Annotated in this window: 57 protein-coding genes (1 of these 57 cut by a window edge); 26 read left to right on the top strand and 31 right to left on the bottom strand. The window is 66.8% G+C overall.

Features of this window, described 5'->3' with window-relative positions; genetic code table 11:
* Positions 1-145 precede the first annotated feature (145 nt).
* Entirely contained in the window at positions 146-523 is a 378-nt protein-coding gene (locus ACQY46_RS11165) for a hypothetical protein (RefSeq protein ID WP_428700307.1), read from the top strand.
* Here the strand turns inward: ACQY46_RS11165 and ACQY46_RS11160 are convergent.
* The 3 genes from ACQY46_RS11160 to ACQY46_RS11150 form a co-directional block, all read right to left on the bottom strand.
* Entirely contained in the window at positions 471-2,180 is a 1,710-nt protein-coding gene (locus ACQY46_RS11160) for an ABC transporter permease (RefSeq protein WP_428700306.1), read from the bottom strand. The genes ACQY46_RS11165 and ACQY46_RS11160 overlap by 53 nt on opposite strands.
* A 10-nt stretch (positions 2,181-2,190) precedes the next feature.
* A complete protein-coding gene (locus ACQY46_RS11155) occupies positions 2,191-3,171 on the bottom strand; it encodes an ABC transporter substrate-binding protein (RefSeq protein WP_428700305.1) in 981 nt (326 codons plus the stop codon).
* 128 nt (positions 3,172-3,299) lie between these two features.
* Positions 3,300-4,421 (bottom strand): DUF2336 domain-containing protein, encoded by a 1,122-nt coding sequence (locus tag ACQY46_RS11150; RefSeq protein ID WP_428700304.1) that lies wholly within the window; start codon positions 4,419-4,421, stop codon positions 3,300-3,302.
* Positions 4,422-4,737: 316 nt separating this feature from the next.
* Here ACQY46_RS11150 and ACQY46_RS11145 point away from each other — a divergent pair, with 316 nt between their 5' ends.
* The 3 genes from ACQY46_RS11145 (at position 4,738) to ACQY46_RS11135 (ending at position 7,149) form a co-directional block, all read left to right on the top strand.
* Positions 4,738-4,962, top strand: a complete 225-nt coding sequence (locus ACQY46_RS11145) for a hypothetical protein (RefSeq protein ID WP_428700303.1) — start codon at positions 4,738-4,740, stop codon at positions 4,960-4,962.
* Between the two features lie 79 nt (positions 4,963-5,041).
* A complete protein-coding gene (locus ACQY46_RS11140) occupies positions 5,042-5,941 on the top strand; it encodes a hypothetical protein (RefSeq protein WP_428700302.1) in 900 nt (299 codons plus the stop codon).
* 149 nt (positions 5,942-6,090) lie between these two features.
* Complete coding sequence (locus tag ACQY46_RS11135) at positions 6,091-7,149, top strand: ABC transporter ATP-binding protein (protein WP_428700301.1); 1,059 nt, start codon at positions 6,091-6,093, stop codon at positions 7,147-7,149.
* 106 nt (positions 7,150-7,255) lie between these two features.
* Here the strand turns inward: ACQY46_RS11135 and ACQY46_RS11130 are convergent, their stop codons facing one another.
* The 8 genes from ACQY46_RS11130 to ACQY46_RS11095 all read right to left on the bottom strand — a co-directional run bounded on the left by ACQY46_RS11130 (position 7,256) and on the right by ACQY46_RS11095 (position 13,913).
* Positions 7,256-7,672: a MucR family transcriptional regulator gene (locus ACQY46_RS11130; RefSeq protein WP_306029927.1), complete on the bottom strand. Its 417-nt coding sequence runs from the start codon at positions 7,670-7,672 to the stop codon at positions 7,256-7,258.
* A gap of 312 nt (positions 7,673-7,984) precedes the next feature.
* Positions 7,985-8,320, bottom strand: a complete 336-nt coding sequence (mnhG, locus tag ACQY46_RS11125) for a monovalent cation/H(+) antiporter subunit G (RefSeq protein ID WP_428700300.1) — start codon at positions 8,318-8,320, stop codon at positions 7,985-7,987.
* Positions 8,317-8,673, bottom strand: a complete 357-nt coding sequence (locus ACQY46_RS11120) for a cation:proton antiporter (protein ID WP_428700299.1) — start codon at positions 8,671-8,673, stop codon at positions 8,317-8,319. Before ACQY46_RS11120 ends, mnhG begins: the two co-directional genes overlap by 4 nt.
* Complete coding sequence (locus tag ACQY46_RS11115; protein ID WP_428700298.1) at positions 8,670-9,146, bottom strand: Na+/H+ antiporter subunit E; 477 nt, start codon at positions 9,144-9,146, stop codon at positions 8,670-8,672. The genes ACQY46_RS11120 and ACQY46_RS11115 overlap by 4 nt, the downstream gene beginning before the upstream one ends.
* The gene (locus ACQY46_RS11110; protein WP_428700297.1) at positions 9,143-10,726 is read right to left on the bottom strand and encodes a Na+/H+ antiporter subunit D; all 1,584 of its coding nucleotides are present in this window, start codon (positions 10,724-10,726) and stop codon (positions 9,143-9,145) included. The genes ACQY46_RS11115 and ACQY46_RS11110 overlap by 4 nt, the downstream gene beginning before the upstream one ends.
* A gap of 3 nt (positions 10,727-10,729) precedes the next feature.
* The gene (locus ACQY46_RS11105; RefSeq protein WP_428700296.1) at positions 10,730-11,107 is read right to left on the bottom strand and encodes a Na+/H+ antiporter subunit C; all 378 of its coding nucleotides are present in this window, start codon (positions 11,105-11,107) and stop codon (positions 10,730-10,732) included.
* The gene (locus ACQY46_RS11100) at positions 11,107-11,526 is read right to left on the bottom strand and encodes a Na+/H+ antiporter subunit B (RefSeq protein ID WP_428700295.1); all 420 of its coding nucleotides are present in this window, start codon (positions 11,524-11,526) and stop codon (positions 11,107-11,109) included. Before ACQY46_RS11100 ends, ACQY46_RS11105 begins: the two co-directional genes overlap by 1 nt.
* Positions 11,523-13,913 carry a putative monovalent cation/H+ antiporter subunit A gene (locus ACQY46_RS11095; RefSeq protein WP_428700294.1) on the bottom strand — a complete coding sequence of 797 codons (2,391 nt, stop codon included), beginning with the start codon at positions 13,911-13,913 and terminating at the stop codon, positions 11,523-11,525. The genes ACQY46_RS11100 and ACQY46_RS11095 overlap by 4 nt, the downstream gene beginning before the upstream one ends.
* Before the next feature lie 294 nt (positions 13,914-14,207).
* Here ACQY46_RS11095 and msrB point away from each other — a divergent pair, with 294 nt between their 5' ends.
* Entirely contained in the window at positions 14,208-14,615 is a 408-nt protein-coding gene (msrB, locus tag ACQY46_RS11090) for a peptide-methionine (R)-S-oxide reductase MsrB (protein WP_428700293.1), read from the top strand.
* A 155-nt stretch (positions 14,616-14,770) separates the two neighbouring features.
* Here the strand turns inward: msrB and ACQY46_RS11085 are convergent, their stop codons facing one another.
* Positions 14,771-20,053, bottom strand: coding sequence for an antitoxin (locus ACQY46_RS11085; RefSeq protein WP_428700292.1), 5,283 nt, complete (start codon positions 20,051-20,053; stop codon positions 14,771-14,773).
* Positions 20,054-20,309: 256 nt separating this feature from the next.
* Here ACQY46_RS11085 and ACQY46_RS11080 point away from each other — a divergent pair, with 256 nt between their 5' ends.
* From ACQY46_RS11080 to ACQY46_RS11070, 3 genes are all read left to right on the top strand, one after another.
* Positions 20,310-20,630: a hypothetical protein gene (locus tag ACQY46_RS11080; RefSeq protein ID WP_428700291.1), complete on the top strand. Its 321-nt coding sequence runs from the start codon at positions 20,310-20,312 to the stop codon at positions 20,628-20,630.
* 274 nt (positions 20,631-20,904) lie between these two features.
* Positions 20,905-21,288, top strand: a complete 384-nt coding sequence (locus tag ACQY46_RS11075) for an Hpt domain-containing protein (protein WP_428700290.1) — start codon at positions 20,905-20,907, stop codon at positions 21,286-21,288.
* Positions 21,289-21,465: 177 nt separating this feature from the next.
* Complete coding sequence (locus ACQY46_RS11070) at positions 21,466-21,786, top strand: 2Fe-2S iron-sulfur cluster-binding protein (RefSeq protein WP_428700289.1); 321 nt, start codon at positions 21,466-21,468, stop codon at positions 21,784-21,786.
* A gap of 104 nt (positions 21,787-21,890) precedes the next feature.
* Here ACQY46_RS11070 and ACQY46_RS11065 read toward each other — a convergent pair whose 3' ends face one another.
* Positions 21,891-22,793 carry an AraC family transcriptional regulator gene (locus ACQY46_RS11065; protein ID WP_428700288.1) on the bottom strand — a complete coding sequence of 301 codons (903 nt, stop codon included), beginning with the start codon at positions 22,791-22,793 and terminating at the stop codon, positions 21,891-21,893.
* A gap of 209 nt (positions 22,794-23,002) precedes the next feature.
* Here ACQY46_RS11065 and ACQY46_RS11060 point away from each other — a divergent pair, with 209 nt between their 5' ends.
* From ACQY46_RS11060 to ACQY46_RS11050, 3 genes are read left to right on the top strand one after another with little or no spacing between them, the layout of a single operon-like run.
* Positions 23,003-24,460: a hypothetical protein gene (locus tag ACQY46_RS11060; protein ID WP_428700287.1), complete on the top strand. Its 1,458-nt coding sequence runs from the start codon at positions 23,003-23,005 to the stop codon at positions 24,458-24,460.
* A gap of 50 nt (positions 24,461-24,510) precedes the next feature.
* Entirely contained in the window at positions 24,511-25,569 is a 1,059-nt protein-coding gene (locus ACQY46_RS11055) for a hypothetical protein (protein WP_428700286.1), read from the top strand.
* A gap of 36 nt (positions 25,570-25,605) precedes the next feature.
* Positions 25,606-25,731, top strand: coding sequence for a hypothetical protein (locus ACQY46_RS11050; RefSeq protein ID WP_428700285.1), 126 nt, complete (start codon positions 25,606-25,608; stop codon positions 25,729-25,731).
* 90 nt (positions 25,732-25,821) lie between these two features.
* Here ACQY46_RS11050 and ACQY46_RS11045 read toward each other — a convergent pair whose 3' ends face one another.
* The 6 genes from ACQY46_RS11045 to ACQY46_RS11020 form a co-directional block, all read right to left on the bottom strand.
* Entirely contained in the window at positions 25,822-26,496 is a 675-nt protein-coding gene (locus ACQY46_RS11045) for a CerR family C-terminal domain-containing protein (RefSeq protein WP_428700284.1), read from the bottom strand.
* 65 nt (positions 26,497-26,561) lie between these two features.
* Positions 26,562-27,923: a M24 family metallopeptidase gene (locus ACQY46_RS11040; protein ID WP_428700283.1), complete on the bottom strand. Its 1,362-nt coding sequence runs from the start codon at positions 27,921-27,923 to the stop codon at positions 26,562-26,564.
* 217 nt (positions 27,924-28,140) lie between these two features.
* On the bottom strand, positions 28,141-28,281 hold the full coding sequence (locus ACQY46_RS11035; RefSeq protein ID WP_428700282.1) for a hypothetical protein: 141 nt from the start codon (positions 28,279-28,281) through the stop codon (positions 28,141-28,143).
* A 151-nt stretch (positions 28,282-28,432) separates the two neighbouring features.
* The gene (locus tag ACQY46_RS11030; RefSeq protein ID WP_428700281.1) at positions 28,433-28,807 is read right to left on the bottom strand and encodes a carboxymuconolactone decarboxylase family protein; all 375 of its coding nucleotides are present in this window, start codon (positions 28,805-28,807) and stop codon (positions 28,433-28,435) included.
* Entirely contained in the window at positions 28,804-29,244 is a 441-nt protein-coding gene (locus ACQY46_RS11025) for a MerR family transcriptional regulator (RefSeq protein ID WP_428700280.1), read from the bottom strand. Before ACQY46_RS11025 ends, ACQY46_RS11030 begins: the two co-directional genes overlap by 4 nt.
* Positions 29,241-29,654, bottom strand: coding sequence for a nuclear transport factor 2 family protein (locus ACQY46_RS11020; protein ID WP_428700279.1), 414 nt, complete (start codon positions 29,652-29,654; stop codon positions 29,241-29,243). The genes ACQY46_RS11025 and ACQY46_RS11020 overlap by 4 nt, the downstream gene beginning before the upstream one ends.
* 311 nt (positions 29,655-29,965) lie before the next feature.
* Here ACQY46_RS11020 and ACQY46_RS11015 point away from each other — a divergent pair, with 311 nt between their 5' ends.
* The gene (locus ACQY46_RS11015) at positions 29,966-30,265 is read left to right on the top strand and encodes a SelT/SelW/SelH family protein (protein WP_428700278.1); all 300 of its coding nucleotides are present in this window, start codon (positions 29,966-29,968) and stop codon (positions 30,263-30,265) included.
* A gap of 23 nt (positions 30,266-30,288) precedes the next feature.
* Here ACQY46_RS11015 and ACQY46_RS11010 read toward each other — a convergent pair whose 3' ends face one another.
* From ACQY46_RS11010 to ACQY46_RS11000, 3 genes are all read right to left on the bottom strand, one after another.
* Positions 30,289-30,777 carry a type II toxin-antitoxin system YhaV family toxin gene (locus ACQY46_RS11010; RefSeq protein WP_428700277.1) on the bottom strand — a complete coding sequence of 163 codons (489 nt, stop codon included), beginning with the start codon at positions 30,775-30,777 and terminating at the stop codon, positions 30,289-30,291.
* Positions 30,778-30,783: 6 nt separating this feature from the next.
* Entirely contained in the window at positions 30,784-31,104 is a 321-nt protein-coding gene (locus ACQY46_RS11005) for a type II toxin-antitoxin system PrlF family antitoxin (protein WP_428700276.1), read from the bottom strand.
* A 144-nt stretch (positions 31,105-31,248) separates the two neighbouring features.
* Positions 31,249-31,530 carry a hypothetical protein gene (locus tag ACQY46_RS11000; protein ID WP_428700275.1) on the bottom strand — a complete coding sequence of 94 codons (282 nt, stop codon included), beginning with the start codon at positions 31,528-31,530 and terminating at the stop codon, positions 31,249-31,251.
* Positions 31,531-31,801: 271 nt separating this feature from the next.
* On the opposite strand from ACQY46_RS11000, the gene ACQY46_RS10995 reads away from it, so the two are divergent.
* The 3 genes from ACQY46_RS10995 (at position 31,802) to ACQY46_RS10985 (ending at position 36,427) form a co-directional block, all read left to right on the top strand.
* Positions 31,802-32,704, top strand: coding sequence for an HNH endonuclease (locus tag ACQY46_RS10995; RefSeq protein ID WP_428700274.1), 903 nt, complete (start codon positions 31,802-31,804; stop codon positions 32,702-32,704).
* Positions 32,705-32,806: 102 nt separating this feature from the next.
* Complete coding sequence (gene uvrB, locus ACQY46_RS10990) at positions 32,807-35,716, top strand: excinuclease ABC subunit UvrB (protein WP_428700273.1); 2,910 nt, start codon at positions 32,807-32,809, stop codon at positions 35,714-35,716.
* A gap of 21 nt (positions 35,717-35,737) precedes the next feature.
* Positions 35,738-36,427, top strand: coding sequence for a class I SAM-dependent methyltransferase (locus ACQY46_RS10985; RefSeq protein ID WP_428700272.1), 690 nt, complete (start codon positions 35,738-35,740; stop codon positions 36,425-36,427).
* Between the two features lie 143 nt (positions 36,428-36,570).
* Here ACQY46_RS10985 and ACQY46_RS10980 read toward each other — a convergent pair whose 3' ends face one another.
* Positions 36,571-36,837 (bottom strand): GIY-YIG nuclease family protein, encoded by a 267-nt coding sequence (locus ACQY46_RS10980; protein WP_428700271.1) that lies wholly within the window; start codon positions 36,835-36,837, stop codon positions 36,571-36,573.
* Between the two features lie 392 nt (positions 36,838-37,229).
* Positions 37,230-37,523: a hypothetical protein gene (locus ACQY46_RS10975; RefSeq protein WP_428700270.1), complete on the bottom strand. Its 294-nt coding sequence runs from the start codon at positions 37,521-37,523 to the stop codon at positions 37,230-37,232.
* A 330-nt stretch (positions 37,524-37,853) separates the two neighbouring features.
* Between ACQY46_RS10975 and ACQY46_RS10970 the strand changes: the two genes are divergently transcribed.
* A complete protein-coding gene (locus ACQY46_RS10970; RefSeq protein ID WP_428700269.1) occupies positions 37,854-38,900 on the top strand; it encodes a diguanylate cyclase in 1,047 nt (348 codons plus the stop codon).
* Positions 38,901-39,002: 102 nt separating this feature from the next.
* Positions 39,003-39,362, top strand: a complete 360-nt coding sequence (locus ACQY46_RS10965; protein ID WP_428700268.1) for a PAAR domain-containing protein — start codon at positions 39,003-39,005, stop codon at positions 39,360-39,362.
* 180 nt (positions 39,363-39,542) lie between these two features.
* Here the strand turns inward: ACQY46_RS10965 and ACQY46_RS10960 are convergent, their stop codons facing one another.
* Positions 39,543-39,950, bottom strand: coding sequence for a DUF4332 domain-containing protein (locus ACQY46_RS10960; protein ID WP_428700267.1), 408 nt, complete (start codon positions 39,948-39,950; stop codon positions 39,543-39,545).
* A gap of 83 nt (positions 39,951-40,033) precedes the next feature.
* The gene (locus ACQY46_RS10955) at positions 40,034-40,429 is read right to left on the bottom strand and encodes a DUF2267 domain-containing protein (RefSeq protein ID WP_428700266.1); all 396 of its coding nucleotides are present in this window, start codon (positions 40,427-40,429) and stop codon (positions 40,034-40,036) included.
* 157 nt (positions 40,430-40,586) lie between these two features.
* On the opposite strand from ACQY46_RS10955, the gene ACQY46_RS10950 reads away from it, so the two are divergent.
* The 4 genes from ACQY46_RS10950 to ACQY46_RS10935 all read left to right on the top strand — a co-directional run bounded on the left by ACQY46_RS10950 (position 40,587) and on the right by ACQY46_RS10935 (position 46,794).
* On the top strand, positions 40,587-42,146 hold the full coding sequence (locus ACQY46_RS10950) for a helicase HerA-like C-terminal domain-containing protein (protein ID WP_428700265.1): 1,560 nt from the start codon (positions 40,587-40,589) through the stop codon (positions 42,144-42,146).
* A gap of 362 nt (positions 42,147-42,508) precedes the next feature.
* On the top strand, positions 42,509-44,662 hold the full coding sequence (locus tag ACQY46_RS10945) for an inverse autotransporter beta domain-containing protein (RefSeq protein ID WP_428700264.1): 2,154 nt from the start codon (positions 42,509-42,511) through the stop codon (positions 44,660-44,662).
* Positions 44,663-44,803: 141 nt separating this feature from the next.
* Positions 44,804-46,207: a M20/M25/M40 family metallo-hydrolase gene (locus ACQY46_RS10940; RefSeq protein WP_428700263.1), complete on the top strand. Its 1,404-nt coding sequence runs from the start codon at positions 44,804-44,806 to the stop codon at positions 46,205-46,207.
* A 5-nt stretch (positions 46,208-46,212) separates the two neighbouring features.
* A complete protein-coding gene (locus tag ACQY46_RS10935; RefSeq protein WP_428700262.1) occupies positions 46,213-46,794 on the top strand; it encodes a TIGR00730 family Rossman fold protein in 582 nt (193 codons plus the stop codon).
* Positions 46,795-46,837: 43 nt separating this feature from the next.
* Here ACQY46_RS10935 and clpS read toward each other — a convergent pair whose 3' ends face one another.
* On the bottom strand, positions 46,838-47,143 hold the full coding sequence (gene clpS / locus ACQY46_RS10930; protein WP_428700261.1) for an ATP-dependent Clp protease adapter ClpS: 306 nt from the start codon (positions 47,141-47,143) through the stop codon (positions 46,838-46,840).
* 99 nt (positions 47,144-47,242) lie between these two features.
* Between clpS and ACQY46_RS10925 the strand changes: the two genes are divergently transcribed.
* The 3 genes from ACQY46_RS10925 to ACQY46_RS10915 all read left to right on the top strand — a co-directional run bounded on the left by ACQY46_RS10925 (position 47,243) and on the right by ACQY46_RS10915 (position 51,104).
* Entirely contained in the window at positions 47,243-49,390 is a 2,148-nt protein-coding gene (locus ACQY46_RS10925) for a S9 family peptidase (RefSeq protein WP_428700471.1), read from the top strand.
* A gap of 121 nt (positions 49,391-49,511) precedes the next feature.
* On the top strand, positions 49,512-50,273 hold the full coding sequence (locus ACQY46_RS10920) for a Stf0 family sulfotransferase (protein ID WP_428700260.1): 762 nt from the start codon (positions 49,512-49,514) through the stop codon (positions 50,271-50,273).
* Between the two features lie 69 nt (positions 50,274-50,342).
* A complete protein-coding gene (locus ACQY46_RS10915) occupies positions 50,343-51,104 on the top strand; it encodes an alpha/beta hydrolase family protein (RefSeq protein ID WP_428700259.1) in 762 nt (253 codons plus the stop codon).
* A 16-nt stretch (positions 51,105-51,120) separates the two neighbouring features.
* Here the strand turns inward: ACQY46_RS10915 and ACQY46_RS10910 are convergent, their stop codons facing one another.
* Positions 51,121-51,327 carry a YgaP family membrane protein gene (locus ACQY46_RS10910; RefSeq protein ID WP_428700258.1) on the bottom strand — a complete coding sequence of 69 codons (207 nt, stop codon included), beginning with the start codon at positions 51,325-51,327 and terminating at the stop codon, positions 51,121-51,123.
* Between the two features lie 250 nt (positions 51,328-51,577).
* On the opposite strand from ACQY46_RS10910, the gene ACQY46_RS10905 reads away from it, so the two are divergent.
* Entirely contained in the window at positions 51,578-52,381 is an 804-nt protein-coding gene (locus ACQY46_RS10905; RefSeq protein WP_428700257.1) for an alpha/beta fold hydrolase, read from the top strand.
* 261 nt (positions 52,382-52,642) lie between these two features.
* Entirely contained in the window at positions 52,643-52,966 is a 324-nt protein-coding gene (locus ACQY46_RS10900) for a hypothetical protein (protein ID WP_428700256.1), read from the top strand.
* A 21-nt stretch (positions 52,967-52,987) separates the two neighbouring features.
* Here the strand turns inward: ACQY46_RS10900 and ACQY46_RS10895 are convergent, their stop codons facing one another.
* From ACQY46_RS10895 to ACQY46_RS10885, 3 genes are all read right to left on the bottom strand, one after another.
* Entirely contained in the window at positions 52,988-53,428 is a 441-nt protein-coding gene (locus ACQY46_RS10895) for an RES family NAD+ phosphorylase (RefSeq protein ID WP_428700255.1), read from the bottom strand.
* Between the two features lie 274 nt (positions 53,429-53,702).
* Positions 53,703-54,137 carry an antitoxin Xre/MbcA/ParS toxin-binding domain-containing protein gene (locus ACQY46_RS10890; RefSeq protein ID WP_428700254.1) on the bottom strand — a complete coding sequence of 145 codons (435 nt, stop codon included), beginning with the start codon at positions 54,135-54,137 and terminating at the stop codon, positions 53,703-53,705.
* Positions 54,138-54,418: 281 nt separating this feature from the next.
* Positions 54,419-54,719: the 3' portion of a superoxide dismutase gene (locus ACQY46_RS10885; protein WP_428700253.1), read on the bottom strand. 299 nt of this gene lie beyond the right edge of the window; the window shows 301 of its 600 coding nt (coding positions 300-600); the start codon falls outside the window, past its right edge; the stop codon is at positions 54,419-54,421.

Genomic DNA, 54,719 nt, shown 5'->3' with positions numbered 1-54,719 from the left:
CGGGGATAAGTCTTCCCGCCCCCTCGCGCGGCACGCCGATGCGCGTGCCTCATCCTCGCAAGGCTCCGGCGATGCGATACTGGCACCCTGGCGGGACCTTTTCGAAGAGGGAGCGCAGGCAGAAGAGACGCGGGAGAGCAGCGGGATGCAGGAACATCGTCACGACCATGCCCGAACGGCGGACCTGTCGGCGCTTTACGAGCGGGTCGCGCAACGCCTCGGCGTCCCCCAAGCAAGCCGATCCGGCAAGGGGAGCGGCTTCACCGCCGCCGAGATCGCCCGCCAGCTGAAGTGGCTCGATCAGGCCGAGCGAGCCGAGCGGCAACTGGGGCGCGACGGCTCCTGGGCGCATGATCCCAATCGCCTGCTGGCGCTGCGGCAGGCGCGCGACCTGGCGCGCGCTCTCGCCCGCAAGCAGGCGTGCGAGTTGACACGCGACCCGGAGTGCGAACCGTCGCGGCGGCCCGCGTTCAGTCCTTCCAGGGAATCGTTCCCGCCGGCACATGGCGGGCAAGCGCGTTGACCGCCAGCATGACCACCACGGTCGCCACCACGGTGACGCTCGCCATGGCCGCGGCCAGCGTCGTGTAGCCGCCATCCTCGTAATTGAAGATTGTGGTGCCGATGGTCTCGTTGCCGGTCGACCAGAGCAGTGCGGAGACCGTCACCTCGTTGTAGGAGGTGAGGAAGACGAGGATCGCCCCCGAGGCGGCGGCCGGCGCCACCAGCGGCGCATAGATGCGCAAGATGCGACGGGCAAAGCCCGCCCCCGACACGCGTGCCGCGTCATCAAGGCTGGCGTCGATCTGCATGTAGGCGGCAGCCACCGATTTCAGGCCGATCGACAGGAACACCGCGACATAAGCGATCAGAATGATCGCCAGCGTGCCGTAGAGGCCGATGCCGACAAGCGGCAGCGGCCGCAGGAACATCAGGATGAAGGCAATCGACATGACAAGGCCCGGCACCGCATAGGCAACGTCCGCCTGCGCCGCTGCAAGGCCGGCCAGCCGCCGCGAGGCGCCGCGCCCGACCGTGAGGAAATAGCCGAGGATCACCGAAATGACGGCGATCAGGACGGCGGCGACGGCGGCGGCAAAGGTCGAGTTGGCGAAGGCGCGCAGCGTCACCGACTGGCGGAACAGGATCTCGGCGTAGTTCTCAAGCGTGAAACTGTCGGCGGCCAGCGGCAGTCCGTAGGTGCGCACCAGCGAGGTCGCGACCAGCGAGGCCGCCGGCAACAAGAGGGTCAGGGCGAGGAAACTCCAGACGCCGATCTCGACCGGCAGGCGGGCACGACCGAGATCGACCGCCAGCGGTTGTTGCGGCAGGCCGACAAGCGCATTGCGCAAGCGCCTCTGAAGCACCCCCTGAAGGGCGACGAGCACCAGCGTCACCAGCGCCAGCACGATGGCGACCAGCGCGACGGAGCCGATGATGTCGGGACCGAAGCCGGCGAGCCGGCGCCAGATCAGCACCGGCAAGGTGGTGTAGCGGGCCGGAATGCCGATCAGCGCGTTGATGCCGAAATTGCCGAGCGCGCTGACGAAGGCGAGGACGAAACCGGCGAGCAGCGAGGGCGCCAGCAGCGGCAGGGTGATCCGCCAGAGCAGGCGCGGCGCGCGGGCGCCGCTGACGCGCGCCGCATCGCTGAGTTCGCGCGGGAAGGCGCGCAGGCCCGCCCGCACGACAAGAAAGACGATGGGCATGTGCTGCAGGGCGAGCAGCGCGACGAGCCCTTGCAGCGAATAGACCGGATGGGCGGCGCCGGGGGGCGGGGCAAGGCCGAGCCACTGCAGCACGGGGCTGGCCGGGCCGAGCGCCTGGCTCCAGGCGATTGCCGTCACATGCGGCGGGATCATCATCGGCACCAGCACGAGGAAGACCAGCGCCGCCTTGGCGCGCAGGTTGGTCAGGCCGATGGCGAGCGCCAGGGCGGTGCCGAGGACCGTGGCGAGCACGGCGGAGAGGAAGCTGCTTTCCAGCGAGTTCCAAAGTGCCCGCTGCACCGAGCGGCTGGCAAACGTCTCACCAAGCGGCGACAGCGACAGGACGCCGTCCGGGGCGAGCCCGACGGCGAACAGCAAGGCCAGCGGCAGCCCGCACAGCGCGGTGACGAGAATGCAGACGGCGGCGAGGGACAGGCCCTCGCCGCCGCGGAAGGTGATGGCGTTGCGCAAGGGGAACGCCTTATCCGCCGAAGATTTCTTCGAACTTCATCTTGTTGGCGGTATCGCCCTCAAGCGCCTTGGCGGCGTCGAAGTCCAGCAGCCTGATCTTGTCGCGCGAGGGGAAGCCCTCGGGCGCGGCAACGGCGGGATGCGCCGGCAGGTAGCCCTGGCTGGCGGCAAGCTTCTGGCCGTCCTCCGACAGCAGGAAGTCGACAAAGGCCTTGGCCGCGTCGGGGTTCTTCGCCGTCTTCAGGATCGCGACCGGCTCGGTCACGGCCGAAACGCCCTCCTCCGGGAAGACGAAAGCGACCGGCGCGCCTTCGGCGGCGCCGCGGATGGCGAGGAAGTCGACGATGAAGCCGTAGAGCTTCTCGCCGCCGGCAATCGCCTTGTAGGTGCCGCCATTGCCGCCCTGCGGGTTGGCGCCCTGGGCGGCGAGGCCCTCGTAGAAGTCCCAGCCGAGATCCGGATGACCGGTGACCGCCACCATGTGGATGGTGGCCGCGCCCGAGGTCAGCGGCGAAGGCATCGCCAGCTTGTCCTTGGCTTCCGGCTTCAGCAGGTCCTTGTAGGAGGCCGGCACCATCTCTGCGCCGGTGTTGTACATGATGCCGGTGGTGATCAGCTTGGTGGAGAAGTAGGTGCGGTCCTTGTCCATGATCGCGGGATCGTAGGCGGAAACGTCGGCACCCTCGTGAGCGAGAAGGCGGCCTTCCTGCTTGAGGCCTTCCATCGTGACCGTGTCGGCGATGAGCAGCACGTCCGGCTGCGGGTCGCCGGCGGCGAACTCGGCGCGCAGCTTGGCCATCACCTTGGAGGTGCCGTCACGCACCCATTCGATCTCGACGCCGGGATGCTTCGCCTTGAACGCGTCGACGGTCTGCTGGGCGTCGGCATTGGGCTGCGAGGTATAGAGCACCAGCTTGCCGGAAACGTCGGCCATGGCCGGCGTTGCAAGCGACACGGTGAGAAGCGCTGCGAGCAGCTTGGTCTTGAACATGCGGATCCCCATTCGACGTGATCTGTCCGGCCCGGCGGAGCGGGCGATCCCGGGGCCATAGCAGCCGCATGTAACAGTTTCTTGTGCGTCCGCCCACCGGCCTCGGAAAATTTGCCGATTACGCCGATCTAGCCGACATCGCGGCGCCCGCCCGCCAGCGGGTTGGCTGTGCCGGTTCCCGTCTGGCGCGGGGCGCCGGCCTCGCGGCGGTCGGCATGGGCGATGCCGCCGAAGGACGAGACGATGCCGGATGCCGCCGGGCGAAGGGCGGGCACCGGGATGCCGGCGCGCAGGCCCTCGACAAGCAGCATCGCGGCGCGCGGCGTGATCCGGTCATGCAAGGAAATCAGTTGCCGCAAGCGGTCCAGCGACACGCTCTGGCCGAGCAGGCGCACGAGAATGCGGCCGCTTTCGCTGTCGCCGGTGCCGAGCGCCCGGAGCGCCACCACCAGCGCCTCGCCGCCGGTGTCGTCGACGAGACGCGCGGCCGTGTCGCCGGACAGGGCCAGCGTATAGGCAAGATGAGCGGCGAACACGGCGACGCCGCCGGACAGGGCCGCATCGACCAGCGATTTCAGCACCGCCGGCTTGAAGGCGGCGTTGAGCACGCGCGGATCGCCCTTGCGGGCCAGTTCGCCGAGCGCGCGGGCCTCGGCGGCGGCAATCGCCTCCATGCGCCCGGCCGGGTCGAGATCGAGAAACAGCGCGAACAGAAGCGGAGCGGGCAGCGCCCGGCGGCTGGCAAGCTCTGGCGCCAGCGCCGCCAGCACCTCAGGCCGCGCGGCGAGAATGGCGAGCGCCTCGTCATCGAGCGGGCAGTCGGGGCGGGCGATCAGCACCTTCAGCGTTTCCGCATCGGCATGGCGCAGCAACACCTGCGCGACGCCCGCCGGCATCGCGGTGCGCCCCGCGATCGCCCGGCGCACGGTCTCCGCGCCCCTGGCGGCACCCGTCATCAGGTCGGTCTCGGCCAGCGGGCCGGCCGAAGACAGCGCATGGGCGGCAACATCGGCGTCGGCATCGGCGGCAAGCAGCGAGAGGCAATCCGCCGGCGTGTGCGCATAGTCCGCAAGGAGCCTCGCGATCATGCGGCGATGGTCCGTCGGCGCGTCGGGCAGGAGCTGGCGGAACAGTTCGGAAAAGATCCGCTGCTCGGCCGCGTCGTGACGGTCGCGCGCGACATAAAGCTCGGTCGCCGCCAGCAGCACGCCGGCCTTGCGTTTGCGTTCGGGTTCGAGCGACAGATCCACGACGCCTTCCATCTGCCTGTGCGTACTCGGCTGTCCCGGTAAAACCGGGTCCTTCGACGATACCGGAGGGCCGTTGGCGGGCCCGTTTTGCTCGGGAGGACAGGACACTGGGCCGGACTTGCTTACGCTACGCAGTTACACACGCGCTCGCCTGACCCCACAAGGGACGTACGAACCGCTTCAAACTGGAGCAAAAGCGTTAGCAACTTATTAACCGTGACTCATTCCTACTACCCTTACGGCAGATGGTTTTGCGTGACCTGCCAGGGTTCAAGGGCCGGCGATCCTGCCGCCCCGCAGGGCTCAGGAGGATGCCATGGGCACCGTGCTGAACTTCCACAACCAGGCCAGACCGGGGCGCTTCGCCCGGCGGCCGATGCAGTCCGGCCGGCATGCGCCGGCGGAGATCGTCATCTTTCCGGGCGTGCGGATTGAACGCCACACGACCGCCGAGGCTCTTGATCTGAGCGCGCGAATCGGGCGCAAACAGGAAGGAGCCGGTTTTTCCGGCAAGGATCGCGACCCCGGCAAGACGCACTGAAGGCGATCTTCCGCCGGTCCGGCGGCATCAAGCCTGCCCGCCGGCAACGTGTCGCGCCCGCGACGGGAAAGATGACAAGGTGACGAAGCGCCGAGCAGACGTTGACCGCAAGCGCGAAGGCGCCCTGCAGACCTGCGCGCAGGTGGCAGCGGGTGTCGCGCGCACCGGTCGCCCGCGTCCGCGACTCGCCCTCGCCGCCCTCCTGTTGCCGGCGCTGCTGCTGGTCGCCGCGTGCCAGCGCCCGACCGGCGATTTCGGCCGTGCCGCCCCTTCCGTCCTGCATGACACGATCCTGCCGGCAGCCGGAGACGAGCTCGCCATCAATCGCGGCGAGCCGGTGTCGCGCTTCAATCTCACCGACGACGAGAAGGAAATGCGCAACCGCGCCTGGTCGCTGATCCGCCCGCCCTCGGCCGAGGACTGGATCGAGGGCAGCCGCACCGAGCTGATCCGCACCCGCGTGCTGCCGGAGACCGGCGGGGCCGGCGATCCCGACCGCTATTACGCCTTCCTGCGCTCCGACCGCTATCGCTCCAGCGAAGTGCGCTACGACCGGGTGGCGGCCGACGCGACCGCCGATGCGGCGCTCATTCCGCCCTTTTGCGAGATCGCGCTGCGGGTGACGACGGCCGACGAGGAGCGGCTGCGCGCGCTCGGACGGCGCGAGATCTCGACCGGCGAGGAACTTGCCGGCGCACAGGCCCGGGTCTGGGAGAACCGCCGCTACATGGACTGGGCCAGCCAGGCATTGCGCTTCCGCCTGGTCTCCTACCGCAACGCCATCGACGCGCTGGAGATCGAGACGCCGTCGAGCGGCAAGGTCTGGGATGCCAACACGGCCTGGAAGAAGCTCGCCGCCGAAGTGGTGCAGCTCGAAAAGGGCTGCGAGACCGGCAATCGCTACGGCCAGGTCGAGGAAACACAACGCTCGCGCATCTTCTCCAACTGGGGAACGGAGCGTCCCGCGCCGGTCAAATAGGGCGCCGCGCTCAACCGGAGCGCTGGCCGGTGGCGACTGTCATGCGATCCTCACATCCTTGTGCCATTGGGGCGCACACTTGCAGGCCACCGCCCGCACCGGCTAAGCACAGGGCCGGCCCTCTCCAGCAACCGGATGTCCCGCATCGCATGTCGGTTTCCCTCCGTTCCCTCGCCAAGCGTTTCGGCGCCCTCGCCGCGATCTCCGACATTTCCCTCAAGGTGGAGGACGGCAGTTTCTTCGCCATCCTGGGTCCGTCGGGCTGCGGAAAGTCGACGCTGCTGCGCCTCATTGCCGGACTGGAGACGCCCGATGCGGGCGAAATCGACATTGGCGGAACCCCGGTCGCGGGTCCGCGGCTGCATGTGCCACCGGAGGCGCGCAATGTCGGCGTGGTGTTCCAGTCCTACGCGCTGTGGCCGCACATGAGCGTTCACGACAATGTCGCCTTCCCGGTGGAAGGCACCGCGCTTTCGGCGGGAGAGCGCCGCGCAAGGGTGGCCAGCGCGCTCGCCACGGTGGGGCTTTCGGACCTGGCCGCGCGCAAGCCCGCCTCGCTTTCCGGCGGCCAGCGCCAGCGCGTCGCGCTCGCCCGCTGCCTTGCCCAGGCCGCCGGGACGATCCTGATGGACGAGCCGCTGGCCAATCTGGATCCGCACCTGCGCCAGTCGATGGAAGAGGAACTGGCCGCCTTCCACGCCAAGACCGGCGCGACGACGCTCTACATCACCCACGACCAGCGCGAGGCGATGGCGCTTGCCGACCGGATCGCGATCCTGTGGGAGGGGCAGCTTCTGCAGGCGGGCAGCCCGGAGACCGTCTACCGCCGGCCGGCCGGCGAGAAGGTCGCCCGCTTCATCGGCCGCTCCGCGCTTCTCGATGCGCATGTGGAGGCCTGCGACGGCGGCCGGGCCCTGGCGCGGATCGGCGCGACCACGGTGGAGGCAAGCTGCGACACCCCCGCCCGGACCGGCGCCGCCCGGCTGATGCTGCGCCCGGAGGACATCCGCATCGGCACACAGGGCACCGGCGAGACGCTTGACGCGCGGATCGTGCATACCAGCTATCGCGGCGGCTTCTGGGAGGCGACGGCGACGCTCGAAGGCCATGTCGAACCGCTGGTGCTGCACCTGCCCCGCCCTGCCGCCCCCGGAGAACTCGTGCCGCTGACCCTTGCCGGCGGATGGGTCCTGCCCGAAACGGCGTGAGCGGCACCCTGCCGGAGGCACCACGCGCCGCCGCACAGGGCCGTTGCCGCACGAAAAAGGCCGCCGTGGATACCACGGCGGCCTTTTGTCTCGACAGGGAAGCGGCTTACTTGGCGCGCTTGCGCTGCTGGCCGAGGCCCATCTTCTTGGCAAGCTCGGAACGGGCCGCCGCGTAGTTCGGCGCCACCATCGGATAGTCGCTCGCCAGGCCCCACTTCTCGCGGTACTCCTCGGGCGACATGTCGTAATGGGTGCGAAGGTGCCGCTTGAGCGACTTGAACTTCTTCCCGTCCTCGAGGCAGATGATGTAGTCCGGCGTGACCGACTTCTTGACGGCAACGGCGGGACGCAGAGGCTCCGGCTCCGGCTCAACGGCCGCGCTGCTGGTGCGGTGCAGCGCGTTGTAGACCTCGTTGATCAGGCTGGCCAGATCGGAAGATGCAACAGTGTTGTTCGACACATAAGCCGAAACGATGTCGGCAGTCAGGTCGATGAGATTGTCGTCGGCGACCGTTTCAGTCATTTTCCACCCATCAGTTAAGTCGGAACACTCACGAACTAGACCGACAAAAAGAACCGCCAGGCTCACTCAGCGTACTGTCCCGATACTAACGCGCGTGAGGATCTGACTTCGATTCTGCCGACCAAAAGGCATGCGTGTCGTATATATCGACATAATCGGGACCACAAGAGAAATTTCCGTCAGTTTCTCATGTAGGGCGGCCTTATTGCTGATCTAATTGCCATCCGGTGGTTAGTTTTCGCGAATTCCAGATCAAGCAAATCGTGAATAAAACGCATGACGCGCCGTCAACGGCACGGCTGATGGCCCCACTCAGTCGTCATTCTTGGGCATTTCGTCAATATGGGTATCCGAACACGGCCTGTAACCGGCCTCGTAGGCGGCCTTTGCAAGCAGGTGGGCAGCCACCGGAGCCGTCAGAAGGAAGAACACCACGCCGGCCAGCGCCCGCGTGATGACGTCGATCTGGTGGGCATGGATGGCCAGCGCGATCAGCATCAGCCCCGATCCCAGCGTGCCGGCCTTGGAGCCGGCATGCATGCGCATGTAGACGTCCTTGAGCCGCAGCAGGCCGATGGAGGCGATCAGCGAAAAGATCGAGCCGACGACCAGCACCACGCCGACGGCAATCTCGAAAATCGGGATCATCGTCCACCCTCCCCTTCGGTCTGCGTCTGCGAGATCTCGTCGACGATCGTGGCGTCCCTTGCCAGTCCGCGATTGAGCACGAAACGGGCAAAGGCGACGGTTGCCAGGAAGCCGACAAGGCCGAGCGCAATGGCAATGTCGACATAGAGGAAATAATCGGTCTGAACGCCGATCGCGGCGATGAAGCCGATGCCCACGGCAACCAGCATGTCGAGCGCCACCACCCGGTCGGGCAGGGTCGGCCCGCGCACGATGCGCACCACGATGAGGAAGAAGGACACCGTCAGGATCGCCAGCGAGATGTTGACGCAGATATCCAGGAATTGCGACGAATAGCCAAGGAGCCCGCTCATCGGAAAGCCTCCAGGATCTTGCGTTCAAATCCGTTCTTGATGTCGTCGATGGTCGCCTGCTTGTCGGGCACGTCGATGCAGTGCACATAGAGCGTCTTGCGGTCATCCGACACATCCACGGACAGGGTCCCCGGCGTCAGGGTGATGAGATTGGCCAGCATGGTGATCTCGAAGTCCCGGTCGACCGTCAGCGGATAGGCGATGATGCCGGGCTTCAGGTCGATCTTCGGACGCAGCACGATGGCCGCGACCCGAAGCGCCGACAGCAGCAACTCGTAGACGAAGAGCAGCGCCAGGCTGACGATCTGCCACAGCCGGCGCGTGTAGCGGCTGGTGCCGACCTGCTCGCGAATGATGTAGAGCGCGAAGGTGCCGAGCAGGAAGCCGAAGAGCAGGTTGACCTCGGCGAAACTGCCGGTCACCGCGCCCCAGGCGAGGGCCAGCAGAATGTTGATCAGGAACAGGCTTGTCATTGGACAGCGCCTCCGAAGACGGAGCGAAGATATCCGAGCGGCTCGGTCAGCGTCGATGCGCCGCGCCCCGAGACCTGCATCATGAACTCGGGCTGCACGCCGAGCAGGATGACCAGGCCGAGCAGCAGCCCGATCGGCAGCCAGATGCTGGCGCTGGCCATGCCGGGCGCCGGGACGAGCACGCTGGTGAGCTGGCCGTCGGCCGTGCCCTCAGCACCGCCGCGCCAGAACGCATAGATCCAGACCCGGCCCATGGCGATCGTGGTCAGCAGGCCGGTCACCAGGATCGAGGCGGCGATCCAGCCGTGGCCGCCGACCAGCGCCGCGTCCACGAGCAGCACCTTGGGCCAGAAGCCGGAAAAGGGCGGCAGGCCCGAAACGGCGAAACCGAGCATCAGGAAGACCGCCGCGAAGGCGGGGCTGGCCCGGTAGAGGCCGCCCAGCTCGCGCAGCGAGTAGGAGCCGCCAAGCCCGCGCATGACGCCGGCCGCCATGTAGAGCGCCGTCATCACCAGGATCGAGTGAACCGCGTAGAAGATCGTGCCGGCAAGCGCCGGCGTGGTGCCGATGGCAAGACCGGCCAGCATCGAGCCGATGCCGGAGATCACCAGATAGCCGAGCAGGCGGCGTATGTCGGTCTGCGCCAGCGCCCCGAGCACGCCGGTCAGCATGGTGGCGATGGCGACCAGGGCGATGACATCGGCAAGCGCGACGCGGGCATCCGGCAGCAACAGCGCGAAGATGCGCAACAGCGCGTAAACGCCGACCTTGGTCAGCAGGCCGGCAAAGACGGCGGCGATGACGATGCGCGGCGTGTGATAGGAGGCCGGCAGCCAGAAATTCACCGGGAAGGCGGCCGCCTTCATGGCGAAGGCGAGGAAATAGAGCACCGCGACCGTCATCAACGGGCCCTGGAGACCGGTCGCGCGCGCCTTGATGGCAATATCCGCCATGTTGAGCGTGCCGAGAATGCCGTAGAGCAGGCCGGTGGCGATCAGGAACAGGGTCGTGGCGATGATGTTGAGCAGCGCGTATTTGACCGCGCCGTCGAGCTGGGCGCGCTCGTTGCCAAGCACCAACAGGCCGAAGGACGAGATCAGCAGCACCTCGAACCACACATAGAGGTTGAAGATGTCGCCGGTCAGGAAGGCGCCGCAGACGCCCGTCATCAACAGCATCAGGAACGGATAGAAGCCGTAGCGCCGGCCGGAACTGTCGACATCGCCGATGCCGTAGACTGCGGCGGCAAGCGCCACGACCGATGAGGTCAGCGCCAGCGTCGCGCCGAGCGCATCGACCGTGAAGGCGATGCCGAAGGGCGGCAGCCAGTTGCCGGCGACCATCGTGATCACGCCCTTGTCGAGCACCCGTGCCAGCAGTCCCGCGCAGGCGGCGACCAGCAGCGACAGGAAGATGATCGCCACCTTCGGCTGGGCGCCGGTGTTCTTGCGCGTCATCAGGCAGAGCGCACCGCCGAGCACGGTGATGACCAGCGGGGCGACCAGCAGCCAGTCGCCCGGCGCCACCGGGTCCATCCGCATGGCCAGCGACAGATCAACGTTGTAGTTCGAAGCGGCCATCGATCAGTACCCTTGCGGCGGCGAGGTCTCGCCCGTCGGCTCGGCCACCCGCATCTCGCTGGTGTCGTCGGTGCCGAGTTCCTGGTAGGCGCGGAAGGCGAGCACCAGAAGGAAGGCGAAGAAGGAGAAGGAAATCACGATCGCCGTCAGGATCAGCGCCTGGGGCAGCGGATTGGCGATCGTCTCGTCCGGCACCTGCAGCGCCTCCGGGATGATCGGAGGGACCTCGCGCAGCAACCGCCCGGAGGTGAAGATCAGCAGGTTGACCGCATTGCCCAGGATGGCGATGCCGAGCAGCACGCGCACCAGCTGGCGCGACATCAGCAGGTAGACGGCGACGGCGAAGAAGACGCCGATGACGATCGAAAAGACGCCTTCCATCAGTCGCTCTCCCGCTCTTCAAGGGCCAGGGCGATCGAGGTGATCGACCCGACGACAACCAGATAGACGCCGATGTCGAAGAACAGCGGCGTCGACAGCGGCACCTCGACACCGAACAGGTTCAGATACCACCACTGGCTGGTCATGAAAGGCTGGGCCATGAACAGCGAGGGCAGGCCCGACAGGCCGGCGACGAACAGCCCGGCGGCGGAAATGCTCATCGGATGCAGGGCGATGGCCCGGCGCACCGCGGCGACGCCGCAGGCGATGCCGTAGATGGCGAAGGCGGAGGCCGCGATCAGCCCGCCGATGAAGCCGCCACCCGGCTCGTTGTGGCCGCGCAGCAGCACGAAGATGGAAAACAGCACCATCAGCGCCGCCAGATACGGGGCGATGGTGCGGAAGATGATCGTCCTCACAGGCGTGCCTCCCCGCTTTTCTGCAGCGCCTCGTCACCGGCGGCATGGTCGAGCGCCGCCGCCCGGTCCTTCGTCGGCCGGACGCGGATCAGGGCCAGCACGCAAAGGCCGGCAAGCATCACCACGGCGATCTCGCCGAACGTGTCGAACCCGCGGAAGTCGACGAGGATGACGTTCACGATGTTGCGGCCATGGGCGATGGTGCGGCTGTACTGCTCGAAGAAGTCCGACAGCGACCGGTCGAAGGGCATCTGCGTGATGCGGATCAGCAGCGCCGCGAGACCGACGCCGATGGCAAGCGCGATGGCGCCGTGCACCAGGCGCGGCAGCATCGGCCGGTGGTCGCGCGGCTGCAGGTTGAGCCGGGTCATCACCAGCGCCAGGATCACCACCGACAGGGTCTCCACCATGAACTGGGTGAAGGACAGGTCGGGCGCGCCGAATAGCATGAACACCAGCGCAACGGCAAAGCCCTGGATGCCGAGCGAAACGATGGCGGTGAGCCGGGTCTTGGCGACCAGCACCGCGACCAGGCCGCTCAAGGCGATGGCCAGCACGCCCCATTCATAGAAGCGGAAGCCGGGCATCTCGAGCGTGTCGGGCCAGTTTCCGGTGAGCGTGAGCGGCACCAGCAACGCCGCCGCCGTGACCAGGAAGGTCATCGTCATGTAGACGTCCATGCGGCCGCCCTGGAGGCGCCGGGTCAGCCAGCCGGCAAACGCGACGATGCCGGCAATGACCTGGTCGAAGCCCTTGTCGGGGCCCCAGCCGATGGCCGCCAGAAGACGGGCCATGGCATCGCGCAGGGCGTCGAGCTTCAGGAACAGGAGGATGCCAAGGACAACGGTGACGACGGACAGGATCGCCGCCGCGCCGATATAGCCGGGAACGAGGTGCACATCGACCGCGACCTGGCTGCCGAGGATCGAGGAGACCACCGGCGAGATGAAATAGACGCCGGTATCATGGGCCAGAAGCGCCGCCGCAAGACCGGCGAGCGACAGCACCACCGGGCCGGCATAGAGCAGTAGCGGTCCTTCATGGGCATGCTTGGGCGTGTCGACCTTCGCCCCCAGGAACGGCTTGATCGCGACCGCGGCGGCAATCACCAGCATGAGCGCGTTGCCGATCACGGCAACGGCGGTCAAGGTCAGCTGCATGCCCCCCTCGCCCCAGATGCCGGCATAGAGATATTCCTTGGCGATGAAGCCGACGAAGGGCGGCAGGCCCGACATGGAGAGCGCGGCAAGGCAGGCGGCGGCGAAGGTGATCGGCATCGCCTTGCGCAATCCGCCGAGCTTGGTCACGTCGCGGGTGCCGGCCTCATGGTCGATGGTGCCGGCGACCATGAACAGCGCGCCCTTGAACAGCGAATGGGCGAGAAGATAGAGCGCCGCGCCCTCGATCGCCTTTTCCCAGCTCGTGCCGGTGAGCATCACCAGCAGGCCGAGCGAGGCGACGGTCGTATAGGCAAGCATCAGCTTCAGGTCGGTCTGGCGCACGGCGAGCAGCGTCCCGACGATCAGCGTCGCGCCGCCGAACAGCGGCAGGATCGTCGTCCACAGCATCGTGTCGCCGAGCACCGGATGCATGCGCATCAAGAGGTAGACGCCGGCCTTGACCATGGTGGCGGAGTGCAGGAAGGCGGACACCGGCGTCGGCGCTTCCATGGCGTTGGGCAGCCAGAAATGGAACGGGAACTGCGCCGACTTGGTAAAGGCGCCGCCGAGCACGAGGAGCAGGATCAGCGGGTAGAGCGCATGCTCGCGCAGCATGTCGCCGGAGGCCAGCACCGCCGACATGCTCGCCTCGCCGGTGACGCTCATGATCACCAGGAAGCCGGCCAGCAGCGACAGCCCGCCGCCGCCGGTGACGACCAGCGCCTGGATGGCGGCGCGGCGCGAGGCGGCGCGCAGGTGGTCGAAGCCGATCAGCAGGAACGAGGTGATCGAGGTCAGCTCCCAGAAGATGAAGAGCGTGATCAGGTCGTTGCCGAGCACCAGGCCGAGCATCGCGCCCATGAACAGGAACAGGAAGGACAGGAACCGGCCCTGGTGCGGGTGGCCTTTCAGATAGCCGCCCGCGTAAAGGATGATGAAGGTGCCGATGCCGGAAATCAGCAGCGCGAACAGCGTCGACAGGCCGTCGACGTGAAAGGAGAAGGTGACGCCATAGGACGGCACCCATTCGAGCGCCGGGGTATAGCGGGTGCCTGCCGCAACGTCCGGCACCAGGCCGGCGAAGAACAGGAAGATGCCGGCGGGCACGAGCGCCAGCGGCCAGGCCGCGTTCGCCCCCATCAGCCGGGTCAGGGCCGGCGCCACGAGCGCGGCCGCGAACGGGGCCAGTACGGCGAAGACTGTCGCCTCGGAACCTGTGAGCGCCATGAGCCTCCCCTGGAAGATGAAACACGCCGGGCAATCGGAGAATCAAATCGATTCGGCCCATCTTACCGAGTGTTTGCTAAGATTTGCCCCACATATAACCAGCACAATCCGACGGGCAAGCGATTTAGGGCCAAGGGGCGACAGCTTTCGGCAAAAGCCGCGCGCCCTATTGTCGCCCTTGCAGGAAGGACCTATTTCCGGACGTTGGAAACGTCACTTCACACGCCCGACGTTGGAAACGTCACTTCACACCCCCGACGTTGGAAACGTCACTTCACACCCGAGGTCCTGCCCATGTCGAACACCGACCGCCCCAAGTTGCAGAAGAGCGAAGCAGAGTGGCAGGCGCAGCTCAGCCCCGAGCAGTTTCACGTGCTGCGCCGCGCCGGCACCGAACGCCCGTTCACCGGGCCGTTCTGGAACACGTTCGGCACGGGGCTCTATTCCTGCCTTGGCTGCGGCTCGCCGCTGTTCCGCTCGGACACCAAGTTCGACGCCGGTTGCGGCTGGCCGAGCTTCTACGAGACGGTCAGCCCGGACGCCGTCACCGAGATCGTCGACCGTTCGCACGGGATGGTGCGCACCGAGATCCGCTGCGGCACCTGCGATGGTCATCTCGGCCATGTGTTTCCCGACGGGCCGCCGCCGACGGGCCTGCGCTACTGCATGAACGGCACGGCACTTTCCTTCGAGGAGGACTAGGCCTTCGAGGAGGAACAGGCCTTCGAGGAGGAACAGGCCTTCGAGGAGGAACAGGCGCACGGGAGCCCGCGAAGCTCCGGATCGCGCCCCGCAAAAGTAAAACGCGGCCCCCGGGGGCCGCGTTTTCGTTTCAACCGTCAGGCCGGCAGGCGGTCTCAGTCGAGACGGCCGCTGGCATGGGCGAGCATGGTGTAGACCTTGCCCGTGTCCGAGGTCAGGTAGGTCTGGCTCATGATGTTGTCGCGGTCGTTGCGCGAAACCTGGGCCAGCAACTGCTCGAAATCGGTCAGGTAGCGGTCGACCGCCCCCCGGAACTCCGCGTCACGCGCGTATTTCTGGCGGATCTCGTCGAAGGTCTGCTGACCCTGCAGGGTGTAGAGACGGCGGGTGAAGACATGCCGCTCGCCCTGCTTGTAGCGCTCCCACAGATCGATGAAGGTCTCGTGGTCGATCGCCCGTGCGATGTCGATGGACAGCGAATTGAGGCTTTCCACCATCTGCAGCGGCGAGCGCCCCTGCGGATCCTGGTCGCCCGCGCCCGCCTCGTCCTGCGAGGCGCGGCGCAGCAGGTCGCTGACCCAGCCCTTGCCGCCGCCCTGGGCGTTGCCGCCGCGCGTTTCCGCCGCCGGCTGCGCCTTGGGCGTGTCGAAGTCGCTCAGCGTCTTGCGCCGCAACTCGCCGCGCAGCTCGCCGCGTGCGGGAGCCGCGGCGGGTGCCTGTGCCCGCGGCGCCGGCTCGGGAGCCGGACGCGAGGGCGCGGGGGCCGCTGAACCGACGCTGGCCAGCGTCGCGGTCTGCGCCAGGGTCTTCTCGCCGGCACGCGAGATGTCCAGCGAATTGGACTGGCGGGCGACGATCTCCGAGAGCTCGGTGAGGGCACGCACCTGTTCGCTGACCACCTTGCGCAGCGCGGAGGTCGACTGCTCGGCCTCCTCCGGCAGGTCGAGAATGCCGCGCTTCAGCTCGGCGCGGGTCTTCTCCAGCTCGCTATGCACGCCGCGGGCCACGTCGCGCATGCGCGTGGTCGCCTCGGTGAAGCGCTCGGATGCATCCGACAGGGTCTTGGTCATCTCCGAGACGACGTCGTCCTGTGCCGCGCGCACCGCCTCGCGGGCCTTCTGGCCCTCGAGCCCGGCGGACATGCGCATGGATTCGAACTGCTCGGTGACCGCCAGGGTCGCCGCCTCGGCGGCGGCGGTGAGCTGCAGGGTCACCTCGCGGCTCTTCTCGTCGGCGCCGGCAAGCGAGGCCTCGAGCTGCTTGGAGAAGCTGCGCATCAGGCTGTCGATCGCCTCGGTCTTGGCCAGCAGCGTGTCGGCCACCTCCTCGATCGCGGTCTTGCGCTCGCCCACCCTTGCATCGACCGAGCGGTTGATCTCGTCGAGATTGCGTGCGGCCTCGCTCAGCATGGAGCCATGCTCCTCGAGACGGCCGGACAGCGAGCCGATATCCGCAAGCACCGATTCCGACACCTTGCGCAGCACCGAGGTCTGGTTCTCGAGGGTGCCGGTGGAGGCCGTTGTCTCGCTGACCGCGCGGTCGATCGCCGTGCGGAACTCGCCGGCGCTGCGCGACAGCGAGGTCTCGACATTGCCGAGGTTCTCACCCGCATTGGCAACGACATCGCTCAGCAGGCTGTTCGATTCCGTCAGGCGGTTGAGCAGGCCGGTGATGTCGCTCTCCAGCTGCGTCTTGGTGAGGGTCAGGATCTCGGCGGCGGAACTGCTGCGCTCGTCGAGCTTGGCGACCAGCGCGTCGCCGGCCTCGACCAGCTTGCGGGTCGCGTCGAGGCCCGTGCGGGCGAAGTTGTCGGTGACGTCGCGGCCCTTGACCGTGATCGCGTCCAGGATCGCGTCGTGGATCTCGGAGACCCGCGTCGTCAGCGCCTGGGCGCGTTCCTCGATCGCCGCCACGACGGCATTGCCGTCCGTGCCGAGGATCTGCGACAGGGTGCCGGAGCGTTCCTCGAGCGCCTGGTTGAGCGCATCGGCCCGGGCCACGAGGTCCTCGGCGACCGCGTTGCCGCGCTCCGCCAGCAGGTCGGCGGCGGCGCGAACGGCACCGGCCACTTCCGAGCGGACGCCGTCGGCCTCGCCGGAGACCGTGTTGCGGATCTCCTCGACCGTGCGGGCCAGCACCATGCGGGCCTGCTCGCTTTCGCTCGACAGCATGCCGGTGACATCGGCGACCGTGCGGGTCAGATCCTCGCGAACCTTGTCGCCTTCGCTGCCCAGCGCACCGCTCATCTCGCCGAGCGTGCCGACAAAGAGGGTGCGGGCCTTCTCGCTTTCGGCGGCCAGCGAACGCGCTGCCTCGCCGACGGCAGAGAACAAGAGGTCGCGCAGCTTGTCGCTCTCGCCCGAGAGCGAGTCCGTGGCGCTGGTGAGCGAGGCGACGATGGTCTCGGCCGCCTTCTCGCTTTCGCTCTGCAGGGCGCCGCGCGCCTCGCCGACCGAACCGAGAACGATCTGGCGCAGACGGGCGCCCTCGTCTTCCAGCTTCTGGGTGGCGTCGCCGAGCGTGGATTCCACGATCTCGCGCAGCTTGCCGCTTTCGCCCGACAGCATGCCGGTCAGGCGCTCGACCGTGCCGCCGGCCTCGGTGATCACCTCCGACAGGGTCTCGCGGGCCCGCTCGCTCTCGCTGGTCAGCGTGCCGGTGATCGCGGCGAGGCGCTCGGCCAGGATGCGTTCCAGTTCGGCGGAACGGCTGTCCAGCGTCTCGGCCACCTCGAACACCTTGGAGCCAAGCGACACGTTGATCTCCGCGATGCGGTCGGACAGCGTGTCGGTGAGATCCTGGCTCTGGCGCGACAGGACCTCGCCGGCGTCGGTCAGGCGCTGGTCGAGCGACTTCGACATTTCGGTCTGGCCGTCAACGAAGGCCGAGGCGATCTCGCGCGTGCGGGCAATCAGCGTCTCGCTGATCTGGCGGGCACGGGCATCGAGCGCCTGGTCGATGCGCTCGGTGCCGAGCGACATCGTGTTGGCCAGGTGCTCGGCCTTCTCCGACATCGACGTCGCGGCCTGCTCGACCTTGGTGCCGATGGAACCCTCGAAGGTGACGAGATGCTGCTCGATCGCCTCGCCGATGATGCGCGAGCGTTCCGACAGGCTGGTGCCGATCTCCTCGGCACGGGCGCCGAGCGTCGCGCCGACCTCGTCGACCTTGTCAGACAGCTGTATGGTGATCGCCTGCGAGCGGTTCTCCAGCACGTCGGACAGGGCGACGGTGCGCTCGTTGAGGGTCGTCTCGAACTGGCCGGTGCGCGCGTCGAGCGTCGCCGACAGTTTCTCGATGCCGCCGGACAGCGTCTCGTCGAAGCCGTGGATGCGCGTGTCGAGGGCGTCGGCCATCGACGAGGCGCGCAGGTCCAGCGTCGAGTTGAGCGACTCGATGCGCCCGTCCAGCGTCGCGCCGAGCTCGGCGGTGCGCTGGTCGAAGGAGGCGACCAGCTGGTGGCCGCGCTCGCCGATGAGGATTTCCATCTGCTCGAGATGACCGCCCAGGCCGCTCTGCAGCGCGCCGCCGCGCTCTTCCAGCGTCGCATCGAGACGGTCGCCGATCGCCGACAGCTCGCCGGCGACGCGCTCGCCGCGCGAACCGATCAGATGGGCCAGCTCGGTGCCGGTCTCCGACAGGGTGCGGGCAAAGTCGCTGGTGTGCATCGACAGCGACGTGCCGAGCGTGGAGGACGCATCCTCGAGCGCCGAGCGGAAGGCGCGTGTCTGGTTGTCGATGAGATCCGCCATCTCCTGGCTGCGGTTCTCCAGGCGCTGGTCGAGCGCCTCGCCGTTGACGGAGATCGCCTCGTGGATCTTGTCGCCGACGGCGCCGAGCCGGTCGGCAAGCTCCGTACCGCGCACGGTGATCGTCTCGGTCAGGCTGCCGGCGGTCTCGTCCAGCTTGGAGGCGATTTCGCCGCCGCGCAGCGACAGGTCGACGACAATGGACTCGCCCGTGCCGCGCAGGATCTCCGCAACCTCGTTGGTGCGCGAGGACAGCGTCTCGACGATTTCCGCGCCCTTGACCGAGATCGTGTCGGTAACTTCCTGTCCGCGCAGGGAAATGCTCTCGACGACACGGTCGCCGGTTTCCGCAAGCGAGGCATCGAGCCCGGTGACGCGGCTGTCCAGCGTCGACAGCAGGTCGTCGGTACGGGTGGTGATCGTGTCGATCAGCTTGCCGCCGGTGAGCGACAGGTTGGCCGTGATCTCCTCGCCGCGCGAGGTCAGCGTCTCGACGAAGCCGTCCGCGGTGGAGGCAAAGCGGTCGTTGATCTCGGTGCCGCGCGTCTCCAGCGTGGAGGCGAATTCCTGGCCGGTGCGGTTCATGCTGTCGACCAGCGTCTCGCCGGTTCCGGTCAGGCGGGAGACATAGCTTTCGCCATGGGAGGCGAGGCTCTCGATCAGCTCGCCGCCGGCGGTGCTGAACGTGTCCGCGATCTCGCGCACGCGGCCGTCGACCGTGGCGTTGAAATCGCCGACGCGCGACTCGATGGCGCCGGTGAGGCGCTCGGTCGCCGTGTCCGTGACTTCGCCGATCTTCTCGGAGGTCGCCTGCAGCTGGGCGGCAAGGCTCTCATGCGCGCCGGTGATGCTGTCGCGCACCCGGTCGGCATTGGACACGACCGCCTCGCGCTGGGTGACGAGTTCGTCGATCAGCGCGCGGATCTTCAGCTCATTGTCGTTGTAGGAACGCTCGAGCGAGGACACCTCGTTGTGCACGAGGACCTCCAGCTCGCTGGCCCGCGCGATGGCCCGCTCGATGCCGTCGCCCATGGCGGCGACCTCCCGGCGGATCGCCTGGCCGACGCTCAGGATGGATTCCTTGGCAACGTCCTCGGGCTCGGCGAGGCGCAGGGCGACCTCTGTCATGCCGCGCGCGACGATGCGCATTTCCTGGGCGCGGAAAATCATCAGCGCCATGGTCCAGAAGAACAGGACGGGCACGGCGATGGCAACGGCGGACAGGATCAGGGAAGGCGACGAGGCGATGTCACCGATGCCCTGAACGGCCGCGAGTTCGCCGGAGAAGGCGGCCGAGGCGAGCCACCAGCCGCCGCCCACCCACAGGATGGACAGGGCGAGCGCGAACCAGAACGGCGCCGAGGTCGGACGCCGCTGAAGCGCATAGATGAGATTTCCGATGGTGCGGCGATCGTCGTTCGCCGCCGAGGTGGGACGGCCGCCGCCGCGACCGCGCCGGCCGTTGCCGCGCTGGCCTTCCGCTTCACCCGGTGCCTTGCCGGCCGAACCGGTCCGCTCCGCGTCGCCGCGCACCGGGCTCGAAGCCCCGGCGTTCGCGCTCTCCGGAGTGCTCGTCGCGGATGCCGCCTTGCCGTCGTCTTCCAGGTCGCCGAAATCGATCTTCAGCGCCTCCTCGACAGCCGAAAGGGCAGCCTCGGCGGGATCCTTCGCCTTCGGGGGATTTGCCATGGTCAGTTCGCCTCGCGTCCGTACTCGTTACACATCGGGTGCCACGGCGCTTGACTGTGGCGCCGCAAGACCGTGCACGGCAGGCGGTTCCGGCGGAACACGCCGGAATCGGTAGCCGGGAAGTGAAAACGGCGTGACGAACCGGCCTCTGGTTCGAAAACACACCTCTCCCAAACTTGCCGCACACATCAACCTAATGACACAATCCGGCGGCTCGAACAACAATTTGCAGAGTCATGACAAGGAGATGAGGGGCATGGCAGAGGCGTCGAAGCGTCCCGCGCGGACGGCGGCAACAGGCGGCAAGCACGGCGGCAAGGCCGCTTCCGGCGCGTCCCCGGCATCGCGCGGCCCCTCCCCGGCACAGGCGCTCTGGCTGGCTCGCGGGCTCGATCAGGCAGGTGGAAAACTTCCCCTGTTCGACGCCGAGGGACGCCGCGTGGCCGAGAAAACCATTCGCGCCTGCATCGCCGCCGGGTGGGCAGAGCCTTGGTTTTCCAACCCGATAAAGCCCGACTGGCTGGTCTGCCGGCTCACCGATGCCGGCCGCGCCGCGCTCGAAGGCAGCCACCGCTGACCGGCGCGCGCGCCGGCCGGCGACCGGCGCGAGAGGCGCGCGGAAGCGTCCGCGGACGGTGCCCGCATGCCGGCCCGGGATGGCGCGGGCCGGTCGATCCCCCCGGATGTGTGAACGCGTGTTAACCAAAGATTCACTTTGTTGGCGGGCGGCCGGCTTTCGGCCGCCATGCTTAACCTCGTTTTCGCGAATTTTAACGAGGCTTGATGGCAGACAGATGCAAGGGCGCGGAGGTTTTCCGGCGGCCGGCATCGCGACCAGGAAAGGTTCTGCCATGATGCAGGCAACCGCGAGACAATTGGACGGAACGGCGCAGGCGGCCGAGCGGGCGGGCACGCCCGACGCGCCGGTGGATCTGGTGCACCTGGCCCGTCACACGCTGGGCAACCGGGAGCTGGAGCGCGAGGTGCTGCGTCTCTTCTCCCGCCAGGCAAGGATGATGACGGAACGGATGCGGGAGGCCTGCGAGGGCGAGGCGCTGGAGCGCTGCCTGCACACGCTGCTGGGTTCGGCACGCGGCATCGGCGCCTGGAAGGTGGCCGAGGCGGTCGAACAGGCCCAGCAGGCGCTGCGCGAGACCGGCAGTGCCGATCTCGTCGCGGTGAGCGCTGCCGTCGCCGAATCCGCCGATTTCATCGAGATCCTTCTCGACGCCTGACGGCGGCGGCATCGGCCGCGGGCGAAACCGCGCCGGCCCTGTTCCGGCGCGGCAACCTGCCGCGAATGACGGTCCGGGCGGCTTCGTCGGGGGCGGGACGCTTGACGTTTCGGCGCGAACGGTTATGTCGGAGCCTGACACGACCTTCCGCAATTCCAGCGTCGAGATCCCCCGCCCATGCCCAAGATCACCTACATCACCGCCGACGGCGCCGAGACAGCCGTGGACGCGCCGGTCGGCTCCACCGTGATGGAAAACGCCATCAAGAACATGGTTCCGGGGATCGAGGCCGAATGCGGCGGCGCCTGCGCCTGCGCCACCTGCCATGTCTATGTGGACGAGGCGTGGGCCGCGACAACCGGCGCGCCCGAGCCGATGGAAGAGGACATGCTGGACTTCGCCTATGACGTCCAGCCGAACTCGCGCCTGTCCTGCCAGGTCAAGGTGACCGAGGCGATGGACGGCCTCGTGGTGCGCATTCCCGAACGCCAGGCCTGACGCGAGACGGGGCGCAAGACGGGGCGCAAGACGGGGCGCAAGACGGGGCGCGCCGCTTCCGCATCCGCGCCCCGTCCCGTTTTCGCGGCAATCGCAGCTTCCGCTCAGCCCTTCAGCGCCAGGCAGACCGCGGTCATGAGATCCGCCTGCGGCGTGTCGCGCGGGTTGTTGAGATATTCCTCCACCGCCGGCCGGTCCTCCGCCTCCTCGCCGCTTTGCGGCAGCCAGGCCGAGAACAGCCGGTCCCAGGTCAGGTGCAGGTCGGCGTAAGGGCCCTTGTGGATGGCGATGGCGTAGCGTCCGCCGGGCAGATCCCTGACCTCCAGAGGCGCCAGCGCGGCCGGATCGGCACCGGCGGGCACGTTCACCGAGGCGAAGGAGCGCAGCTCCCGCTCCGGCATCGATTTCGGATCGTCGTAGTAAAGCCCGATCATCCGCATGCCGGGACCGAGCAGGCCCGCGGGCCCGGCATGGGCGAAGGTCTTCTCGAAAGCCCCGCCGATCTCGATATAGGGACCCGTGTGCGACAGGCCGGCGAGACGCAGCGGTTCGCGCGTCTCGATCCTGACATCCAGCTTTTCCGTCATTCCGTTCTCTCCTCGTTTGGGGAACTCCAGCACCGGATCGCGCGGCATGTCACGAAAGGCCGCAGGCGCCATGCCGTAATGGCCGGCGAAGGCGCGCGAGAACGCCTCCGTGCTGCCATAGCCCGCCCGCCGCGCCACCCGGGCAAGCGACAGGCGCCCGGCGACGAGGTCGGTGGCCGCCCGGTGCAGGCGGTAGCGCCTGACCGTGTGGGCGACCGTCTCTCCCGTCTGGGTGCGGTAGATCCGGTGGAAGTGGAACGGGGAGAAACACGCCGCCTCGGCAAGCGTGGTGATGTCGAGCGGACCGTCGAGATGCGCCGCAATATGATCGACGACGCGGGCGATCCGCTTTGCATAGTCACGGGCGGTGGCGGGTTTGAGCTCCCGCTCCGTTTCCTGGTCTGCTTCCGGTTTCGGCATGCGCTCCTCCGTTCACGCTCCTCGCTAAACGAGGCGACCTGACAGAACTTGCGCATTTGCGCCCGAGGAGGAAGGGAGAGCAAGACCGCACTGCCGGTTGCGGCGCCGGCGAGAGGCTTGCCCAATCGGCGAAGAGCGGATTCAATTGCGGCCGCACGCCGTCGGGCCGGCCGGTTCTTTCCATCGATTTGACGCAAGAGGCTCATGCAATGGGATTTATGGAGTTCTTCGCCTCCGTCTGGGTTTCCTATCTCACCGACCTCACCCCGGCCGAACAGGCCCTTGCGGCCCTGACCGTCCTCGGACCGGTGCTTGCCTCGCTGGCCGGCATGCGCCGCTATTACCTGGGCGCGAACAAGAATCTCGCCGTCGAACTGGCCGAGGAAAAGGACGCCTCGCGCAAATGGCTGAAGAAGTTCAACGAGGCCCAGGCGGAGCTGGCATCCCTCAAGCGCGGGCTGCCGGCCTTCTGGATGGACGTCGTCAGGAAGGAGCGGCGCGACGGCAACGAGGAGCTGGCGCTCGGCTTCCTGCGTGACGAGTTGCGGGCCATCGCCCAGCCGCTGGCGGAGGCGGCGGACAATCTCGCCCGGCACCATGTCTCCATGGCCTTCGACGGCGATCCCGCGCATCTTTCCGAGGCGCGTCGTCATGCACGCCTTGCCGTCCTGCATGGCGGGGCGACACCGTCCCGGGAGGGGCTTCTGACCGAGGTCGACCTTCTTGCAGCGATGTCCGGCATCTCGGCCGCACGGGAGTTCACCACCTGGGACGACCTGCACGATGCCTATCCTGGCAGCCAGGACGGCTTGCCGGCCCTCGCCGCCCTGCACACGGCCACGTTCAAGCAGCTTGAAGACGGGCATTACCATGTGGCCGGGCTGATCAACCGGCGGGCCGGCATCATCGCGGAACGGATCGGACGGCCCGACCATCCGGGCGTGCTGGCGACACGCTACCTCAAGGCGCGCGTGCTCAATCATCTGGGCGACTATCGGCCGGCCCTGGCCGAGATCGACGCCCTGCTTCCCGACGAGAAGAAGGCCCTGCCGCCGGACGATCCGAACCTGTTGGCGACATGGCGGCTGAAGGCGCGGGTCCTGGACAATCTGGGGGACCACCAGGCCGCGCTCACGGAAGTCGAGGCGGTCCTGCCGCTCGAGGAGGCGGCCTTGACCCCGGACCACCCGAACGTGATGGCGACGCGCCGGCTGAAGGCGCGCATCCTGAACAATCTGGGCCGGCACGCCGCCGCCCTTGCCGAAATCGAGGCCTTCGCACCGCGTCAGGAAAAGGCCCTGTCTCCGGACCACCCGGGGGTGCTGGCGACCCGGCGCCTCAAGGCGCAGGTGATGGAGATGACGGGGGACCATCAGGCCGTTCAGGAGGAACTCGACGCCATCGCCTCCCTTGAGGGCAAGAACCTTGCGCCGGACCACCCGGCCGTGCTGATGACGCGCTACCTGAAAGCAAAGACGCTGGCCGAACAAGGAGAGGACGAGGCGGCCCTCGACGAGATCAAAGCCGTCGTGCCGCTGCTCGCACGGGTGCTGACGCAGGACCATCCGACCACCCAGACGGCGATGCAGCTGATGGCGGGCCTGCTTCTGAAGGCCGGAAGGACCGGCCACCCGTTGCCCGCCGCCGAAGTTGCGGGTGAACCATAAAGCCATCTATGATTGCACCCGTCTCATGAGCGTTCCGGGGGGAAACGGGCATGGCGGAGGCATCACGGCAGGGAACCAGCGGCGGACGGGGCAACGGGCCTGACAGCGAAGGGCGCAGTCCCTGGCCGAAAACGCCCTTCGGCCGGGGGATCGGTGCCTGCCTTCTCGCCGCGCTCGCCATGGCCGGAGTGGCGGCGGTCGGCCATTTTCTCGTCGCGTCCGCCATTCCCTTCGTCGCGGCGGTCGCGCTGGCAACGTTCCTTCTGGCCCGGCAGGCGGCGCATCGCAGCACGCTGTTCAACAAGGAGGCGGTCGACGTCTTCTACTATGCGCTCGGCCTTGTCGGCGTACTTGTCTTTTTCGCCAGCGAATATCCGCAGCGGGTCGAACGCGAGGCGCTGGAGGCGCTGCGCCCGCATGCGGAGCAGCGCGAGGCGGCGCGCATGGCGCTGGCCGACCACGTACGGCTCACCGTTCGCTCGGCCCGCATCCGGGCGGCCTTTGCCGGGAATGCAACTGACATCCTCGCCGAGATCCGGCGTATGGAAGTGGCGGCCGCCGAGCGGCTCAACCAGAGCGAACTGCTTGCCTGCCGGCAGGCCGAGGGCCTCCCCCTTCACGGACTGCACGATTTCGCCGGAGAGGAGCGTTTCGACCCGATCCGCGAGGCCCGCGAGACGCTGGCCCGGGAAATGGCCCGCGCCGCCTGCGACACGGCGCTCGAGGCATGGCAACAGCGCATCGCGGCCGCCCGGGCCCGCGCACTGTCGCCCGCGCAATTCCTGGCCGACGGCAGCCGCTTCGACGCCGTTTCCGGCCGCATGCTGGTGCTCGGCGAGGAGCTCGCCGTCAGCGTCGGCGACCTGCGCGCCGTGCTGCGCCGGCCGGACGATCCGGCAGCGACGGAGGCGGAGCGCAGGAAACTCGAGGCGGCGCTGACCCGGGCAGAGCAGGTCTACGAGGGCGAAAAAGCGGCGGCCGACACGGCGATCGACGCGGCCCGACTGGTGATGCCCCGCGAGGCCGGGCTGATCGCGCTCGTCATCTGGCCCTATGTGCTGATCCTGCTGCTGGGCCTCAAGCTTGCGCGCCCGCGCGGCCGAGCCTGAGGCCGGGCCGCGCGAGCGGACAGGCAGGACTGTTTCGTGCAGCCGTTGACGACGGCGGCGCAGGAGAACCCGTCGGCCGAGTTGCCGCAGCAACAGGTGAAGCCGGGGCTGTTGCAGCGATACTTCGACGAGCCGCAACCGCCGGCCTGCGCCAATGCATGAACGGCACAGCGCTCACCTTCGAAGAAGAGCGACGGCGGCCAGGCCGCCCGCTGGCCAAGCTCGACCGGCGGCAACACCACGTCGACACTCTCAGTTTTCGCTGGAACCTGCAGATATCACCGCCATTTCGGAAATGACATTTGCAATCTCCTCCACTTTCTCAAGCGACAGTTCGGAACCACCTGATCGCAACAGATAGGACTGTTGGGCAACGGCAAATGCCAAAACCTGACCGATGATCGCATGCGCGCGTATCACAACGACCCCATTGTCCGCACGATGGTTGTTCAGTCGCGCAACAATACTGCTTACGGTTTTGTGTATCGGCTCGATGAAGCTTCTGAAAAGGAGATCGAAGTTTTCTGTCGGCCGAAGCTGCTCCCTGACGATCAAGATGGTGCGATCGGTCGACCGGCCAGGCGACAAGATCAGGAGCGTGAAGGCGCGGATCAGGGCGCGCAGGTTTTCCAGGCACAGGGCCGGCGACATCGTTTCGATCTCTGCCGTGGAGATTTGCAGCAGGCCAGTTGAGGCCAATCCATCCGCGATTTCCCTGGCGGTTTCTTCGATCACGGCGGCGTAAACGCCTTCCTTGCCGCCAAAATGGTACGGTATCGCGGCCTGATTGACGCTCGCTGCTTCGGCCAGGGTGCGTGTGCGCACACCGTCCATGCCGAACTCGGCAAAGAGTTTCAGTCCTGCATCAATCAGTTTCGCGCGCGTTGTTTCCGAAGACTTGCTCTGGCTCTCGATCCTGCGGCTCATCGTTTGGACTTTTTGATGTATTGGAAAGCGCCCAACCGTGAATTCGGTCAGGCGCCTGCCTCATGTCAACCGGCTCTCATTACGTTGGTCGAGTTCTGGTTGAGCTCAATGCCCCCATCTGCGCCGACAAGAACGGTTCCACCCAGATTTGCCAGATGCCTGCCAAACGCGCAATTCGTTTCAAAGGCGAAGGACATGCCTTCTTGCAGCGGCAAGTCGCGCCATGTCGTAGGAAGGCGCCCGATCGAGCCGTAGGCCGACGCCTCCGGCAGCGATTCCGGACCTGGGGCCGATCCGAAGCCAATTGGTCCGTAGGGATTGATGCTGTGGACCAGGGGATGGACATGCCAGCCGCCGGAGGCGAGCAAGGGCGCTTCCATGATGTCCACGACTTCGCCGAATGTGCGCCCGGGACGCAGGGCCTCAAGCCCTTCCTCGTAGCAGGCCCTGGCAACGGCCGCGGCTCGCTCAAACTCCGGATGCGCCCTTCCCACCGTTATCGCGGGCTGGTGCTGGGTTTCGTACATGCCGTAGAATGCGAAGACCTCGGCAAGGACCACGTCACCTTCTTCGATTACTCTGGGTGGTTGGGCGCGATACGTCCAGGGAGCCGGTCCCCAGCCGATGAACTCGCGCCCGGACCCGAAAAGGACCTCCGCGGTAAAGCCGGCGTTGCGCAGGCATTCGGCCGTGGTCGCGGCGACGATATCGGCTTCGGTTACGCCAGGCCTGGTCGCGGCCCTCATCGCTTCGCACATCTTTTCGCCGATCCCGGCGGCATGTCGAATGAGGGCCAGCTCCTCCGCGCTATGCGCTGCGGTCAACATAAAGTATTCGCGATATACCGGCTTGAATTCGGCCTCGGGAAACGCCTCCCGGACTGCGTTCCATATGCCGAAGGGAATGGCTCCGTCGAAATAGAAGGGCGGATAGGGCTCCAGACCGATCACGCCGACCTTCCCTGTGAGGCCAATGCGATCCATGATCGAAACCAGGTGCGCGCCGCTCTTGCCCACATAGATCTGCTCGGGCTCAAGCCACTGCTGATCGCCACGCAAGCGTGCCTGCATGTGGTCGGATACAGCCATCGGAGCAAACGCAAGCACCACCGGCGGCTCATCTCCCTTGAAGACGACGATGGATCCCAGCCGGTCATTGGTAAAATAGCTGTCGGGAGCGAAAGGGGCCGGAGCGGAGGACTCTCTGTCGCCATAGACAATGAGCCCCTCGACACCCGCTTTCTTCATGATTTCACGTGCTGTTCCCCATCGCCGGTCACGCTCGGCAAGCGAAAGACGCGGCGCCGCATCCAGGTGCAGCGGCGAGGCATCGGCACCTGTGGCCGGGGTTGTGCTGGTGGCATTGGCCGGATGCAGATTGCTCAGCATGGCCGCCGCGGACATTCCCAAAAAATCTCGGCGTTTCATGACATCCTCATAGAGACATTGAACGCCCAACACCTAATTCATTCGAATGAACAATTCAAATGAATTAAAAATATGCCCGATCCGATGCCCTGCGGCACGGGCCGACAGGCTGGCCTTCGAGAGCTGCGAGAGCAAAGACGGAGGATCTTGCGGGTCGCCGGCCGGCCGCGACGGCCTGCGCGGCCCCGGCGTGCATGGCACGGGCCGGGCCAGGCCCTCAGACGTCGAGACGCGCCTGTAACGCCAGCGCGGCGAAGACAAGCAGCGCGGCCGGGATCAGGCCCATACGCCAGCCGATAAGCGGCATGTGGCGGAGGATGACGGAATGCTTGTTGGTGACGAGGGTTCTCGCAGACATGGCAGATCTCCACTGCTGGAGTGCACGATCCGTCTGCGCGCCCGTCCGTGCAGGCGGTCATCTCCTCTGCCACAGAACTATATAAGTATTTTTGACAGGGTGCGATCCTTCGCGCCCTGTCCCTCCTCTCAGGCCCCTCTCAGGCCCCCTCTCAGGCCCGCGCCTCGAACACCTCGCGCGCGGCGTTGAGCCCGTTGATCGCCGCCGGCAATCCGCCATAGACGGCCATCTGCCAGATCACCTCGAGGATTTCCTCCTCGCTGGCGCCGGCGGCCAGCGTGTGCTCGATATTGACCTTCAGCTGCGGCCCCGTCTGGCCGCCCAGCGCGGTCAGCGCCGCGACGGTGCACAATTGCCGCGTCTTCAGGTCGACCGTGCCGCGCGCGTAATGGCGGCCATAGGCCCATTCGATCAGGCTTTCGGAAAAGCCCGGCAGCAGCGCGTCGTAGCGCTCCGCCAGCACCTGTTCGAGATCGGGATTGAGCCGGGCGGCGAGGTCCCGCCCCTTTTCGAGAGCCGTGCTCATGACGCGGCCCTCCCGCGTGCGCCGACAGGGGACGGGACGGCCGCCGCCTCGGCCAGCGGCACCACCGGATCGGCCACCTCGCCGCTCTCGATCCGGCGGTAGAGGTCGACCTTCTCGTCGAGCAGCTTCAGCGTGTCGGCAAGCTTTTCCAGATCCGCCGCCACCTTGTCGCGGTGCCGCTCCAGCATCTCGCGGCGCTCGCGCACCGAGGCAACGCCCGGCCGCGTCCTCAGGTCCGCGTAGCGCAGCCGGTCGCGCATGCCCAGGCCCGTGGCCTTCAGCCGGTCGAGAAACCGCAGCCAGCCGAGGATCGCCTCGTCATAGACGCGGCGGCCGCCGCTGTCGCGCAAGGGCGCCGGCACAAGCCCGATCTTTTCGTAGTAGCGCAGCGTGTCGACGCTGAGGCCGGTGCGCTGTGCAAGGTCGCCGATCATCATGCCGCTTCCTCCGCCGTGGAAACCCCGAAAGCCGCTTCCAGCGCGGCCGTGTCCTCGAAAAACAGGTAATGCGCGATCTTCCCGTCGGCGAGCTTCGCCCGCAAGGCCCAGGTCGAGACGAAAAGCCGTCCCGTGTGCCGGACGCGGTGGCGGAAGCGGCCGGAGGCAAAGCCCAGCGTGTCGCTCTCCAGCACCTCGTCGACCTCGAACGCCTCCGTGTCGAACGCTGTCCGCAACGCACCGAGAAAAGCGCGCATGCCCTCTTGGCCGCGATAGGTGCCGTAGATCGGCAGGCGCGGATCGGCCTTCCCCCTGACGCCGACGATGATGGCATCGTCGGCGATCAATGGCAGGACCCTGTCCGGGTCGCCACTCTTGAGGGCGGTGAAAAACGGTTCGATGACGCTCATGGCGCTGTCTCCTTGTGTGAACAGCGTCGCATCCTGGGAGTTGGAGCGCACTCCAGGTCAACAGGCTTTTTGAAACTTTTCCGGCAAGTCCGCCGCGCCGGCGAAACCGGGGGAAAGAGGCTTGCCGCGCCGCGCTTTGCCGCCATATTGGGGTCCAGCCAGACCGGCCGCCACGGAAGCCCGCGCATGCGGAGCCCGGCCCCGCTCCAGCCGGAACGCCTGCCCCCGCCGAGATCCGGCCGCCGAGACCCAACCGTCACGGCGCCCGGACCGGGCGGGGCGCCTCCCCCCTTGCGACATGCGGACCAGCCATGACCGAAACGCCCAAACCCGCCCTGACCATCACCTATTGCCGCCAGTGCAACTGGATGCTGCGCGCCGCCTGGATGGCGCAGGAACTGCTCTCCACCTTCTCCGAGGAGATCGGCTCGCTGACGCTGGTGCCGGGCACCGGCGGCACCTTCACCATCACCTGCGACGGCGCCGCCATCTGGGACCGCAAGACGGACGGCGGCTTTCCGGACGCCAAGGTGCTGAAACAGCGCGTCCGCGACCTTCTCTGGCCGGAGATGCGCCTTGGCCACACCGACGGGCACAAGGGAGGGGAGTGAGGAGGCGGAAAGAAACCGCGCCCCTAGGGAGCGGGAAGTTCTCCACCTGCGCTGAAGGCGTCTGCATCGGCGAGAAGCGCGTCCCAGTCGTCCGGCGGATGCCCCTTGCCAAGGCGCTTGCGGAAAACCTCATAGGCATCCGTCCTGCTGCCATAGGCACGTTTCGTCGTCCGGTCGTTGACCCATGCATAGATGATGATCTTGCGGGCCGCGTCGAAGCGGAAGAACAATCGGTATTGCTGAAAGAACTTGGCGCGGCGCCAATGGCGACGGTCCTTGCCGATTGTGTTTCCGAGACGATATTTTTCATCGGCCGGGTTGGCCGGAATCTCTTCGGTGGTGAGCTTCAGGATCGCGGCGAGGAGCTTGGTTTCCGCCTTGCTCCGGTAGCCTTCCGGGTCTTTGCGGGCGAGTGTCGCGACCTCTCGCACCGAGGCTTCAAAGGCGTCGCGAAAGGCCGGATGCTGAAGCAGCAGCCAACCGTTCACTCTCAATGCGCCTTCGGGCCGCATCCTGCGTCAGTCGTCGTCGAGCGGCGCGTCGAGATCGACGTCAACGCCCGTTGCCAGCGCCCGCGCCTCATCAACCAGCGCGGCGGAAAGCGGCGTGACCCGACCCGGATGGCGGATCATGTCCTTCTCGACAAAGTCGAGAAAGGCGGCAACCACCGGATCGTCGTCCGCACTGCCCTCGACCTTCTGCAACAGCACCTCGCCGTCGCGAATGATGTAGCGGACCTTGTCGCGCTTGCCGAGACCAAGCGCCCGCCGCACCGCGGAAGGAACGGTGTTCTGGTACTTGTCGGTAAGGGTCGCTTCGAAGGCGAGTTGCTCGGCCATGGCCATTCTCCTGACGAGAGGAAAGACAAATGTAATGCAAATGCATTACCAACGTCAAGTGCCGCGACCACCGGCCGGCCATGTTCCAATAGCCCTGATCTGCATCCAAGCTATTTCAATTCAGTCATAACCCTATCCAACCTGCTAATTTAGGACCTCGTAGAGATTGGAAAAAAAACAACCCGCTTCTCCTTCAGGATGACGGCAGGCTTTTACTTCGACATAGTTTTCTTCTCTGTCTTTTGCATTCTTCGGTTTCGGTACGGCATTCAAACCATCCTTCACGCCTTCTAAGAAAGCCGTTGAGCCATCTGGAATATCAGGCACAGATAGTGCCGCCGGGACGTCCGTTTCAGTACCGCGGAGCAACTGCCAACCCACTGCAAAACCTGCTTCATAATCATCGTGAGGGATACCATTTCGCATATAAGCCTCCTAATCCACCAAGAATACCTCAAAACAATTTAGATAATGAGTTTCTAATCATTTTAACATAATTATATTATATAGAATTATTTATTGCAACCCATTGTCGCAAAATTCATTGTCACATCTCCCTTTCTTAAATACTCAACAGCCGACTATTAAGTACCACGTCCGCTGGGCGGCCATGGCCCTGCTCTCCCAACCGGCATCCAAGCTATTGTCACCACAACCGCTTTCGGCCTACTTCTTGAGGCTGGAGGAGCAGGCTCGCATGGTTCAGGCGGTTCTCTATCACAAGCTCGACAGCGTCTATGACGACATCACCGGGGAGCAATACCATTTCCCGAAGATGTATCTGAGCCGTATCGAGCAGACGGTGGGCGACTGGATCGTCTATTACGGCCCTGTCCCGAAGGAAAAGGGACGCTTCTACTCGGGTATCGCAAAGGTGGTGTCGGTCAGGCCCGATCAAAGACAAGACAATCACTTCTACGCCGAACTCAGCGGTTATCTCGATTTCGACCGACTGGTCGACTATTCCGAAAGCGGCGGCTACGAGAAGAAGATGTTCCGTCCAGACGGGTCGGTAAACGGCGGGCGTTCGGTCCAGGCCGTCCGCCTGCTGGACCCCTCCGAGTTCGCCGCCATCATTCATGCCGGGCTTGCCAATCCCGACGAATGGCCGGACCGGGTCGATACGCCCGGCGCCGAGAATGTCGCTCCCGGTTTCGGCGACGTGGCGCAGGCGCCCTTTGTCGGAGATGAGCAGGAACGGCCGATCATCACGCAACTGCTCAATCGGCCGTTCCGGGACGCAAAGTTCCGCCAGAACATCCGCAAGATCTACGATCGGACCTGTGCCTTTACCGGTCTGCGCCTGATCAACGGCCATGGCCGACCAGAGGTGGAGGCCGCCCATATCCAGCCCGTGGAACACGGCGGATCGGATTCGATCCAGAACGGCATCGCCCTGTCGGGAACCGTCCACTGGATGTTCGACAGGGGCTTGCTGTCGCTCGGTGACGACTTCAGCATTCTCCCCTCACGCCAGTTGAACTACGACGTTTCGCATCTGCTGCACAGGGACATGAGAGCGCGCGTGCCGGAAGCGCCGCATCTGCGCCCGCATCCGCACTATCTCGCGTGGCACCGCAACGAGATCTTCAAGCACTGACTCCCCCCACTGACACCGTTGTGTCAGCATGTTGCGGGATTCCGGCGGACAAAGCCGGAACGCGGGGTTCCCGAAACCCGCCTTTCGGACCATATTGCCGCCATGGCCAAGCGACCTTCCTCCTCCTCCGACCTTTCCGCCAAACGCGCCGACCGCTCCGGCGACGGCGACGCCCTGCCCTCGCCCGTCGGGAGCGGCGAGCCCGCCGGGCCGGAGGGCTTCGGCGAAGCGCCGCAGGCCGCCTTCGCGGGCGCGCCCCTGTCGGGCTCCGTGGCCGACTGGGCCCGGCAGATCGAGGAGGATGTCCCGGCGAAAAAGGCGCCGCCAGCCAGGGCGCCCGCAAAAGGGACATCCGGCAAAGGCAAGGGCAATGACGCCGGCAAGGCGGAGAAGCCCGTCCGCACGGCACGCGGCACCTCCACCGGCGCTGCCGGCACCCCGCGCGAGCGCGCCGCCGGCGGGCTGAACCCGGTCGCCGGGCTCGACATGAGCCTGGAAGAGGCCGAGGCGCTGCTGGCCAGGCAGGTGGCCGAGACGAAGAAGGCGCGCAAGGGCGGCAAGAAGCCGCCGCCGGAAATGTCGGACGGCACCACCGGCCACACGGCGACGGTGCAGGCGCTGACCGACCTGATCACCTCCGGCAACCCGCTGCACAAGAACGGCGAGGCCTGGGTGCCGCACCGCCCCACGCGGCCGGACAAGTCGGAGGGCGGCATCCCGATCAAGCTCGTTTCCGAATACGAGCCGAAGGGCGACCAGCCGACCGCCATCGCCGACCTGCTCGACGGGCTCGCCAATGACGACAGCACCCAGGTGCTGCTCGGCGTCACCGGTTCGGGCAAGACCTACACGATGGCCCAGGTCATCTCCCGCACCCAGCGCCCGGCGCTGATCCTGGCGCCGAACAAGACGCTGGCCGCCCAGCTCTATGGCGAGTTCAAGAGCTTCTTCCCGGACAATGCGGTCGAGTATTTCGTCTCCTATTACGACTACTACCAGCCGGAGGCCTACGTCCCGCGCACCGACACCTATATCGAGAAGGAAAGCTCGATCAACGAGCAGATCGACCGGATGCGCCACTCGGCCACCCGCTCGCTGCTGGAGCGCGACGACGTCATCATCGTCGCCTCGGTCTCGTGCATCTACGGCATCGGCTCGGTCGAGACCTACACGGCGATGACCTTCGCCATCGAGGTGGGCGAGCGCATCGACCAGCGCCAGTTGCTCGCCGATCTGGTCGCGCTGCAATACAAGCGCAACGACGCCGCCTTCCAGCGCGGCACCTTCCGGGTGCGCGGCGACACGGTCGAGATCTTCCCGGCCCACTACGAGGACAGCGCCTGGCGCATCTCGCTGTTCGGCGACGAGATCGAATCGATCACCGAGTTCGACCCGCTGACCGGGCAGAAGTCGGCGGAGATGAAGAGCGTCAAGATCTACGCCAACTCGCATTACGTGACGCCGAAGCCGACGCTCAACCAGGCGATCAAGTCGATCAAGTCGGAGCTGGTGCAGCGGCTGGAGGAGCTCAACGCCCACGGCCGGCTGCTGGAGGCGCAACGGCTGGAGCAGCGCACGCTGTTCGACCTGGAGATGATGGAGGCGACCGGTTCCTGCGCCGGCATCGAGAACTACTCGCGCTACCTGACGGGACGCGCGCCGGGCGAGCCGCCCCCCACCCTGTTCGAATACCTGCCGGACAACGCCCTCGTCTTCGCCGACGAAAGCCATGTGACCATTCCGCAGATCGGCGCCATGTATCGCGGCGACTTCCGCCGCAAGGCGACGCTGGCCGAATACGGCTTCCGCCTGCCCTCCTGCATGGACAACCGCCCCTTGCGCTTCGAGGAGTGGAACGCGATGCGGCCGCAGACGGTCTGCGTGTCGGCGACACCCGGCTCCTGGGAGATGGAACAGTCCGGCGGCGTCTTCGCCGAGCAGGTCATTCGCCCGACCGGCCTCGTCGACCCGCAGATCGACATCCGCCCGGCCAAGACCCAGGTCGACGACCTGTTGGGCGAGGTGCGCGCCGTGGCGGCCAGGGGCATGCGCACGCTGGTCACCGTGCTGACCAAGCGGATGGCCGAGGACCTGACGGAATACCTGCACGAAAACGGCGTGCGCGTGCGCTACATGCATTCCGACATCGACACGCTGGAGCGGATCGAGATCATCCGCGACCTGCGCCTTGGCGCCTTCGACGTGCTGGTCGGCATCAACCTCTTGCGCGAGGGCCTCGACATTCCCGAATGCTCGCTGGTCGCCATCCTCGACGCCGACAAGGAGGGTTTCCTGCGCTCGGAGACCTCGCTGGTGCAGACCATCGGCCGCGCCGCGCGAAACGTCGACGGCAAGGTGCTGCTCTATGCCGACCGGATCACCGGCTCGATGGAGCGGGCGATCGCCGAGACCGACCGCCGGCGCGAGAAGCAGGAAGCCTACAATGCCGAGCACGGCATCACGCCGGAAAGCGTGCGCCGCTCCATCGGCGACATCCTGTCAAGCGTCTACGAGCAGGACCACGTCACCGTCGAGGCGGGCTTTGCCGAGAGCGGCAACCTCGTCGGCCACAATCTCAAGGCGCATATCCAGGACCTGGAAAAGCAGATGCGCGAGGCGGCCGCCGACCTGGAGTTCGAGACCGCCGCGCGGCTGCGCGACGAGGTCAAGCGGCTGCAGGAAACGGAACTGGCGCTGGCCGACGATCCGCTGGCCCGCCAGTCGGCGGTGGAGGACCGCAGCGGCGGCTATCGCGGCGAGAAGAAATACGGCGCCAGCGCCAATGTTCCCGCCAAGTCGAAAGTGCGCAAGAACACGCTCGACGAGATGACCGTCGGCCGCACCGAGGTGCCGCTGTCCTCGGGCCCGCTGCCGCAAAAGCCCGGCGACGATCCCGCCGACGACGTCAGGCCGCTGGCGCGCGGCAAGATCGGAACGGGCTCCTACGAGGACCCGGGCGAGGACCGCCGCCGGGGCGGCCGCTCGAAGAAGAGCGGACGGCCGGGAAGATGAGCGGAGGCTGACAGTGCGGACGTGGAGGTATCGGTTCTGAAGGAGGCGCTCGACAGGCACGACCAGGGGCATGACGAACCTTGCCGTGTCTGCCGCGCGCGCACCTGCCGTCCGTTCCAGACAGTCGGTGACGTCGCCTATTGGCGCTGCGAGACCTGCGAGGCCGTCTTGGTCGAGCGTTCAAAGCTGCCCGCGGGACCAGAGGAACGCGCGCATTATCTCACCCACCGGAACGATCCGCAGGACCCGGGATACCGGCGTTTCCTGTCGAGGCTGGCCGATCCGCTGACGGAGAGACTTGAGCCCGCAAGCCTCGGCCTCGACTATGGGTGCGGGCCGGGACCCGGCCTTGCAGAGATGTTGCGCGAGGACGGCCATTCGGTCGCCGCCTATGACCCTTTTTTCGCCCCGAACCGAAGCATGCTCGCCGGGCGCTACGATTTCATCGCTTGCAGCGAGGTCGCGGAGCATTTCCACGAGCCGGCGCGCGAGTTTGCCCTTTTCGACCGGCTCCTGAAGCCGGGCGGTTGGCTCGGCCTGATGACCTGCTTCAGAACGGAGGACAGCCGTTTTGCCAACTGGCACTATCGCCGGGATCCGACCCATGTGGTCTTCTACAAGGAGGAGACGCTGCGCTACCTCGCCGCGCTCTTCGGATGGTCATGCGAGATCCCGCGCAAGGATGTCGCGCTCATGCACAAGGCCTTTTGAGGTAGAAAACCAGTACGCGCGGGCTTCGCCCGCACTGATGTCTGGATGCCGGATCTGGCCGTGCGGCTTCGCCACAGGCCGTCCGGCATGACGGCTGCGGGACGCGGCAAGTTTCACGCAACGACCGGTGGCCGGGTGTTCCTTCAGAACAACCATGTCTCGCTCAGATCCCGCCAGTCCGGATTTGAAGCCTCAATCAACTCGATCTTCCAGGCCCGGCGCCAGCCTTTCAGTCTTTTCTCGCGGGCGATTGCCTCGTCGATCCGCTCGAACTGCTCCGCATGGACCAGCCGCTTGACATGATGGCGGCGGGTGAACCCATCGGTCAGTTCCTGGACATGCTCGAACATCCGCCGCGAAAGGTCGCCTGTCACTCCCACATACAGGGTGCCGTTTCGCTGTGATGCCAAGATGTAAACCCAGGCTGTCACCGATCTGACCCGAACCTCACAACCACTGGAAGAACCGAACTGTACAGGCGACCGACCGGCCTGGACAAGCCTCGCGAACAGGCTTGAGCGAACAGGCGGAAGGCTCCCGGGACGCCGTGCTCCATGTCTCTCGCCCGTCATGCCGGACCGTGTGGCGCGCAAGCGCCATCGCGTGATCCGGCATCCAGACATCAGCCGCGCCGCAGGCGCGCCGTCAGCGTTTCCGCCACCCCGAACCGCTGGCCATGCAAGCATTCCTGCGGAACGATCCGTGACATCGTCGGCGGCCGACAAGATGGCGACGGGACATTGCCGCAAGGCACCCCGACACGTGCTACGTGTCCGACCGGACGAAGTAGACCCTTCCCCCTCTACACCTCCGGCACCACCGGCAACGCGAGAAACAGCAGCACCGCCACGGCGAAGGCGGCGAGCGCAAGGGCGTAGAGCCGGACGATGCCGCGCCGGGCCGGTTCCTGGTCCGGGCCGAAACCATCCCTTGTGAAGATCCGCAGCCACAGGCGGACGCCGTCCAGCGGATTGAACGTGGCGTCTTCGAGCAGGCGAAGGCGGCGGGCGAAGAGCAGCGTGCGGACATAGCCGGCGACCATCAGCAGCAGGGCCAGCGTCATGAAGGTCATGAAGACGAGGTAGGATCCTGTCACGGCTTGCATCCTTGCTTGCAGAAGGTGAAAGCAGAGACGAACGGCACCTTCCGGCTCCCAGCCCTCACCTGTGGCGTCACCCCTGCCCCCAAGCGCCGGCACCGCGCCTGAAGGCGGCACCCGCCCGGAACGCGTCGGGGCACAACATGCATGTCCTTGCAGCGTAGCACCAAACGGCCTGCCCCCGCCCTCGTTCCGCACCGACACGGAACCGGCCCTGGATGGCCGGGGTCGCGAAATCTTTACATCTCGCATGGCAGGTTTGGCGCGGGCAGCGACTATGCAGGCGGTTTCGGGGCAACCGCACGACGGACGGAAGGACAGATGGCCATGCAACCAGCCACCTCAGGGCAGACCGAAGGTGCCACCCAAACCGCCGGCGATCTGATCATCGAGCTGCCGGTGCGTTTCGTGCACCAGCTTTCGGCCGCCGAAACCCTCGACGACGTGCTCGACACCGTCGCGCAATGGTCGCGCGTCGTGTTCAATGCCGACCGCGCAACCATCGCGCTGGAGGATACACCCACCCATCTCAAACTGATCGCGATGCAGGGCAACAATGCCATCCCGCTCGACATGCCGGTGCCGATAGAGGGCACGATGATCGGCCGCGTCTTCACGCAGCGTCGCCCCGAGATCTGTCCCGACTTCTCGGCCTCCGACGATCTCGATTGCGCGATGCTGAAGGCCAGGGGCCTGCAGTCCTGTCTCGACGTTCCGCTGGTCAGCGGCAACGAGTGTTTCGGCACGGTGAATGTCGGCGATGTGGAGACGGACGCCTTCACGCAAGCCGACATGCTCCGGCTGGAGGCCATGGCACACTGGGTGGCGGCGAGCATCCGCATTCATCGCCAGGTGGAGCGGATGGCGGTCCTGTCGGACACCGATCCGCTCACCGGCACCTACAACCGGCGCGCCTTCGGCCGGATCTTCGCCAAACTGGTGCAGGAGCAATGCGACAACGGCGCGGTCGGGCTCGGCGTTGCGCTGGTCGATCTCGACCGCTTCAAGCAGATCAACGACACCCATGGTCACGAGGCCGGCGACGCCGTGCTGGTGCGGGTCGGCGAGATCCTGCGTGATGCCGTCCGCGAGGGTGACCTTGTGGCACGCATGGGCGGCGAGGAGTTCTGTCTCGTGATGCGTGAGATCGACAGGCCTCGCCTGCTGGCCGTGCTGGACGGCATCGCAAAAGCTCTGCGCGAGACCGTTCTGCCCGGCTGCGGGCAGCCGATGGCCGTGACCGCCAGCATCGGAGCGCTGCTGATCGAGGGAGACACCGCCGATCTCGGTCTTCTGATGCGTCGGGCGGACGAGGCGATGTATCGCGCCAAGGAGGCGGGACGCGACCGGGTCGAGTTCATCCTGTTGGACTGAGCCGCCTGCCCGCACCGTCTTGTCCAGGGCGCCATATCCATGCGACCTTGCCCGCCCGCGCGGCATCGGCCGGCGCGCGCCCTCTACGCCGGGGAAAACACCGTGAACGTTCGACACGCCACCCATCACCCTGCTGCCCGCCACCCTGCTGCCCTCGCCGTCGCCGCCGCGCTCGCGCTCCTGACTGCGCCCCTTGCCGCCCTCGCCCAGCCGATGCCGCCCTGCGCGGCCACCGGCGCCGCCTCGGTGATCATCAACGGCCGGCCGGCGCTGCGGCTTTCCGATGTCGCGACCTGCCCGCCCGGCATGTTCGAGCCGGTGCCGGGGATCTCCATCGAGGGCCAGCCGGCGGTGCGCTTCTCCGCGCCGGTGAAGGGCTGTATCGCGGGCGGCTCCGCCAACGTGATCATGAACGGCGCGCCGGCCACGCGCGGCGGCGATGCCGTCTGCCCGCCGGGCTGAGCCGCGCCGGACGGCTTCGCCAGCCGGCCGTTTCGTCGGCGATCGGGCCGGGGGCGAACACGTCGCGTGCCGGCGCGCAGGCCCCGCAAACGCGCGACGCCGGACTGTTGCCAGCCCGGCGCCGCGGAAACCTTCAGGCGGGCGCGTCCGCCGCGCCCGTTCGAACGTGAGACCCGTCGATCAGTAGGTCATGGTCGGCGGCAGGTCCTTGGCCTGCGCCACCCACTTCTCCACCGCGGATTCGCTGGGAAGCTGGCGAACGAGTTTCTTCTCCTCGTTCACTTCCGCCATCTTGGCGTGGAGATTGGCCGCGTTGCGGTGCTTCAGTTCCTTGACGGTGTCGACGCCGGCGGCCTCGAGCAGCTCGGAATATTCCTCGCCGACGCCGCTGATGCGCATCAGGTCGGCCATGTTCGCCCATTTCAGGATGCGCTTGTCGTCGATGCCGGTTTCCTCGGCCAGCGCCTTGCGCCCCTTGGGATCCTTGGCCCGCTCCAGATAGGCTTCCGTGGTCTTGATGCCCACAGCCTGCAGCTTCTCGGCATAGACCGGGCCGATACCCTCGATTTCGTCAATGGAATAGGACATCTCGCATCTCCAAAATGACCCGGCGCACCTTGCCGGATTTCAAAACGACCGGGCAACGCCGCCCGGCCTCACAGCACCTGGTCTCACAAAACCTGGCCAAGGCCCGGAATGGCATCGACCACCTGGTCGACCACATCGGCGCCCGCCCTTTCGCGGGCGATGCCGACAAGCTCGCGCGTGACGGTCTGAACCTGGCCCATGTCGAGGCCGGCACTGGTCAGCTCGTTGAGCGCCGCCATGGCGCCCATGCCGCCGCCAAGGCTGCCGCCCAGCTTGCCGGCAAGGCCGCCAAGAAGGCCGCCGGGAGCGTCCGTGCCGGCAACAAGGTCGCGGGCCCCCGGCAACGCGTCCAGCAACTGGCGCACCTTGTCCTGCGGTCCGTCGCGATTGAGGAAATTGAGAATGATACCCACCGCCTCGCGCGCCAGGTCCTCGTTGATACCGGCCGCGGCGGCAATCCGCCTGATGATCTCTTCCATTCTCCCCCCTTGGAATCGAAAGAAAGTGTCAGGCCAATCTGACACGAGAGCCGGCCCGTTCACAACCGCTATACAGACCGCCGCGCCCGCGTTACATGACAAACGCGCCATTCGCCGCAACGGGGGCGCGATCTTCAGGGCAGCGGAGGCGAGAAACGTGCAGGACGCAGACAGGATCTTCATCGGCGGTTCGGACAAGCCGGAATACCTGACGCTGAAACTCGCCAACCGGCACGGGCTGATCACCGGGGCCACCGGCACCGGCAAGACCGTGTCGCTGCAGATCCTCGCCGAAGGGTTTTCCAATGCCGGCGTGCCGGTCTTCTGCGCCGACGTGAAGGGCGACCTTGCCGGCATCGCCGCGCCCGGCGAGAGGAAGGACTTCCTGGAAAAGCGCGCCGCCCAGATCGGCTTCACGCAGGACTACATCTACGAGGACTTCCCGACGATCTTCTGGGACCTGTTCGGCGAGCAGGGGCATCCGATCCGGGCCACCGTCTCCGAGATGGGGCCGCTGCTGCTGGCCCGGCTGATGGACCTCAACGCGACCCAGGAAGGCGTCCTCAACGTCGCCTTCGAACTCGCCGACGACGAGGGCCTGCTGCTGATGGACCTGAAGGACCTGCAGGCGCTGCTCGCCCATGTGGCGGAGCGCTCCTCCGAGCTGTCCCGGGTCTACGGCAATGTCTCCAAGGCCTCCGTCGGCGCCATCCAGCGCCAGCTGCTGGTGCTCGACCGGCAGGGGGGCGATGCCTTTTTCGGCGAGCCGGCGCTCGACATCCGCGACATGATGCGCACCACCCGCGACGGGCGCGGCGTCGTCTCGGTGCTTGCCGCCGACAAGCTGATGGGCGCGCCGCGCCTCTACGCCACCTTCCTCCTGTGGCTGCTGTCGGAGCTGTTCGAGGAACTGCCCGAGGTCGGCGACCCTGAAAAGCCGCGCCTCGTCTTCTTCTTCGACGAGGCGCACCTGCTGTTCGCCGAGGCGCCCAAGGCGCTTCTGGAAAAGGTCGAGCAGGTGGTGCGGCTGATCCGCTCCAAGGGCGTCGGCGTCTATTTCGTCACGCAGAACCCGCTCGACGTGCCGGACACGGTGCTCGCCCAGCTCGGCAACCGGGTGCAGCATGCACTGCGCGCCTATACCCCGCGCGAGCAGAAGGCGGTGAAGGCGGCGGCCGAGACGTTTCGTCCCAACCCGGATCTCGACACCGAGCGCACGATCATGGAACTCGGCGTCGGCGAGGCGCTGGTCTCGACGCTGGAAGGCAAGGGCATTCCCTCCATCGTCCAGCGCACCCTGGTCCGCCCGCCCTCCTCGCGCCTCGGTCCGATCAGCGACGCGGAACGGCGCGAGATCCTGGCGGCGAGCCCGGTCGGCCATCTCTACGACCGGACGGTGGACCGCGAGTCCGCCTTCGAGGTGCTGAAACGCCGCACCGAGGAAGCGGCACGCATGGAAGAGCGCCAGCAGATGCGCGAGGAGCAGGAGACGGCGCGGCGCGGCGCGCCCCGGCGCACGCGCTCCGGTTTCGAGATCCCGGACTTCGGCCTCGACGACCGCCCGGCGCCGTCGCGCAGCCGCAGCCGTACCAGCCGCTCGCGCTCCTCCGACAGCGTTGCCGACGCGGCGGTGAAGTCGGTGGTGCGCTCGCTCGGCTCGGCGCTCGGGCGGGCGCTGGCGCGCGGCGTCCTGGGCTCCTTCAAGCGGGGATTCTGAGCGCGGATCCTGAGCGCGGGCCCGGCCATGCCGGGTTGCCCGCCTCCACGTGCAGCCTCCGGATATTTCCCATGGTACACAGCTTCCCTCGCGGCGCCGCGAGGGAATTTTTGCGGATGGACACAGCTGCTGTGGATTAAAATATGAGTAATTGACTCATATTTTTACACCCCCTATGCCTCGCTCCAGGAGCCGCCCTCAAGGGTCGGCCACCGACAATCCGCAGGCCCTCCCCGAGCCCTCCCGCCAGGCCGGGCCTGCATCCCTGAACGGATCAAGGAGAAACCGCGCGCACACGGGCGCGCCACGGCCGGGCCCTGCCCGCCGCCGGCCCCCGTGTGTCCACAGCGGCCCGGCACGCCATGACAAAGACACGCAACGCATTCCTCTGCGCCACGGCACTTTGCGCCACACTCGCCCCGGCCGTTCCGGCCGCGGCCGAGAACGCCCCGCTGTGGGGCCCGCATATCGAGATCGGCGGCAAGGTCGGCACGAAGACGGATGTCGGCGAGACAACCCTGTTCGTGCCGCTGTTCCAGACCTTCGACCGGCTGATCTACACGGACATTCGCGGCAGCTTCGGCGCGTCCGGCTCGCAGGAGCTCAATGCCGGTCTCGGCATCCGCCAGATCATCGACAACCGCTGGATCGTCGGTGCCTACGGCTTCCTCGACTACCGCCGCTCGCAGTACAACAACCACTTCACGCAAGTCACGCTCGGCGCGGAACTGATGAGCGAGCGCCTCAGCTTCCGCGCCAATGCCTATCTGCCGGTCGGCAAGACGAAGCACCAGCTCGCCTCGCATGACACAGCCAGCGTCGGCCCCGCCTCGATCACCGTGCGCGGCGGCGAGGAGCGGGCCATGCGCGGGCTCGACATGGAGGCGGGCGTGCTCACCGGCCTCAGCCTGCTCGGCGAGGATCGCGACGAATTCTGGCTGCATGGCGGCGGCTACGCCTTCTGGGAAGACGAGGCCGACACGGTCTGGGGACCGCGCCTGCGGGCCGAGTACCGGATGAACGACGTCTTGTTCGAGGGCAGCCGCGTCAGCCTGCTGGCGGAGTACCAGTATGACGAGCCGCGCGGCTCGCAGGGCTTCTTCGGCGCGCGGCTGCGGCTGCCGCTGCAACGGGTGTTCGGCGGCGACGACGGCGGCTCCCGCCTCACCCCGCTGCAGCAGCGGATGACCGAAACCGTCACGCGCGATGTCGATATCGTCGCCCAGGCCGGAGCCTATGGCGCCGCCGTCACCGGCGTCGACGCGGCAACCGGCAACACGCTCGACGACCTCGCGGTCATCGACCCGGCCGCCGGCAATGTGGAACAGGCGATCGCCACCGCCGCCCCCGGCCGGCAGGTGTTCATCAACGGCACTGGCGAGGAGATCGTCATCGGCGACACCATCGCTCTTTCGGCCAACCAGCGCGTCGCCGGCGCCTTCGACGTGCGCAACCCGCTCACCGGCCGGGTGACCCGGGTCGGCGACACCCGTGTCCGCGGCACGGACGCGACACGCGACCTCTTCGCCATGGCCGACGACACGGCGCTCGCCGGGCTGACGCTGTCGGGCGGGCGCAACGCCGTCACCTCCGACGGGGCGGACCGGGTGACGCTCACCGACCTCAGGATTTCGGGCGTTGCCGGAGCCGGCATCAATTTCGAGAACGGCAGCAACCTGAGCGTTGCCCGCGTCGCGCTCTCCGACATCGCCTTCGGCTCGGCCGACGGCTTCAGCAATTTCGATCCGACCGACACACGGGCCGGCGTCGGCATACGGCTCAACCGGGCTTCCGACGTGACGGTCGAGACTGTCACCGCCGACCGGGTCGGCATGGGCATCTTCGCCAATGTCTCGCAGAACATCAGCCTGACCGGCTTCGACATCTCCAACACCGCCAAGGAAGGCTTCGTCTTCCACTATGTGCACGGCGCGGTGCTCGACCGGGTCAACGTCGCGCAGACGACAGCGGACGGCGCCGCCTTCATCGCCTCGGGCGACATCGCCTACCGCAACTCGGTGCTCACCGGCCTCGGCGCCCTGCCCAATCCGGGCCAGCGCAGCGGCATCAACATCAGCTCCTTCAGCGGCGACGGTTCGATCATCGTCGGGGCCGAATCCAACCACGGCTACGATTTCGAGAACCTTGCGATCAGCAATGCCACCAACAGCGGCATGATGATCATGGGCATCCGCAATTCCAGCTTCCGCGACATCCGCATCTCCGACGTGGACCTCATCGGCGTCCAGCTGATGCAGATGCTCAACCCGTCCGACAACCTCACCTTCGAGGCGGTCTCGGTCGCGGACGCCGGCCGCGCCGGCTTCTGGATGATGGGCGACTTCGAGAACCTGAACGGAAACATCACCGTCACCGGCACGCCGGCACCGTGCGGCCGTTCGCCCTACATGCCGACCAGCCTGACACAGTCGGGCGGCGCGGCGCTTGTCGTCAATGGCACGGAAATCGCTCCCGCCGACGTCATGACCGCCTGCGCGCAGGTCAACAACTTCTGATACTGCCCTGCCCCCGGTCGCCGCTTCCGGGGGCAGGCTGCCTTGCCACGCCTGCCGTTCTGTGTCCTTCTAGGCGTCCTCATTCGCGCCGCCGGAGATTGCAAGAACCGGTCGCCGCATCCTTCACAGCGGAGCTTTCCCATGTCCGATCTCGACCGGGTCCTGTCTCGAATCGATTCCGATTTCGACAATTCGCTCGCCCGCCTCTTCGACCTCCTTCGCATCAAGAGCATTTCCACCGACCCGGCGTTCAAGGCCGATTGCCGGCAGGCGGCGGACTGGCTTGCAAGGGAGCTGACCGCGCTCGGCATCGATGCGGACGTGCGCGACACAACGGGTCATCCGATGGTCGTCGGGCATCGCAAGACCGACGGCAAGGATGACGCCAAGGCGGGCCCGCATGTGCTGTTCTACGGCCATTACGACGTGCAGCCGGTCGACCCGCTCGACCTGTGGGAGCGCGATCCGTTCGACCCCGCAGTGGTGACCCGCGAGGACGGCTCGAAGATGATCGTCGCGCGCGGCGCCGCCGACGACAAGGGCCAGCTGATGACCTTCGTCGAGGCGGCTCGCGCCTGGATCGCCGAGACCGGCGGCCTGCCGGTTCCCGTCTCCGTGCTGCTGGAGGGCGAGGAGGAGTCCGGTTCGCCCTCGCTCCATCCCTTCCTGACCGCCAACAAGGACGAGCTTGCCTGCGACCTGGCGCTTGTCTGCGACACCGGCATGTGGGACCGCGAGACGCCGGCCATCACCACCATGCTGCGCGGTCTCGTCGGCGAGGAAATCACCATCACAGCCGCCGACAAGGACCTGCATTCGGGCATGTACGGGGGCGCTGCGCGCAACCCGCTGCATGTGCTCTCCTCGGTCCTCGCCGGCCTGCATGACGAGACCGGCCGGGTGACGCTGCCGCATTTCTACGACGGCGTCATCGAGATGCCCGACGACGTGCGCGCCCTGTGGGACCAGCTCGGCTTCGACCATGAGGCGTTTCTCGGCGGCGTCGATCTCAAGTATCCGGCCGGCGAAGCCGATCGCGGCGCGCTCGAGCACATCTGGACGCGGCCGACCTGCGAGGTGAACGGCGTGTGGGGCGGCTATACCGGCGCCGGCTTCAAGACCGTGATCCCCTCCCAGGCCCATGCCAAGGTGTCCTTCCGTCTCGTCGGCGACCAGGACCCGGACCAGATCCGCCTCGCCTTCCGCACCTATGTGCGCGAGCACCTGCCCGCCGACTGCACCGTCAGCTTCTCCAAGCATGGCGGCAGCCCGGCGCTGCGCCTTCCCTTCGACAGCGACGCGCTCGCCAAGGGCCGCAAGGCGCTCGCCGACGAATGGGGCCGCGAGGCCGCGCTGATCGGCTGCGGCGGCTCGATCCCGATCGTGGGCGACTTCAAGACCATGCTCGGCATGGATTCGCTGCTGATCGGCTTCGGTCTCGACGACGACCGGGTACACTCGCCCAACGAGAAATACGAGATGACGAGCTACCACAAGGGCATCCGCTCCTGGGCGCGCGTCCTCGGCGAACTGGCGAAGGGCTGAAACCGATGAAATCGATCTGCGTCTTCTGCGGCTCAAGCATGGGCGCGAAGCCCGCCTATCGCGACGCGGCGGTGGCGACCGGCGAGGCGATTGCCCGCTCCGGCCGCCGTCTCGTCTATGGCGGGGCCAGGGTCGGGCTGATGGGGGCGGTCGCCGACGGGGCCCTTGCCGCCGGCGGCGAGGTGATCGGCGTGCTGCCGATCGCCCTGCAGGAAAAGGAACTCGCCCATACCGGCCTGACCGAGCTGCATGTCGTCAAGTCGATGCACGAGCGCAAGGCGATGATGGCCGACCTTTCCGGCGGCTTCATCGCCCTGCCCGGCGGCGCCGGCACGCTGGAGGAGCTGTTCGAGGTCTGGACCTGGGGCCAGCTCGGCTATCACCGCAAGCCCTGCGGCTTCCTCAATGTCGACGGCTTCTATGACGGGCTTCTGGCCTTCCTCGACCTGCAGCGGGACGAGGCGTTCGTGAAGCCGGAAATGCGCGACATGGTGCTGGTGGCAAGCGAGGCGGCAAAGCTCATCGAGCTGTTCGAGGGCTACACGCCGCCGGCCACGCCGAAATGGATCGAACGCTCCGAAACGTGAGCGGCCGGGCGAACGCACCGGGAGAGCCCTGCTCTTCCGGTCCCTATTCCTCGGGCTCGGTCACGAAGCGCAGCGGAAAGCCGTGCGCCTTGGCGGCATCGGTCGCCCGCGTTGCCTTGGTCTCGGCCACGTCGCGCGGGAACACGGCAACGACGCACAGGCCCTGCTTGTGGGCCGTCAGCATCACCTGCAAGGCCTCGTCGTCGCTCATGCGGAACTCCGCCTTGAGCACGGCCACGACGAACTCGCGCGGCGTGAAGTCGTCATTGACCAGCAACACCTTGTGCAGGCGCGGCCTCTCGGTCCGGGTCTTGCGCTCCGGCTTCAGGATCGTCGACTTGTCGCTCATGATTGCGCTTTTTACCACAAGGCGCGGCGGCATGCATCCGTCCGACGTCGGTGCTCTTGCGCTCTTGCCTTCCCGGGCCAAAGTGCCTACCTCCGCGTGATGCTGAAAAACTCCTCATCCCCCGCCGCCGACGCCGCTCCCCGGGCCTCCGCTCCCCGCGCTGAAAAGCGCGACACGGTGCACGAGATCCACGGCATCACCCGCCACGATCCCTATGCCTGGCTCCGGGCCGGAAACTGGCAGGAGGTGATGCGCGCGCCCGACACGCTCGACGCCGATATCCGCGCCTATCTGGAGGCGGAAAACGCCCATCTGGATGCCGGCATGGCCGACACGGAAGCGCTGCAGGGCACGCTCTTCACCGAGATGAAGGGGCGCATCAAGGAGGACGACAGCTCCGTCCCCTCGCCCGACGGCCCCTTCGCCTATGGCGTTTCCTATGTCACCGGCGGCCAGCACCCGCGCCTCGTGCGCATGGCCCGCGAGGCGGCGGACAAGGGCGGCGAAGCCGAGGAAGTGCTGATCGACGGCGACAGTGAAGCCAGCGGCAAGGCCTATTTCCGTCTTGCCGGCGCCATGCACTCGCCCGACCACTCGCAACTTGCCTGGGCCTTCGACGACAAGGGATCGGAGTTCTACACCCTGCTGGTGCGCGACCTGAAGAGCGGGCGCGACCTCGACCAGCGCATCGAGGACACCGGCGGCGGCGGCGTCTGGTCCGCCTGCGGGCGCCACATCTTCTATGTCCGTCTCGACGCCAATCACCGTCCCTCGAAGCTCTTCCGCCACGAGGTCGGCAGCGACCCGGCCGGTGACGTCTTGGTCTACGAGGAAACCGATCCCGGCTTCTTCATGGGCGTCGGCAAGACGCAGTCGGGCCGCTTCATCACCGTCGACATCCACGACCACGAGACCTCGGAAGTCCGCCTGATCCCGGCGGGAGACCCGACCGCCGAGCCGCGCCTCGTGGCGCCGCGCGAGACGGGCACCGAATATTCGATCGAGGACGACGGCGCCGGAACGCTGTTCATCCTCACCAATGCCGGCGGCGCCGAGGATTTCCGCATTGTCACCGTCGACGCCGAAACGGCGCTTGCTGCACCGGGGCGCGATGGCTGGCGGGACGTCGTCGCCCACCGGTCCGGCCGGTTGATCCTGTCCCATACCGTCTATGCCAAGCACATGGTGCGGCTGGAGCGGGAGGACGGGCTGCCGCGCATCGTCATCCACCGGCTCGCCGACGGACTGGAACATGCGATCGCCTTCGACGAGGAGGCCTATTCGCTCGGCATGTCGGACGGCTACGAGTTCAACACCAACCGGATCCGCTTTACCTATTCGTCGATGACGACGCCGGGCCAGGTCTTCGACTACGACATGGAGACCCGCGCGCGCACCCTGCGCAAGACGCAGGACGTGCCCTCCGGCCACGATCCGGCCGACTATGTCACCCGCCGCATCCACGTGCCGGCGGAAGACGGCGAGAGCGTTCCCGTCTCCCTGCTCTACCGCAAGGACACGCCGCTCGACGGCTCCGCCCCCTGCCTGCTCTACGGCTACGGCTCCTACGGCATCGCCATCCCGGCGAGCTTCAACACCAACTGCCTGTCGCTCGCCGACCGCGGCTTCGTCTACGCCATCGCCCATGTGCGCGGCGGCAAGGACAAGGGCTTTCGCTGGTATGCCGCCGGACGGCGGGCGGAGAAGGCCAACACGTTCACCGACTTCATCGCCGCAGCCCGGCATCTGGCGGCTGAGGGCTTTACCTCCGCCGACCGGATCGTCGCGCAGGGCGGTTCCGCCGGCGGCATGCTGATGGGAGCGGTTGCCAACATGGCTCCGGAGGCCTTCGGCGGCATCATCGCCGAAGTGCCCTTCGTCGACGTGCTCAACACCATGCTCGACGACACGCTGCCGCTGACCCCGCCGGAATGGCCGGAATGGGGCAACCCGATCGCCTCGGAGGCCGACTACCGCACGATCGCGGCCTATTCTCCTTACGACAACGTCGCCGCGCAGGCCTATCCGCCGCTGCTTGCCGTCGGCGGGCTGACCGATCCGCGCGTTACCTACTGGGAACCGGCCAAGTGGGTGGCACGGCTGCGCGAGTTGCGCAGCAACGACGCGGCGCTCTACCTGAAGACCAACATGGAAGCCGGTCATGGCGGCGCCTCGGGCCGTTTCGACCGGCTGAAGGAAGTGGCGCTGGTCTATGCCTTCGCGCTGAAGGTCACCGGCAGGGCTTAGGCGACCTCGATCAGGCGTCTTACTCGGGCACCTGCGGGAGGACCTCCTCCTGCAGGTGTCACAAGGGCGACATGTGCTTCCGGCACCGTATCGCCCCGACGCCGGACGAGCCTTTCCCCGCATGACACACCACGACGCCTATGTGATCTGCACCTCGCCGCGCAGCGGCAGCACGCTCCTCTGCAAGCTCTTGACGGCAACGGGCGTCGCCGGGCGCCCGGGCTCGTACTTCCACCGCCCCTCGATCCAGGACTGGCTCGCCTATTTCAATCTCTCGCCCGCGGCAACCAGCACGGAGCGGGAGGTTCTCGAGGCGATCTTCAGGGCGGCAATCGCAAAAGGGCGCGGCGACACCGGAATGTTCGGCCTGCGACTGCAGCGCCACAGCTTCGACTTCTTCGCCGGCAAGCTCGCGCTCCTGCACCCGACACCGCAGGGCGATGCCGCCCGCTTCCAGGCCGCTTTCGGGCGCACCCTGTTCATCCACCTGACGCGGCTCGACAAGGCCGAACAGGCGGTGTCCTACGTGAAGGCGCAGCAGACCGGCCTGTGGCACAAGGCACCCGACGGCACGGAGCTCGAACGCCTCTCGCCGCCGGAAGCCCCCGTCTACGACGCGGAGAGGCTTCGCGCCTGTGTGGGGCAGATGACGGAGGCCGACCGGGCGTGGGAGGACTGGTTCACGCGCGAGCGGATCGCGCCGCTGCGCCTTACCTACGAGGCGCTGTCAGCGGATCCGCCTGGCGCGCTGCGACAGGTGCTGGAAGCACTGGGAGCCGACCGGAAAGCCGCTGACGGGATCGTGCCGGGCGTCGCCAGGCTGGCCGATGCGACAAGCCGCGAATGGACAACGCGCCTGCGCGCGGAAATCGGCACGGGATAAACGCGGCCCGGGTTCCGCGACCACGTCGCCTTGGCTATGGTTGGCAGCCTCCCGGCCCTGGAGCTTTTCATGTCGCTGAAGATCGTCCGCCGCCTGCTTCCGGATTTCGGCACGACCTACGGCCCGCCCGGCGACGGGCCCTTTCCCGCGGTCATGATCCTGCACGGCTCGGAAGGCGCGTGGTCGGGGTGGAGCCATCGCAACGCGGTGCTGCTTGCCGCCCACGGCTTCCTCGCCTTTCCCTTCCCCTATTCGAAGGGCGGCAATGCCTGGAACGCGGGCGCGATCGCCGACGTGCCGCTCGACCGCACGGCCGAGGCGCTCGTCGCCCTGCGCGCCTTTGCGCCGGTCGGCGAGAAGGTCGGCCTCTACGGCGTCTCGCGCGGGGCGGAGCACGCGCTGCTGCTGGCCTCGCTGATGCTGCGAGACCGTGTCGGCGGCGTGCCGGACGCGATCGCCGTGCACAGCGCGCCCGATGTGGTCTGCGGCGCCTTCGACGGCCGCAGATGGCGGGACGCCGGTGACCCGGGCTGGCAGCCGTGGGATCCGGGCGAGCGCGCCTGGACGTGGCGCGGGTCGAGCGACGGCCTGCTTCCGACAATGCCGATCGGGATCGAGCGCTATGGCGGGCCGCTGTTTCTCAGCCACGGCACCGCCGACCGCGTGTGGTCGGTCGAGATGACGCGCCGGCTCGCCGGGCGGCTGCGCGATCACGGGCGGGAGCCGGAAGTCCACTATTACGAGGGTGAGGACCACATTCCGCGCAGCGAGGCGGAAAACGGCCACCACGAAAAGCTGATCGCCTTCTTCGAACGCACCCTCGCCGCCTGAGGAGAGAGGCGCCGGGCTACTTGCCGCAGGTGTCGATGCCGAGGATCGTGTAGGCCGGGCACCATTTCAGGAACGCCGTCAGAAGCGGCACGACGCCGATCCAGCCGGCCCACTTCCAGGCGATGTCGGCCGGGCCGAACAGCGCGAAGGCAATCAGCGCCAGACCGGCAACGATGCGGGCGATCCGGTCGGCGCTGCCGACATTGGTGGTGACGATCGACATGGCGAGGAAACTCCCGTTGGACCTCCCGCCATGCCTCCATCCGCAATGGAAGACGCGCGGGCAGATCTGATAATTTTCTATTATTCGAAAATATATAATCTCCCGCCGCCCCGCAAGCGCCATCCGCTGCGACAGGTTGGCAGGCGCGCCGGGCGGGCAGGCCGATGCATCCGCGCCATGGACAGGTCCGCGCGGCTCGCCTATGTCCTCGGGCCTGATCCTGCCTCTCCTTCTCTCCCGGACCCTTGCCGTGACGCAGCCTGCAACACCGTCTCCAACGCATGACCGGACGATCCGCGCGAAAACCGGCGATGTCTTCGCCCGGCTGTGGTGGGCGAACGCGGAGCTCGACGGGGCGCCGCCGCCCTTCGTGCTGTTTCACGATTCGCTTGGTTGCACGGAGCTGTGGCGCGGATTTCCGCAAGCGCTTGCCGCCGCCACCGGCCGGCCCGTCATCGCCTATGACCGGGTCGGCTTCGGCCGCTCCGACCCGTTTCCCGGCCCGCTGCCGGCGGATTTCATCGCAGCCGAAGGGCGGGACACGCTGCCGCTCCTGCATGAAACGTTCGGCTTTTCCCGCTTCATCGCCTGCGGCCACAGCGTCGGCGGCGGCATGGCGGTCGAAACGGCGGCACGGCATCCCGACACCTGCCTTGCCCTTGTCACCATGGGCGCGCAGGCCTTTGTCGAGGAGCGCACGCTTGCCGGCATCCGCGCTGCAAAGGCGGACTTTACCGCGCCCGAAGGCCTCGCCCGGCTTGAACGCTACCACGGCGACAAGGCCGGCTGGGTGGTCGACGCCTGGACTGAAACCTGGCTCTCGCCCGCTTTCGCCGGATGGACGCTCGATGCCGCCCTTGCCCGCGTCGCGCGTCCTGTCCTGGCGATCCATGGCGCGGCCGACGAGTTCGGCTCGGCCGAGCATCCCCGCCGCATCGCCGAAGGACGGGGCCGGGCGGAGATCCTGGCCGGTATCGGGCACAATCCCCACCGCGAGGCCGAGGACCAGGTGCTGCGACTGATCGGCGAATTCGCCTGCGAACTCGCCGGCTGAGCCGGACGATGACGCCTTCGGCGCGAGCCGGCATCATCATTTGGCCCCGATCCTTCTCCCTGATGCGGGCAGCGCTGCCCCGCCGCCTCGCGCCAACGTCATGGCCTTGCCCATGGCGCGGCGGCCCTGCCCGCGCTATCTGTTCGGGAAGGCGCCACCCGGAACAGAACCACTGGCGATCAAAGACATATCGAGGACATCATGCCCGTTCGCATCACGCCTTCCCGCAGGACCCGACGCCCCGCCGGAGCATGGCGCTCCATGCCGGTCGCATTGGCACTGGCGGCTGCCCTCGCCTTTCCGCAGACAGCGTCCGCCCAGGCCGGCTTTTTCGGCCAGTTGCTCTTCTCGCCGACCTATGACGAGGATCACGTGCCGGACACCTATGGCTCGGAGGCCGACTGCCGCAACCCCTCGTCCGGCCCCTGGCGCGGGTTGATCGGCGGGCGCAAGAATGTCGACCTCAAGACGCTGCAATTCTCGCGCGAGGGCTGCTTTCGCACCGAGGCCCAGTGCCGCGCCTTCCTCGACTATATTTCCGGCTTCCTGACGATGACGTTCACCCGCGAATGCCGGCACCGCTGAGCCGGGCGTCCCCGCGGGCGCCTACACCTCGTCAATGACCCCGGAGCGAACAGCCTCCAAGTCGTAGACCGAGCGGATCGTCAGGAAATCGGCGTATCTGTGCGCAGGATTTATCAGATAGTTCCAGCCGTCCGCCCGTGCGGACGGCACCCGCAGCAATGGCGCGGTGTTGGCCCGCAACCATGCATCGCCAAGCCTGCGGGTGACGAGGACATTTTCCTTCCAGTCGGCGGGAAGGTCCGAAGCCGCGAGATCCTCGATCTTCACGCTTGCCGGTGCCTCGACGCACAAGAGCTTGAAACTGTCCGGCCACAGATAGTCAGGCAGGCCGAGCCCCTGTTCGATTTCGATACGGGCAACGCGCAGGCTCTCCGAACAATAGACGACCGACCTGCCACGATTGTGCCAGCGCCCCGAGGGCACAAGCCCGCCCCGCCCGCTCAAGTCGTCATAATTCGACAATCGCCATAAGAACATTTCCAGCCGCGAGCCTCCCGGTAGACGGAGGAAGAGGACGCTCGAAAGAAATGCGGCCAAAGCATCGGCCCGAGCCTGAAAAACAAATCCTGTCGGCCGGAATCCTTGCACGCGGGAAACGATCGCACAAGACAATCGTCGCGTGCACAACCCTGCACCGCCAACTCGGCGTCCACAGAGGCGTCGAGGCGTGGCGTCGAAGGCGTGGCGCGTTGCGCCAGTCAGGGGAAGAGCCGCCCCGCGGATCGGCGGACGGGGATCAGGCGGCCATGCCGAAGTCGATCCTTGCCAGAAGTTCCTCGACGGCCTTGGCCCCCGTCTCGGTGGCGAGGCAGTCGAGCGGCGAGCGGTTCATCAGCTGGCTGTTGGGCGCGCGCAACCACAGAAACGCCTTCTGGTGATTGTCGAAGACCTGCTCGGCGAAGTTGACGACCCGGGCGAGCCGGCATGCCCGGTCCGAATGCGCAGCCGACAGTTCCGATGCGGTCCTGAGCGCGTCAGGCCGGCCATCGGGGAAGACGACGCTGTCGATCTCGGCCGAGGCGACCCCCAGTTCCTCGAGAACGGCAAGAACCCGGCTTTCGATGTGGAAGCCGACCGGCGAGGCGATTGCCAGGTTTTCCGCCTTGAGATGAATGCTCTCCAGCTCCGCGATGAGGGAACTCGGTTTTGACTGCGGTTCGATCGCGTTCATGTCTATCCTGCCTGCCGGACAACCCGCCGCGTTTGGGCGTTCGCCCCGGCCATGTTCCTGTTCAGATTCACCGCTTCAAAAGTTAACAAATAGTTAACATGCCATCCCGCTGCCAGGGGCGGCATCCGGACTTCCATCCCGGGGCCTGGGTTCATGTGTACCGCATTGAATGGCGAAAATTCGACGGCATCCGGCGCGCGCCGTGCCCCCTGTTGGCAAGAAGGCACGAAAAAAGGCGGGCCTTGCGGGCCCGCCTTTCGTCACTCTGCCGTCCTTCAGGATCAGGAGGCGGCCTGGAACAGCTCGTCGACATAGTCCCAGTTGACCAGGCTGTCGACGAAGGCCTCCAGGTATTTCGGGCGGGCGTTGCGGTAGTCGATGTAATAGGAATGCTCCCAAACATCGACGCCCAGCAGCGGCGTCGCGCCGTGCACCAGCGGGTTCTCGCCGTTCGGCGTCTTCATCACGGCAAGCTTGCCGTCCTTCAGCGCCAGCCACGCCCAGCCGGAGCCGAACTGCGTCGTGCCGGCCGCGATGAAGTCGGCGCGGAACTTGTCGTAGCCGCCGAGATCGGCGTCGATC

The sequence above is a fragment of the Stappia sp. genome, from assembly GCF_965276915.1.
Taxonomy (GTDB): Bacteria; Pseudomonadota; Alphaproteobacteria; order Rhizobiales; family Stappiaceae; genus Stappia.
This window is presented reverse-complemented; position numbering and strand designations above follow the sequence as displayed.

Bases quoted from the DNA above. Each gene is read 5' to 3' on its own strand.
- ACQY46_RS11165 (WP_428700307.1), top strand. From the start codon at position 146: ATGCAGGAACATCGTCACGACCATGCCCGAACGGCGGACCTGTCGGCG.
- ACQY46_RS11155 (WP_428700305.1), bottom strand. From the start codon at position 3,171: ATGTTCAAGACCAAGCTGCTCGCAGCGCTTCTCACCGTGTCGCTTGCA.
- ACQY46_RS11145 (WP_428700303.1), top strand. From the start codon at position 4,738: ATGGGCACCGTGCTGAACTTCCACAACCAGGCCAGACCGGGGCGCTTC.
- ACQY46_RS11135 (WP_428700301.1), top strand. From the start codon at position 6,091: ATGTCGGTTTCCCTCCGTTCCCTCGCCAAGCGTTTCGGCGCCCTCGCC.
- ACQY46_RS11130 (WP_306029927.1), bottom strand. From the start codon at position 7,672: ATGACTGAAACGGTCGCCGACGACAATCTCATCGACCTGACTGCCGAC.
- mnhG (WP_428700300.1), bottom strand. From the start codon at position 8,320: ATGATCCCGATTTTCGAGATTGCCGTCGGCGTGGTGCTGGTCGTCGGC.
- ACQY46_RS11120 (WP_428700299.1), bottom strand. From the start codon at position 8,673: ATGAGCGGGCTCCTTGGCTATTCGTCGCAATTCCTGGATATCTGCGTC.
- ACQY46_RS11115 (WP_428700298.1), bottom strand. From the start codon at position 9,146: ATGACAAGCCTGTTCCTGATCAACATTCTGCTGGCCCTCGCCTGGGGC.
- ACQY46_RS11110 (WP_428700297.1), bottom strand. From the start codon at position 10,726: ATGGCCGCTTCGAACTACAACGTTGATCTGTCGCTGGCCATGCGGATG.
- ACQY46_RS11105 (WP_428700296.1), bottom strand. From the start codon at position 11,107: ATGGAAGGCGTCTTTTCGATCGTCATCGGCGTCTTCTTCGCCGTCGCC.
- ACQY46_RS11095 (WP_428700294.1), bottom strand. From the start codon at position 13,913: ATGGCGCTCACAGGTTCCGAGGCGACAGTCTTCGCCGTACTGGCCCCG.
- msrB (WP_428700293.1), top strand. From the start codon at position 14,208: ATGTCGAACACCGACCGCCCCAAGTTGCAGAAGAGCGAAGCAGAGTGG.
- ACQY46_RS11085 (WP_428700292.1), bottom strand. From the start codon at position 20,053: ATGGCAAATCCCCCGAAGGCGAAGGATCCCGCCGAGGCTGCCCTTTCG.
- ACQY46_RS11080 (WP_428700291.1), top strand. From the start codon at position 20,310: ATGGCAGAGGCGTCGAAGCGTCCCGCGCGGACGGCGGCAACAGGCGGC.
- ACQY46_RS11075 (WP_428700290.1), top strand. From the start codon at position 20,905: ATGATGCAGGCAACCGCGAGACAATTGGACGGAACGGCGCAGGCGGCC.
- ACQY46_RS11070 (WP_428700289.1), top strand. From the start codon at position 21,466: ATGCCCAAGATCACCTACATCACCGCCGACGGCGCCGAGACAGCCGTG.
- ACQY46_RS11065 (WP_428700288.1), bottom strand. From the start codon at position 22,793: ATGCCGAAACCGGAAGCAGACCAGGAAACGGAGCGGGAGCTCAAACCC.
- ACQY46_RS11060 (WP_428700287.1), top strand. From the start codon at position 23,003: ATGGGATTTATGGAGTTCTTCGCCTCCGTCTGGGTTTCCTATCTCACC.
- ACQY46_RS11055 (WP_428700286.1), top strand. From the start codon at position 24,511: ATGGCGGAGGCATCACGGCAGGGAACCAGCGGCGGACGGGGCAACGGG.
- ACQY46_RS11045 (WP_428700284.1), bottom strand. From the start codon at position 26,496: ATGAGCCGCAGGATCGAGAGCCAGAGCAAGTCTTCGGAAACAACGCGC.
- ACQY46_RS11040 (WP_428700283.1), bottom strand. From the start codon at position 27,923: ATGAAACGCCGAGATTTTTTGGGAATGTCCGCGGCGGCCATGCTGAGC.
- ACQY46_RS11035 (WP_428700282.1), bottom strand. From the start codon at position 28,281: ATGTCTGCGAGAACCCTCGTCACCAACAAGCATTCCGTCATCCTCCGC.
- ACQY46_RS11030 (WP_428700281.1), bottom strand. From the start codon at position 28,807: ATGAGCACGGCTCTCGAAAAGGGGCGGGACCTCGCCGCCCGGCTCAAT.
- ACQY46_RS11025 (WP_428700280.1), bottom strand. From the start codon at position 29,244: ATGATGATCGGCGACCTTGCACAGCGCACCGGCCTCAGCGTCGACACG.
- ACQY46_RS11020 (WP_428700279.1), bottom strand. From the start codon at position 29,654: ATGAGCGTCATCGAACCGTTTTTCACCGCCCTCAAGAGTGGCGACCCG.
- ACQY46_RS11015 (WP_428700278.1), top strand. From the start codon at position 29,966: ATGACCGAAACGCCCAAACCCGCCCTGACCATCACCTATTGCCGCCAG.
- ACQY46_RS11010 (WP_428700277.1), bottom strand. From the start codon at position 30,777: ATGCGGCCCGAAGGCGCATTGAGAGTGAACGGTTGGCTGCTGCTTCAG.
- ACQY46_RS11005 (WP_428700276.1), bottom strand. From the start codon at position 31,104: ATGGCCGAGCAACTCGCCTTCGAAGCGACCCTTACCGACAAGTACCAG.
- ACQY46_RS11000 (WP_428700275.1), bottom strand. From the start codon at position 31,530: ATGCGAAATGGTATCCCTCACGATGATTATGAAGCAGGTTTTGCAGTG.
- ACQY46_RS10995 (WP_428700274.1), top strand. From the start codon at position 31,802: ATGGTTCAGGCGGTTCTCTATCACAAGCTCGACAGCGTCTATGACGAC.
- uvrB (WP_428700273.1), top strand. From the start codon at position 32,807: ATGGCCAAGCGACCTTCCTCCTCCTCCGACCTTTCCGCCAAACGCGCC.
- ACQY46_RS10970 (WP_428700269.1), top strand. From the start codon at position 37,854: ATGCAACCAGCCACCTCAGGGCAGACCGAAGGTGCCACCCAAACCGCC.
- ACQY46_RS10960 (WP_428700267.1), bottom strand. From the start codon at position 39,950: ATGTCCTATTCCATTGACGAAATCGAGGGTATCGGCCCGGTCTATGCC.
- ACQY46_RS10955 (WP_428700266.1), bottom strand. From the start codon at position 40,429: ATGGAAGAGATCATCAGGCGGATTGCCGCCGCGGCCGGTATCAACGAG.
- ACQY46_RS10945 (WP_428700264.1), top strand. From the start codon at position 42,509: ATGACAAAGACACGCAACGCATTCCTCTGCGCCACGGCACTTTGCGCC.
- ACQY46_RS10940 (WP_428700263.1), top strand. From the start codon at position 44,804: ATGTCCGATCTCGACCGGGTCCTGTCTCGAATCGATTCCGATTTCGAC.
- ACQY46_RS10935 (WP_428700262.1), top strand. From the start codon at position 46,213: ATGAAATCGATCTGCGTCTTCTGCGGCTCAAGCATGGGCGCGAAGCCC.
- clpS (WP_428700261.1), bottom strand. From the start codon at position 47,143: ATGAGCGACAAGTCGACGATCCTGAAGCCGGAGCGCAAGACCCGGACC.
- ACQY46_RS10925 (WP_428700471.1), top strand. From the start codon at position 47,243: ATGCTGAAAAACTCCTCATCCCCCGCCGCCGACGCCGCTCCCCGGGCC.
- ACQY46_RS10920 (WP_428700260.1), top strand. From the start codon at position 49,512: ATGACACACCACGACGCCTATGTGATCTGCACCTCGCCGCGCAGCGGC.
- ACQY46_RS10915 (WP_428700259.1), top strand. From the start codon at position 50,343: ATGTCGCTGAAGATCGTCCGCCGCCTGCTTCCGGATTTCGGCACGACC.
- ACQY46_RS10910 (WP_428700258.1), bottom strand. From the start codon at position 51,327: ATGTCGATCGTCACCACCAATGTCGGCAGCGCCGACCGGATCGCCCGC.
- ACQY46_RS10900 (WP_428700256.1), top strand. From the start codon at position 52,643: ATGCCGGTCGCATTGGCACTGGCGGCTGCCCTCGCCTTTCCGCAGACA.
- ACQY46_RS10890 (WP_428700254.1), bottom strand. From the start codon at position 54,137: ATGAACGCGATCGAACCGCAGTCAAAACCGAGTTCCCTCATCGCGGAG.